This is a genomic window from Streptomyces sp. bgisy159, from assembly GCF_965341775.1.
Taxonomy (GTDB): Bacteria; Actinomycetota; Actinomycetes; order Streptomycetales; family Streptomycetaceae; genus Streptomyces.
In genome coordinates, this window is record NZ_CBDQZH010000053.1 from 1 (window position 1) to 44,603 (window position 44,603).

Here is a 44,603-nt window from a genome sequence, read left to right on the forward strand (position 1 = left end):
TCCTCACACCTGCGGTGCGGCGGTTCCCCCCAGCAGCGCCGACGCGGTCCTGAGCGGAGCGGGCACGTCCGCCGGTACGGGCTGGAGGCTCTCGTGGCAGGTGAAGCCGAGGAGGGTCATGGCCCGGACGACTTCCCTGCCGGTGAAGTCGCGGCGGTCCTGCCGGGTGATGACCTGGCCCACCTGCTTGACCGGATACCGGCGGCGGCCGATGGTCACGGACTCACCCGTGACGAGTTCCGGGGTGACGCCCTTCATCGAGGCGAGCACCCCGCTCCTGGACAGCTCGAACGGGTACCGGGCGATGACGCAGCGCATGATGCCTCACAGGGGGAAGGAGGGGTACGGGCCGAGCGGACGGGCGGGGTCGGTCACCGGGCGAGGTTGGACACCCCCGGTGTCCGGTCCGGCCGGCCGACGGCGAGGGGCGCGGGGCGGACGCCCCAGGAGGCGCGCGGCCCGGTGAGGACGTCCCGCAGTCGGGTCCGGTCCGTGTAGGCGGGGCTGTCACGGAGCACGGCGAGCCGGGCCAGGGTGATCAGGCCGGTGCTCTGGTCGTCCCCGTCGCACAGGACGAGGTGGTCGACATGGGCACCGGCCATGAGGGACAGAGCCACCTCGACCGTCATGTCGTCACGGACCCGGGGCCCGGACGAGTCCCCGCCGTCCACCACGTCCCTGGCGTCGGCCACGGGCCTGGTGGTGCGGTCCACTGCCTGGTGCTGCGTCCGAGCCGACGTCATCGAGCCTCCTGCGTGAAGGGGTGGACTGGTGATCGCGTGGTTCTAGGCCGCCGAGCCGTGACCGGTCCGCCGCTGGGGCCTGCGGCGCGCCGCTTCACCGGCGGGACGGCCCTGTCCGGTGTCGCCCCCGCGACCCGCGCGGCCCTCACGGCCCCCGCGGCTTCCGCCGTTCCCGCGGGCCTCGCGTGCTCCGCCGGCCCCGCCGCCCCGGCGACCGCGGCGACTGCGCGACGCGGACGCCCCGCCGCGGGGACGCTCCGCGCTCGGCGTGGTGATGACGACCGGGATGCCGGACGGCGCCTGGGCGCCCGTGATGCGGCTGAGCTCCGCCTCGCCCGAGCGCACCTCGGTGATCCGGGGGGCGATACCGGCCGAGGCCATCAGCCGGCTCATGTCGCGGCGCTGGTCGGGGGTGACCAGGGTGACGACGCTGCCGGACTCGCCGGCGCGGGCCGTGCGCCCGCCACGGTGCAGATAGTCCTTGTGGTCGGTGGGCGGATCGACGTTCACCACCAGGTCGAGGTTGTCGACGTGGATACCGCGCGCGGCGACGTTGGTCGCCACCAGGACCGTCACGTGCCCGTTCTTGAACTGGGTCAGTGTCCGCGTGCGCTGCGGCTGGGACTTGCCGCCGTGCAGGGCCGCGGCGCGGACGCCGCTGCTCAGCAGGTGCTTGGTCAGCCGGTCCACCGCGTGCTTGGTGTCGAGGAACATGATCACGCGCCCGTCCCGCGCCGCGATCTCGGTGGTCGTCCGGTGCTTGTCCGCGTCGTGGACGTGCAGGAGGTGGTGCTCCATCGTGGTGACCGCGCCCGCCGAGGGGTCGACGGAGTGAACCACCGGGTCCGACAGGTAGCGGCGGACCAGCCGGTCGACGTTGCGGTCCAGGGTGGCCGAGAACAGCATCCGCTGCCCGTCCGGGCGCACCTGGTCGAGCAGGGCCGTGACCTGCGGCATGAAGCCCATGTCGGTCATCTGGTCGGCCTCGTCGAGGACCGTGATCGCCACCTGGTCCAGCCGGCAGTCGCCCCGGTCGATGAGGTCCTTGAGCCGCCCGGGCGTCGCGACGACCACCTCGGCCCCGTCGCGCAGCGCACCCGCCTGACGGCCGATGGACAGCCCGCCGACGACGGTGGCGAGCCGCAGGCTCACGGAGCGGGCGTACGGGGTGAGCGCGTCGGTGACCTGCTGGGCCAGCTCGCGGGTGGGGACGAGGACGAGGGCGAGCGGTTGCCGCGGCTCGGCACGCCGCCCGGCCGTTCGGGCCAGGACGGCGAGGCCGAAGGCGAGGGTCTTGCCCGAGCCGGTCCGGCCACGGCCGAGTACGTCACGGCCGGCCAGGGAGTTCGGCAGGGTCGCCGCCTGGATCGGGAACGGCGCGGTCACGCCCTCATGGCCGAGCGTGGCCAGCAGCCGCGGCGGCAGGGCCAGATCGGCGAACGACTCGACGGCGGGCAGCGCGGGCGTGATCGTCTTCGGCGGCGCGAACTCGCCCTGCGCGGCACGCCGCGGCTGTCCGGGCTGCTTGGTCCGTCCGGCCGGCCGACGGCCCTGGCCGCCCTGCCCCTGGCCTTGGCCCTGGGAACGGCGCGGACCGCCGGAGCGGTTGGTGCCGGCGCCCCCTCCTGCGGGGGCATACGAACGAGAGGTGCGGGCACGCTTCATGCGGAGCCTTCCTTGATGGGGCACGCATCAAGGAATTCCCGCAGCAGACGAGTGGCGCAGAGAATCTCGAAACGAGCCTGAGAAAAATGTGAGGGCGGGGTTTTCCTGTCTCCCGCCCGGAAACGAAGCGAGCCGGGGCCCGCACCCCAGAGGTGCGGGCCCCAGCTGCGAAATACGTGTCTGCGCCGGTGTCAGGCAGGAACGATGTTCTCGGCCGTCGGGCCCTTCTGGCCCTGCGCGATGTCGAACGACACCTTCTGGCCTTCCAGCAGCTCACGGAAGCCGGAGGTGGCGATGTTGGAGTAGTGGGCGAAGACGTCGGGGCCGCCGCCGTCCTGCTCGATGAAGCCGAAGCCCTTTTCCGCGTTGAACCACTTCACGGTGCCAGTAGCCATGTCAATCTCCTTAGGAGCCGGTGTCAGGGAACTCGCCGTTTGCGAACTCCGAGTCGCCGCGATGATTGCCCCGTCGGAAATGAACCTGCTGGGAACCACACCTGCAACTGATAACGACAGTAGCACGGCACGACCGGCCCCGCCCGGCCGATAATCCCCACCCGACCGGCGGCCGGGGAATACTCGCCGGACCCCGGATCTATTTCTCATTTCGCGGGAACAGATATTGCGCGTCGCGGGACCGGTGTTTCCTGCCGTGGGCCCCGCCCGCAGGCCTGTGACCTCCGTGGACGGCCGATGCGGGGGTGGCGACCGCCGCGCGCGCGGGCACGGCGGCGGACGCGCGGCGGCGCCGCTTCCGCGAGGAAGCTCACATCCGCCGCCGACCCTGCGTCATCCGCCGCCGCCCCCGAACCCGGCCTCCGCGGCGAACCTCACTGGTCGGAAAAGCCGATGTCCCCGATGGTCCACGCGCTCACGTCCTCCAGCGCGACGCGGTACATGCCTCCCGTGCCCGGGATGCCGAAGCTGCCCTGGAGAATCCGGGCGACATGGAAGTGCAGGTGCGTGGGTGTGCCGGTGGGCTCCGGGCCGGGGCCGGGGCCGTGGCCGTCGTCGAGGTCGCGGCCGTCCGGGGGGCCGGTGAACGCGGCGGCGAACCGCCTCAGTTGCTCGGAGTCGCTCAGGACTTCGGCGACGCGTTCCTTCCACAGGGCTTCAGGGGCCAGCCGTCCGGTGATGACGGCTCCCGGCGTCACCACGGTCAGGGACATCCGGCTGCTGTGCTGCGACTCGACCATCCGGGCGATCGCGACGAGCAGCTCGTCGGGGTGCTTCATGCTTCGGGAGCCTAGCCGGACGGCGGGTGCCGACGCGCGACGGGCACCGAATTCCCGTCGTGCCGGGCCGGATCACCGGCTCAGCCGGTCCCGCCCGGGCGGGTGGTCCGGGCCTGTCGCGCGGGTGCAGTGGGAGGGGCGGCCGGGGCGATGTCGCAGGTCTCGGTCGCGGAGTTGCCGTCCTCGCCCGTCAGATGGACGACGGCCTGGCCGCCGGGATCCTCGTTGTAGGCGATCGTGCAGGTCAGCTGGTGCAGGGCGGTGGTGTCGAGGCCGGCCAGGGGGAGGGGGACGTGGGCGGTGACCTCCCCGGCCGGCGCGGCTTCGACCGTGAGCGGGCCGCGGGGGGTGGCGGTGGGCAGGGCGGTGGTCAGGCCGGCGGCGCTGTCCTCCGGACGGGGGCCGTTGAGCAGGGCGAGTACGGCCTTCTCCGTCGGCACCGGCGGGGTCCCGGCCGCGTTCGGGTCGGTGTAATCGGGGCCGAACCCGGACGACGGCTGGGCCTTCCAGATCACCGGGGACAGCCCGCCGTCGGGGGCGCGGAAGAAGAGCAGCACGTCGTAGCCGTGGTCGAAGAACGCCTGGACGGTGGCGGGGCCGCCCGCCTCGATGACGTCGGTCTCCTGGATGCCGCAGGCGCCGAGGAGCGGCAGCAGCGCCGCCGTCGCGGCGACGGCGGCCGGCCTGGGCCAGCGCGTCCGCACGCGCGGCGTCCGCACCCCTCTCATGCCCCGGCCTCCTCCGCGTGCAGCGGTATCTCCACGGTGAAGACGGCGCCGCCCCCGGGCAGGTTCCCGGCGCGGATCGTCCCGCCGTGCAGCTTCACGTTCTCCAGGGTGATCGCCAGCCCCAGGCCGCTGCCCGCCGACCGGGTGCGGGCCGCGTCGGCCTTGTAGAAGCGGTCGAAGATGTGCGGGAGCGACTCCGGGCGGATACCGGGACCGCTGTCCATGACCTCGGTGACCAGCACCGGCGGGCCCGGGGAGCGGGCCTCGGCACGCAGCCGCACCGTCACGGGCGCGCCCCCGTGCCGCAGGGCGTTGCCCACCAGGTTGGCGAGCACGACGTCGAAGCGGCGCGGGTCGAGCCGGGCGCGCACGCCGTCGGCGAGTTCGGCACGGACCCGGCCGTCGGTCCAGTGCCGGTTGTGGAGGGTCTTGCGGACGGCCTCGGCGACGTCGACCTCGTCGGCGTTGAGTTCGGCGGCGCGGGCGTCGAAGCGGGAGATCTCCATCAGGTCCTCGACGAGCACGGCGAGCTTCCCCGTCTCGGCGCTGACCAGCCGTACCGCCCGCGCGGTGTCGGCGTCCAGGCGGTCCGCGTCCTCGTCGAGGACCTCGGTGACGGCGAGCATCCCGGCGAGCGGGGTGCGCAGTTCGTGTGAGACGTCGGAGGCGAAACGGCGGGCGCGTTCCTCGGCGTCGCGCAGTTCCCGCACGGAGTGTTCGAGTTGGCCCGCCGCCTCGTTGAAGGTGCGGGCCAGGTCGGCCAGTTCGTCGCTGCCGCGCACCGGGATGCGGGTGTCGAGCCGACCGCTGCCCATGCTGCGGGCGGCGCGGCGCAGTTCCCGCACCGGGCGCAGGACGCTGCGCGCGGCGAGCAGGCCGGGAATCAGCGCGATCGCGAGGCCGGGCACGGCGCCGTCCCGGGCCGCGGTCAGGAGCGCCTCGACGTTGACCTGTTCGTCGCTCATCGGCATGACGGCGTAGATGACGAGCCGGCTGGGCACCACGCTGTACGGGCCCGTCTTGAAGACGGTGGGCATGGCGATGGTCAGATAGGGCCTGCCGTCCTTGACGACCCGCTGGAAGCTGCCGTTGGGGTTGGCCAGTGCGGCGCGCCGCAGCTCGGGCGTGATGACGGTGGAGACGGGGTTCTCGCCCGAGGAGGCGCGCACCGAGCCGTACTCGGCGAACACCCACCAGGGGCGCGGCTTGCCCTTGCGGGCGATGTCGCGCAGGACCCCCTGGATGTCGCTCCCCCCGCCCACGGGGAACCTGAAGCCCGTCTGCTGGACCTGGTCGCGGAACGACGAGACGGCGGTGTCCTGGGCGGTCTTCAGCAGCGCGTTGCGCGCCTCGCGGTAGGTCAGCGCGGACGTCGTGCCGGCGCTGACGGCGGCGACCAGCAGGAACGCGAACAGCAGCCGGGTGCGCAGTCCGAACGCCCTGGCCCGCGCCCGGTCGCCGACGGCCGCTCGACCCGGCCGCGCCGCCCCGGCGCCGGGTGCCCGGCGGACCCGGAGCACGGACGGCGCCCGCAGCCGACGGGGGAGGCGGGAGCCGGAGGAGCCGGAGGAGCCGGAGGAGCCGGAGGAGCCGGAGCGGATGGTCACAGCGGTCCGAAGCGGTAGCCGAAGCCGCGCACCGTCTGCACGTAGCGGGGGCGGCCGACCTCGTCCTCGATCTTGCCGCGCAGGCGGGCGACGCAGGCGTCGACCAGCCGGGCGTCGGCGTGGTAACTGTGCTCCCAGACGTGCTCCAGCAGCTGCTGCCGGCTGAACACCTGCTCGGGGGCGGCGCACAGGTGCAGGAGCAGCCTGAGTTCGGAGGGGGCGAGCGGGAGGGGCCGGCCGGCCTTGATGACGGTCAGGCCGGCCCGGTCGACGGCGAGCTCCCCGTGCACCTCGACGGCCGTCCGGCCGGGGCGGCCGTCGTCGATGCGGCGCAGCACGGCCCGGATCCGGGCCTCGATCACCTCGGGGCGGGCGGGCTTGACGATGTAGTCGTCGGCCCCGGCCTCCAGGCCGACGACCACGTCGAAGTCGTCGCCGCGCGCGGTCAGCATGATGATCGGCAGCTGGCTGTGCTCGCGGACCTGCCGGCAGACCTGCACACCGTTCATGCCGGGCAGCATCAGGTCCAGCAGCAGCAGGTCGGGGCGGAACGCGGCCAGCGCGGCGAGGCCGGCCTCGCCGGTCGCGGCCGTCCGTACCTCGTGGCCTCGGCGGCGCAGACCGAGCTCGACCCCCTCGCGTACGGAGGGGTCGTCCTCGATGAGGAGCACGCGGGGCATCGGCGGTTCTCCCTCGGTGGTGGTCAGGACCGGGCCAGTCGGCGGCGGGCGCCGGACAGCAGCGCGTCGAGTTCGGCGAGCCGCAGCGGACGGGCGAGCAGGGCGAAGACGAGCACGACGACGGCCGCGCCGGAGGCCGCCGCGGCCAGGGCGCCCGCCCGGCCGGCCCCGACGGCCGCGAGGTGGCCGAGCACGGTGGCGGGTGCGGCGGCGACCGCCAGCCGGGCGTGCGCGCCGGCCGCCGACGAACGCCAGGGGCGGGCGACGCCGAGCCGACGGCTCAGCACCCGGCCGGTCACCGCCCAGCCCACGCACAGCGCCACCGAGTACGCCGCCGCCATGCCGGTCACCGTCCAGCGGGCCGGGAGCAGCTGCGCGGCGGCCACGGACAGTCCCGCGTTGAGGCTGACGATCACGAGGTTCAGCAGGAACGGCGTGCGGGTGTCGGAGAGCGCGTAGAAGGTGCGGGAGAGCACGTACTGGCCGGACAGGGCGACCAGGCCGGGCGCGAAGGCCATCAGGATGCCCGCCATCGCGGCCGTGTCGGCGGCGCTGGTCCTGCCGTGGCCGAAGACGACGGCCATGACCGGCTGGGCGAGGGCGAGCAGCGCGCAGGCGGCGGGGACGACGGCCGAGGCGGAGACGCGCAGGGCGTGCGAGACGTCGCGCCGCAGGGCGGGGGTGTCGCCGTCGGCGGCGGCCGCGCTCATCCGGGGCAGCAGCGCGGTCACCACCGACACCGTGACGATGCCGTGCGGTACCACCCACAGGACGTAGGCGTTGTTGTAGGCGCCGAAGCCGGGGCCGCCGTCGAGGCCGGCGGTGGTGGCCAGGCGGGTGGTGACCCAGTAGGCGGCCTGGTTGGCGAGGACCAGCAGCACCAGCCAGCCGGCGGAGCGCAGCGGGCGGGTCAGTCCGCTGCCGCGCCAGTCGAAGCGGGGCCGCCAGCGGAAGCCGGCCGCGCGCAGCGCCGGGAGGAGGGCGAGGGCCTGGACGGCGATGCCGGCGGTGGTGCCCCAGCCGAGCACGGCGGTCTCGGTCGCGTCGAGGGTGCCCCTGCCGCCCGTGGTCAGGGCGAGGTACAGGCCGAAGACGGTGATGACGACGACGTTGTTCAGGACCGGCGCCCACATCATCGCGCCGAACCGGCCCCGGGCGTTGAGCACCTGCCCGAGCAGGGTGAACAGTCCCAGGAAGAAGATCTGGGGCAGGCAGTAGCGGGCGAACGCGGTCGTCATGGCCGCCTGCTCGCCGCCGTAGTCGGTGTACGCGTCGATGATCGCGGGGGCCGCCCACACCGCGGCCGTGGTGATCACCAGCAGGGCGGCGACGCACACGGTGACGAGCCGGTCGGTGTACGCGACGCCGCCGTCGTCGTGTTCCTTGGCGGCCTTGACCAGTTCCGGCACGAAGACGGCGTTCAGCGCGCCGCCGAGGAGCAGCATGTAGACGATCGTGGGCAGGGCGTTGCCCACCGCGTAGCCGTCGGCGACCGGGCCGATGGTGCCCAGTGCCGCCGCGACGACGGCCGAGCGGGCGAATCCGGTGGCGCGGGCGACGACGGACCCGGCGGCCATGACGGCGCTGCCGCGCGCGGCGGAGACCGGCACGGCCGCTTCGGCGGGCCGGGGGCCGGCCCCGGAGCCGCCGGCTCCGGCGTCGGGTCCGGCGTCGGAGCCGGCGTGAGCGTCGGGGGCGGGTCCGGCGTGAGTTCCGGCGGCGGGTCCGGTGCCGTGCGGGAGCCGGGGCTCCGGCATGCTCCCGGTGCCGGCCGGCGCCGGGGTCGTCGGCGGCTTCACCGGCGGTTCAGATACGCCTGGAAGGCGCGGTAGAGCGTGTGGTTGGCGCTGCCGCCCAACGGTTTCTCCCATTCCCCCAAGGTCTCGACGACCTGTCCCCCGGTGCCGAGCTTCCACCTCAGCAGCCCGTACGCACGTTCCCCCGGGTCGAGAGTGGAGGGTACCCCGCGCATGTCGTAGACGTCGGCGCCGAGCGCGTGGGCGTCCCGCAGCATCCGCCACTGCAGGGCGTTGGACGGCCGCACCTCCCGGCGGTGGTCGGCCGAGGCGCCGGTCTGGTACCAGACCCGCCGGCCCACCGTGATCATGGTGTGGGCGGCGAGGATCTCACCCCGGTGCCGGGCGAGGTAGAGCCGCATCCGGCCCGGCTCCTCGGCGTTGAGGACCGCGTACTGGCGCTCGTAGTAGGCGAGCGAGCGGCCGAGCCGGAAGCCGTCGCGGCGCTCGGTGAGACCGAGCAGCCGGTAGAACTCGGGGAGTTCCGCGGCACTGCCGACCACCACCTCCACGCCCTCCTTCCCCGCGCGGCGGACGTTGCGCCGCCACTCCTGGTTGAGCCCGGACCACAGGTCGTCGGTGGTGCGCCCGGCGAGCGGCACCCGGAAGACGTGGCGCGGCTGGGCGTCCCCGTCCGCCTCGGTGCCGTCCCCGCCGCAGCGGCGCCAGTCCCGGGCCCGCAGCCGCTCGGCGACGGCGGTGCCGAGCGGGTCGACCTCACTGGCGAGGACGTCGCCGAGGCGGCGGCCGGGGCCGGCGAGCGGCTTCAGCCGGGCGGCGTCCCAGCGCCGGTAGGCGGGCGAGGGGCCGATGCGCACGGCGAAGGCGCCCGCGCGGCGCAGGTGCTCCAGCAGCGGATCGAGCCAGCCGTCGACGTCCGGGTCGGTCCAGTCGGCGACGGGCCCCTCGGGGAGGTAGGCGAAGTACTTGCGGGTGCCGGGGAACTGCCGCAGCAGCACCAGCGCCACCCCGGTCAGTTCCCCCGCCTCGGGATCCGGCCCCCAGCCCAGCAGCTGGGCGCGCCAGCCCTGCTTGACGTCGGCCCACGAGGGGCACTGCAGGAACCCGGCGCCGAGCGCCGCGCCGGCGGGGGACGACAGGAAGGCCCGGTACGTCCGGGCGGTGACGGGACGCAGGGCCATGTCCCCGTCCCCCGCCGGGCGCGTACGGCCGGGCGGCACGAGCAGCGCTGACACAGTGAGCCTCTCCTTCTCCCCGGGCCGGTCGCGGGGACGCACTGGATGCTCACAGCGGCCCATGACCGCTCCGCGCGGTGAATGTGACCGGACCATGACCGTTCCTCACCAGTCGCCGTCACATCGCTCCATGGCGGCTGACCTCGGGTTTTCCGGGCCTACAGTCACGGCATCGCCGTCCCGATCCGCTTCTCGCCCTCACCCGGAGGCCCCGTTGCCCCGCAACCGCGTACCCGCCCCCTCCCCCGCCCGCGACCGCGTCCCCGCCCGGGTCCGCACCCGGGTCCGCACCCGGGTCCGCGTCCGGGCCGCCGTCGTCGCGGCGGCCCTGCTGGCCCCGCTGGCCGCCTGCTCGTCGGGCGTGTCCGACGGCGGCTCCTCCGGCGGCTCCGGCCGCGGGGCGGGCCCGGACGCCGGCGGCCGCCCCGTCACGGTCACCGTCACGCCCTCGGGGCAACGGGCCCCGGCGGGCCGGCCGGTGACGGTCAGGGCCGCGGGCGGCACGCTCACGTCGGTGACCGTCACCGACGCCGAGGGCCACGGGCTCGCCGGCAAGGTCGCCGCCGACGGCCGGTCGTGGACCTCCGACCGCAAGGCCGCGCCCGGCACGGCCTACACCGTGGCGGCGGCGACCCGCGGCGAGGGCGGCACCGCCGGGAGCACCACGTCCTCCTTCACCACCGCCCCGGCCGACAAGGTCAACAAGGTCGACTGGCGGCCCGGCGCCCACTCCACGGTCGGCGTCGCCCAGCCGCTCTCCCTGGTCTTCGACAACCCGGTCACCGACCGGGCCGCGGTCGAGAGGCAGCTGAAGGTCACCACGTCGGACGGCACCGGGGGCTCCTGGGGCTGGATCCGTGACTGGTCGGGCCGGGACCGGGTGGACTGGCGGCCCGAGCAGTACTGGAAGCCCGGCACGAAGGTCACGCTGAACGCAGAGCTGAACGGCACCGACTCGGGCCGCGGCGGCTGGTTCGTCCGCGACTACACCACCAGCTTCACCGTCGGCGCCCGGCAGGTCGTCAAGGTCGACCTCGACAGCCACCGGCTCACACTCGAACGCGACGGCCGGACCGTGCGCCGCATCCCGGTGTCCGGCGGCACGCCCGGCGGCGACAGGCGCTCCTGGCGCGGGACCGCGGTCCTCATGGCCAAGGAGGGCACGATCAACATGAACTCCGAGACGGTCGGCCTCGGCGACGCCTACGACAAGATGGTCGACTACTCGATGCGCCTGACCTGGTCGGGGATGTACGCGCACGCCGCCCCGTGGAACGCCGCCCACTTCGGCCGGGCCAACCACAGCTCCGGGTGCATAGGGATGAGCGACGCGGACGCGGCCTGGCTCTACGGCCAGGTACGGCCGGGCGACCCCTTCGAGATCACGGGCGAGGACACCAAGGGCGTGGTCGCACCCGGCAACGGCTTCGGCGCCTGGAACCTCTCCTGGACCGAGTGGCAGGGCAGGAGCGCGCTGCACGGCTGACGCCGGGCGGGCTTCCCGGCGGGGCCGGCCACGGGGCGCGCCGCACCGCGCGTCGATCGCCACCGCCCCCGCGGTCCGCCCCGCCACCGCGCCCGGGCAGGGAATCTGCGCAGGAGTCGCACAGGGACTGCACACAGCCGTTCGAAAGGCTCGTTAGCGTTGCTGGCCGCGCCTCTCCGTACGGGTCCGTACGGGCGTGACCAGGCAGTCGACCCAGGAAGACCGCAGATGGACTACTGCTCCACATGTCGTCGGCACCTCAACGGCGCCCTGGTGTGCCCGGGGTGCGGGGCGTACGCCCCGGACATCGCGCCGCCGGTCGTCGTCGAACGCCCCGGCCCGGACCGGTCCGCCGGTGCGGCGCCGACGGACGCGTTCCCCGCCGCGCCGCCCGCCTCGCCGCCCGCCGCGTGGGACGGCGACGGGTTCGCCGCGGACGCCGGGGACCTGACGGAGCGGGAGCGGTCGTCCCCCGGCGGCCACGCCGGCACCGCGGACGCGCCGTCCGCGCGGCCGGGCAGGGCGGCGCGCCGCCGCCAACTGGCCCGTCTGAAGAAGCACCAGCGCCGGGCCATGGTCGCCACCGCCTTCGCGCTCGTCGGCGGCGGCCTGTCGGTCGCCACCCTGGACCGGGACACCACCGACCGGGCCCAGGCGGCCACCGCACCGGACGACCGGACCATGGGCGGTACCCGGGGGCCGCTGGAGGAGGAGCCCGACCAGCAGGCGCCGTCCGCCGCCCCGCGCACCGCCCCCGAGGACGGCACGCCGGCCGCCGGCCCGGCCCCGCGGGGGCCCGCACCAGCCACCCCCGCCGCCGGTGCCCCGGCGGCCCGGCCGGACACCGCCGCCGCGCCCCGCACGCTCGCCGCGCCGGAGCGGCGGTCGGGCACCGACGCGTCCTCAGGCACGTCGGCGAACACGTCCGGGGCGTCCGGTACGTCGGCCACGTCGTACGCGTCCGGCGGGGCGAGCGCGGGCGACGGCGCGGGTGCGGGCGGCACGGACGGCACCGCGGGCACTACGGGCACCACGGGCACCACGGCGTCCAGCGGCTCGGGTACCGCGGCCGAGCCGGCCCCCGACCCGGCGGCCGGAGGCACCGAGTCGGGCACCACCGGCACCTCGCCCGCCACCGCGACGACATCCCCCAACCAGCTGTGCCTGCTCGGGCTGTGCCTCGGCTGACCGGACCGCGCCGCCTCCCGCCACGGTGAAGGACCGAACCTCCGTTCCCCCACGCACCCGCCGACCGGGCCGCCCGGCCTCCCCGGGAGGTGTGCGGAGCCCTCGACCGCTTGGGCGGTCCGTCCAATGTGCCTTACTCTGCCGGGCGTTGGCGGATCGACGGGGGACGGACGCACATGAGACGTGGACGACTTGCCGGCCAGGTCCCGGCCGACGACGTGGAATTAACCTCGGCGGTGATCCGGGCGCAGAACGGCGACGAGGCAGCGTTCGCCACCCTGTACCGGCGGCTCCAGCCGGCCCTGCTCGGCTACCTGCGCTGCACGGTGGGCGAGGACGCGGAGGAGATCGCCGCGGCGGTCTGGCGGGAGATCGGCCGTGACCTGACCCGGTTCCGCGGCGACGGGCCCGGGTTCCGCGGCTGGACGGCCTGCGTCGCCCGCCGCCACGCGCGCGAGCGCTCCGGGCGTGCCACCGCCGCCTCCCGCCACCCGGCGGGCCCCGGCGGAACCCCGCACCACGCCCACTGCGACGACCGCTCCGACGGGCGAGCACCGTCCGCCGCGGCGGCCCGGGACCTGATCACCGCGCTGCCGCCGGCCCAGGCCGAAGCCGTCCTGCTGCGGCACGCCGTCCAGCTCGACGAAGCGGCCACCGCCCGCGTCATGCGCCGGCCCCGTGCCGTCGTACGGCTCCTGGAACGCCGCGGCCTGCGCAGACTGGCCCGCGCGTCCGGCCCGCGCGCGGCGGTGCCGGAGGCCGCGGAGAGGCTGGGGGAACCGAGTTGAGCATCCACAGGAACGGAGGCGAACCGTTGAGTGGCGAGACCCACCGGTCCACGGCCGCCCGGCGGTCCGGAGCCTCGGACGACGCCGGCCGCGCGGACAGCTCCGAGGAGTCGCCCCTGCTGGAGCGCACGGCCGAACGGATCGCGGCGGCCCTGCGGCGACAGCCCGTGGACGACGCCGGGGAGCAGGCGGCGGTGGCCGCGTTCCGCAGCGCGCGCCTCGCGGCGACGAAGCCCTCGTCCGGCCGCCGTCAGGACGACTGGCGCCCGCGAACCCGCAGACAGCGCTGGATGCGGGGCGGGACCGCCGCCCTCGCGGCGACGACCCTGCTGGGCGGAGTGGCCGTCGCCTCCATCGGCGTGGGGGACGCCGGGCGCGAGGCGCCGCGCGCGGCCGGCGGCCCCGCTCCGAGCCGGACACCCGCGCCCCCGGCGGGCGACCGGGGAGGCGCCCCCGCCCCCGCGCCCGGCACGACCGCCTCCTCTCCTCCCCGCGCGCCCAGCCCCGGCGCGGGCGCCGGCGTCGGCCCCGGCGCGGACATCGAGGCCCACTGCCGCGCCTACGAGCGGGTCGAGGGACGCGGCCACGCCCTGGACGCCCCGGCGTGGCAGCGGCTCGTCCGGGCCGCGGGCGGCGCCGAGCAGGTCGCGGCCTACTGCGCCGGGGTGACCGACGCGGCCGGGGACCCCGGCCCGACCGGGCGCGGCGAACCGACGAAGAGAGCCAGGCCTACGCAGGCGGCCGAGCCGGGGCAGGCGGACCCGCCGGGGAAGCCGGACGAGCCCGGGAAGGGCGACCAGCAGGCGAAGGAGAAGAAGGCGAAGGAGGCGAAGGAGAAGTCGGCCGCGGCGGACGAGGAAGCCGTGCCGCAGCCGCACCACTGACCGTAACTCCCTTGCCACACAAGGGGTATGAGAATCGCCTCGCCGGGATACCCGAAAGGGATGACTCGGCTGCCGCACCCCGGAGACAAGCACCGTCGCAGGCGTCACGAATCCGCCGACGAATCCGCCGACGGATCCGGCGGCACGGGCGAGGAGCGGTTCGGTCCGGCTCCGGAGGTGGAGCGGCGGGCCCCCGACACACCCGCCGACCTGCCCGCGCGGTCCTGGGGCGCCGTACTCGTGGGCACCCTGCGGGAGTTCGCGCACGACGAACTGGCCGACCGGGCGGCGGCGCTGACGTACTACGGAATCCTGTCCCTGTTTCCCGCCCTGCTGGTGCTGGTGTCGCTGCTCGGGGTCATCGGCCGGTCCGCCACGCGGCACGTCATGGAGAACGTCGAGCGGATCGCGCCCGGTTCGGCCCGCGACATCATCACGCGGGCGGTCGAGGAACTGCAGGGCAACGCCGGCGTCGGCTCGCTGATGGCCGTCGCCGGTCTGGCGCTCGCGGTGTGGTCGGCGTCGGGCTACGTGGCCGCGTTCATCCGCACGGCCAACGCCGTCTACGACATGCCGGAGGGCCGCCCCCTGTGGAAGGTGCTGCCGATCCGGCTGGGCGTGACGGTCGTCCTGCTGGTGCTCGCCGTGGTCAGCGCGCTGATCGTCGTCTTCACCGGTGATCTGGCCCGTCAGGCGGGCACCGCGCTGGGTGTCGGGGACTCGGCGCTGACGGTGTGGGAGATCGCCAAGTGGCCGGTGCTCGTGGTCCTGGTCGCCGTCATGATCGGGATCCTGTACTGGGCGGCCCCGAACGCCAAGGTGCGGGGCCTGACCTGGATCACCCCGGGCAGTTTCCTCGCCCTGCTGCTCTGGCTGGCCGCCTCCGCCGGCCTCGCCTTCTACGTCGCCGGCTTCGCCTCCTACAACAAGGCCTACGGCACCATGGCGGGCGTGGTCGTCTTCCTGGTCTGGCTGTGGATCGGCAACCTGGCGATCCTGCTCGGCCTGGAGTTCGACGCCGAGGCCGCGCGGCAGCGGGCGGTGGCGGGCGGCCACCCGGCTGACCGGGAACCGTACGCCGCTCCGCGGGACACCCGGGCGTGGGACGAGCAGGACCGCCGCCGGCTGGCCGGCCCCTGACCCGGCGCGCGGCGGGGACCGCTTCGCCACCGGTTCCCGCGGACGGCCGCCGTGGCCCCGCCGCGGGTGCGCGCCGCGGCGGTACCCTGCGCGTTCGGCATCCCGACGGCCGGTACCGGCGACCAATCCGCCGCCGAGGCTGGACCGGATTACGTCCGGAGATGTCCTGACCTCGGAGGCCGCCCTGTGAAAGAAGCCGTGCACATCGGCACGAACCCCTCGTCGGAACCGGATCTTCAGGAGCTGGTGGGCCGGGTGGCCCTGGGCGACGAGGAGGCGTTCGCCGCCGTATACGACGTGGTCGCCGGGCCCGTCCTGGGTGTCGTGCGCGCCGTCCTGCGGGACCAGGCGCAGACGGAGGAGGTCGCCCAGGAGGTGCTGGTGGAGGTGTGGCGCACCGCGCCGCGCTACCGCGCGGACCGGGGGACGGCCATCAACTGGATCCTGACGCTGGCCCACCGCCGCGCTGTGGACCGGGTGCGGTCGGTGGAGGCCGCGGCGGCCCGGGACCACAAGGCCGCCCTGCTGGACCGGACACCCGAGTTCGACGAGGTGACCGAGCAGGTCGAGGCCCGGCTGGAGCGGGAGCAGGTGCGGCGCTGTCTGCGCACGCTGACCGAGATCCAGCGCCAGGCCGTCACCCTCGCCTACTACCGCGGGCTCACCTACCGCCAGGTGGCGGAGGCGCTGACGCTGCCGCTGGGCACCGTGAAGACCCGACTGCGGGACGGGCTCATCCGTCTGCGCGACTGCCTGGGGGTGACCGCATGACGACGGCCGATCCGCACCACCTGACGGGTGCCTACGCCCTGCACGCGCTGTCCGACGAGGAGGCCGTCGTGTTCGAGCGGCACCTCGCGGGCTGCGAGGCGTGCGCGCGCGAGACCGCCGAGCTGTCCGCCACCGCGGCCCGGCTGGGGCTCGCCGCCACCGTGTCACCGCCCGCCGCCCTGCGCGAGCGGGTGCTGCGCCGGATCGGCAGCGTCCGGCAGCAGTCGCCGGGCGGGGCGGCGGCGGGCCGCCCGGGCCGGGCCCGGCTGCGCGGCCGTCCGCTGTACCGGTGGGCGCTGGCCGCCTGCCTCGCGGCGGCCGCCGCGCTGGGCGGGACGGCGGTCTGGCAGCACGAGCGCGCCGAGGACGCGCTCAGCCAGGCGCGCGAGGCGGAGCGGACCAGGCAGGAGATCGCCGCCGTGCTGGCCTCGCCGGACGCCCGGACGCGGGCCGCCGTGCTCGGCGACGGTTCCACCGGTGCCGTGGTCGTCTCCCGCAGCAGGGACGAGGCGGTGTTCGTCGTGTCGAACATGCCGCATCCGCCGAGCGGCAAGGTGTACCAGCTGTGGTTCAACGACGACGGCCGCATGCGGTCGGCCGGCCTGATGGACCCCGGCCGGAGCGATCAGGCCGTCCTGCTGCGGGGCTCCCTCCGGGACGCCTCGGGCATGGGCGTCACGGTCGAGCCGTCCGGCGGTTCCGAGGAGCCGACCTCCGAACCGGTCGCGCTGCTGCCCTTCCCCACGTGACCGGCGGCCTATTCAGGTGATCCGTAGCGGAATCCGGCGCGGATTGGTCCGAGAATAAATTCCATCCGATCGGGTGTCGGACCAATCCGCGGTCCGTCCGGGGCCGGATTCCCCACGTGACGGACGACAGGAAGAAAGCGCCAGTATTCCCCGGCGGGCTACGGCCGGCGGCCGGCGCGGTCGGCGGTCTGGTCGCGGGATTCGCGGCGCTCGCCGTGGCCGAGCTGGTGTCGGCGGCCGTCCGTCCGCAGGCGGGCCCCGTGATCGCGGTGGGCGGTGCGGTCATCGACCGCACACCCGCCGCGCTGAAGAACTGGGCGATCCGGAATTTCGGCACCTCCGACAAACTGGTTCTCCAGGCCGGAATTCTGCTGCTGCTGGCTCTTTTCGCACTGACCCTCGGAATTGTCGCCGTGCGTTTCCGGTTCGCGGGCGCCGCGGGTGTCCTGCTTTTCGGGGCGGTCGGCGCGGCGGCGGCTCTGAGCCGGCCCGACGCGAGCGGCCCGGCCGACGCCCTGCCCTCCGTGGTGGGCGCGTCGGCCGGGGCGGTGCTGCTGTACGTCCTCGCGGGCCGTCTGCTCCCCCGGTCGGCGGGCGCCGGCTCCCCGGCCGCCCCCGAGGACACCGGCGCCCCGCGCGGGCCGGACTGGGACCGGCGCGGCTTCGTGGTCGCCGCGTCCGCCGCCGCGGCGGCGTCGGTGGGGGCCGGGGCCCTGGGCCGCGCCCTGAACGGCGCGCGCGGACGCGACGCGGTCGCCTCCCGCGACCGGCTCGTGCTGCCGGCGCCGGCCTCGCCCGCACCCGCGGTGCCCCGGGGCGCCCGGGTGCCGGTGCCCGGGGCCAGCCCCTTCATCACCCCGAACGCCTCCTTCTACCGGGTCGACACCGCCCTGGTGGTGCCCAGGGTGGACGCCACCGCCTGGCGGCTGCGCGTCCACGGCGAGGGCGTACGGCGTCCGCTCACCCTCTCCTTCGACGATCTGCTGCGGCGGGACCTGGTCGAGCGGGACATCACGCTGACCTGTGTGTCGAACGAGGTCGGCGGCCCCTACGCCGGCAACGCCCGCTGGATCGGCGTACGGCTGGCCGAGGTGCTGGCCGAGTGCGGGGTCGTACCGCCGTCGCGGGGCGGCCCGGCCGACCAGCTGGTGGCCCGCTCGGTCGACGGCATGACCCTCGGCAGCCCCGTCGAGGACGTCATGGACGGCCGGGACGCGCTCCTCGCGGTCGGCATGAACGGCGAACCGCTGCCCTTCGCGCACGGCTTCCCGGTCCGCATGGTGGTGCCCGGCCTCTACGGGTTCGTGTCCGCCTGCAAGTGGATCGAGGACATCGAGCTGACCACGTTCGAGTCCTACGACCCCTACTGGGTCGAGCGCGGCTGGGCCCGGCGGGCACCGGTGAAGACCCAGTCGCGCATCGACACGCCCAAGCCGTTCGCCCGCCCCGCGGCCGGCACGGTCATGGTCGCCGGGGTGGCCTGGGCGCAGCACCGGGGCGTCGACAAGGTCGAGGTCCGCGTGGACGACGGGCCCTGGCGGACCGCCGACCTCGCCGCCGAGGACAGCCGGGACACCTGGCGCCAGTGGTCCCTCCCCTGGCGGGCCACCGCGGGCAGCCACACCCTCACCGTCCGGGCCACCGACCGCACCGGCCGGACGCAGCCCGAGGAACGCACCCGGACCATCCCCGACGGCGCCGCGGGATGGCACTCCGTGGTCGTGACCGTCGAGTGACCCGCCACCTCAAGCCACCTGCCCCTCGATCCACCTGCCCCCTATGAACGCGGCAACCGCCGCCCTCACCACAGGAGAAACACACATGAACACGCGTATCCGCCGTACCGCCGTCACGCTGGCCGCCGCGGCCGTTCTGCCGCTCGCCCTGACGGCCTGCTCCGACGGCGGCGACGACTCCGCCGCGTCCGACAGCTCGACGAAGGCGGCCGCGTCGGCCCCGGCCGCCGACGGGAGCATGGCCGGCTCCGACGGTTCCGCCGCCGTGGACGCGCCCTTCGGGCCGGCCTGCTCGGCGGTGCCGCAGGACGGCGCCGGGTCCTTCGACGGCATGGCGAAGGACCCGGTGGCCACCGCCGCCTCCAACAACCCCGCGCTGTCCACGCTGGTGACGGCGGTGAAGAAGGCCGGGCTCGTCGACACCCTCAACAACGCGCAGAACATCACCGTGTTCGCGCCGACGAACGACGCCTTCGCGAAGATCCCGAAGGCCGACCTGGACGCCGTCCTCAACGACAAGGAGCAGCTGACCAAGATCCTCACGTACCACGTGGTGGGCCGGAAGCTGGCGCCCGCCGACCTGGAGAACGGCTCCTTCGAGACCCTGGAGAAGTCGAAGCTGACGACCTCCGGCTCCGGCGAGTCGTACACCGTGAACGATTCCGCGAAGGTGGTCTGCGGCAACGTCCGGACGGCCAACGCCACCGTGTACATCATCGACACGGTGCTGATGCCGGCCGCCTGACCCGCGGGCGGAGCGGACCGCGAGAAGGGGCCGGGGCGTGCGCCCCGGCCCCTTCGTCCCGCCGCCGTCGGTCACAGGACCGGAAGCCGGCCCGGCCGGTAGGCCTCCGCGGGCAGCGGGTCGGGGCAGTCGGCCGGGTCGAGCAGGTGGGCGACGACGGAGGCTGCGGTGTCGTGCCAGAAGCGGTGCCGGCGCAGCATCGCGTGGTCGCCGTCGCGGACCACGGCCATCGCCGCCCGGTCCGCGGTGTCCCGCGCGCGCCGCACGCACTCGGCCGAGGCGGCGGGCGAGGTGACCCGGTCGCGTTCTCCGTGCAGGACGACGACGTCCCGGCCCGCCAGCTGCCGCACCGGCTCACCCGGCGGCCACCAGGGCGCCAGGGCGAGCACCGCGCGCACCTGCGGATGGCCGGCGGCGTGCAGGGCGGCTCTGGCCCCCATGGAGTGGCCGACCAGCACCGTGGGCACCGGCCCGGCCAGCTCGGCCAGCCGGCGCAGCGCGTCGAGGGTGTCCGGCAGGGGGTCGGCGCGGGCGTCGTTCCAGCCGCGCAGCCGGTAGCGCACCTGGGCGAGCAGGACGTCGTCGTGGGGCAGGGCGGCCGCGATCGCCCGGTGGAAGGGGCGCATGCGCAGCCCCGCCAGGTGCCAGGGCCGGGAGGGGCTGAGGCCGGTGGCGCGCCCGCCGTGCAGCAGCAGCACGGCGGCCCGGGGCCGGGCCGGCAGCACACGCGGCACCAGGGGGTCGGCGGCGGGGGCCAGGTACTCGTGGTCGTTGCGCCGCACGGCGCGCTCCTTCCGGACGACGGTCACGGACGGCCGCCCACCGCTTTCGCCTTCGGCGGGCGCGGGAAGAAACCGCTGGTGCGGGCCGCGTACGCGGACCAGCCCGGCCGGTCGCGCATGTGCTCCTCCAGCAGGCGCTTGCCGCTGCCCTGGGTCAGCAGCGCGCTCATGACCAGCGGGGACACCACCGACACGGCGGCCGCGGACAGCGAGTCGCAGGTCAGCAGGAACAGGCCCCACCAGACGCAGAAGTCGCCGAAGTAGTTGGGGTGCCGGGTCCACGACCACAGGCCCCGGTCCATGATCCGGCCGCGGTTCGCGGGGTCGGCCTTGAAGCGGGCCAGCTGGGCGTCGCCGACCGCCTCGAAGGCGAGCCCGACCGCCCACAGCGCCGTACCGGCCCAGACGACGGGCGTCAGCCCGCCGGGCACGTACTGGGCCGCCTGGACGGGCAGCGACACCAGCCACACCAGGGCGCCCTGCAGGAGGTAGATCTTCCGCAGGGCGTAGAGGTTCCGGCTGCCGGGGGACCTGGCGAGCATCTTCTCGTAGCGCGGGTCCTCGCCGTGGCCCCGGCCGCGCCGCGCGATGTGCACGGCCAGCCGCAGCCCCCACACGGCGGTCAGGGCGGTGACCAGGACCCGGCGCGCGAGGTCGCCGTGGCCCGCGGAGGCCGCGAGGGTCACCACGGCGACGGCGGTGAAGCCGGCACCCCAGGCGACGTCCACGATCCGGTGCAGTCCCCGGCGCACGGCGAGCGCGAACGTGGTCAGCATGACGGCGAGCGCCGCGGCGGCGGCCCAGCCGAGGTTGAGGGCGAACGCGCCCCACGGGAAGGAGTTCACGACCGGTCCAGCCCTTCGTACCAGGTGTGCGTGACGGCCGGCATGCCGCTGTCGCCGCCGGGGCCGGGGCGCACGCTCAGGATCTGGTCGACGCCCATGCGGCCCTCCTCGAACGCCAGCGCCGCGCCGACCAGGTAGAGCCGCCACACCCGTGCGGTCTCCTCCCCGACCAGCCGGACGAACGCCGGCCGGCGCTCCTCCAGGGTGCGGTGCCAGGCGGTGATCGTGCGGACGTAGTGCTCGCGCAGCGACTCGGCGTGCCGGACCTCCAGTCCGGCCTCCTCCAGCAGCCCGGTCGTCTCCCCGAGCGGACGCATGTGCATGTCGGGGGCGATGTACGCCTCGATGAACGGCCCGCCGCCGGGCGCGTTGCGCCCGCGCGACATCTGCTGCACCAGCACCCGTCCGCGCGGCCGGACGAGCCGGTGCAGGGCGGCGGCGAAGGCCGGGTACTCGGCGTCGCCGACGTGCTCGCCCATCTCGACGGTGGCGACGGCGTCGTACGCCCCGCCCGCGATGTCCCGGTAGTCCTGGCACACCACCTCCACCCGGTGCCCCAGTCCGCGCTCGCGCACCCGCTCACGGACGTACGCCGCCTGTTCCCGGGCCAGCGTCACGGCGGTGACCAGCGCCCCGTGCCGCTCGGCCGCGTGCAGCGTGAGCGAGCCCCAGCCGCAGCCGATGTCCAGCAGCCGGGCGCCCGGCTCCAGCGCGAGCTTGCGGCAGATCAGCTCCAGCTTGGCCCGCTGGGCGCCGGCGGGGGTGGCCGCCCCGCCCGTCCAGTAGCCGCACGAGTAGGCCATGGTGTCGTCGAGGAGCAGTTCGTAGAAGGCGTTGGACAGGTCGTAGTGGTGGCTGACGGCGGCCCGGTCGCGCGCCCTGCTGTGCAGCCCGCCGCGCAGCCTGGCCTGGGAGGCGGGCGTGGCGGGCGGCGGGCCCAGCACGCCCAGCCGTACGGCGGTGGCGAGCGCGCGGACCCGGTCGGCGGGCGTCGGGCGGGGCAGGTGCGGTCCCCGCTCGCGGGCGGCGGACCACATCACCCGCAGCGCCTCGGCGAGGTCGCCCTCGACATCGAGCTCACCGGTGACGTACGCCTGTGCCAGGCCCAGCTCGCCGGGTTGCCACAGCAGCCGGCGCAGCGCGCGCCGGGACCGTACGACGACCACGGGGCCGTCGGCCGGTCCCGTCTCGCTGCCGTCCCAGGCGCGCAGCCGGACCGGGAGGGGCCCGCCGAGCGCGTCCCCGGCGAGGGCGGCGAGCCGGTGGGCGGCGCCGGGTCGGGCGGCGCCGGGTCGGGTGGCGGCCTGCGGAGCGGTCATCGTGCGCGGTCCTCCTTGGTGAGCAGGAACTGCTGGACGTCGAGGTAGCCGGAGCGGAAACCGGCCTCGGAGTAGGCGAGGTAGAAGGTCCACATGCGGCGGAAGGTCTCGTCGAAGCCGAGCGCGGCGACCTCGCCGGCGCGCTCGGTGAACCGCTCCCGCCACAGCCGCAGCGTCTCGGCGTAGTGCGCGCCGTACGCGTCGCGCCCGGCGACGGTCAGCCGCGTGTGGTCGCGCACGCTCTCCTCGACGGCCCGCACGGACGGGATCCGCCCGCCCGGGAAGACGTACTTGTGGATCCAGGTGAAGGAGCCGCGGGTGGCGAGCATCCGCTCGTGCGGCATGGTGATGGCCTGGAGCGCCACCCGGCCGCCCGGTGCCAGGCGCTCGTCGAGGGTGCGGAAGTACACCGGCCAGAACTCGTCGCCGACGGCCTCGACCATCTCCACGCTGACGACGGCGTCGTACTCGCCGCGCGCCTCGCGGTAGTCGCACAGTTCGACCGAGACCCGGTCGGTGAGACCGGCCGCGCGCACGCGTTCGCGGGCCAGCAGCCGCTGTTCCCGGGAGAGGGTGAGGGAGGTGACGCGGGCGCCGCGCGCGGCGGCGCGCAGGGCCAGCTCGCCCCAGCCGGTGCCGATCTCCAGCAGCCGGGTGCCCGCGCCGACGCCGGCCAGGTCGAGCAGCCGGTCGATCTTGCGGTGCTGGGCCGCGGCCAGCAGGTCCCAGCTCGCGGGGAAGCCCCGGAACAGGGCGGACGAGTAGCTGAGGGTGTCGTCGAGGAACAGGGCGAACAGGTCGTTGGACAGGTCGTAGTGGCGGCTGATGTTGGTGCGGGAGCCGTCGGGGGTGTTGCGCTCGCCCTCCGGCCGGCGCGCCGCCCACAGGGGGCGCAGCCGCTGCAGCGGGGCCGGGACGAGGTCGGCGGTGTGCGCGGCGAGCACCGTGAGCGCGGCCACCAGGTCGGGGGCGTCCCACTCGCCGGCCATGTACGACTCGCCGAAGCCGACCAGGCCGTGCGCGCCGATCCGGGCGTGGAACGCCGCGGGGTCGCGGACCTCAAGCAGCGGCCCGCCCAGGCCGACGGTGCGGGCGCCGGCCGGGTCCGGGCCGGCGAACCGGGCCCGCAGCGGCAGCCGCCGCAGGGCGCGCCGGACGACGGCCCCGGTCACGGCGGTGCGGGGCCACGAGGCCCGGGGGACACCGGCCACGTCCGGCCAGCGGGCGGGGTCGACGGCGACGGCGGACCCGTGCGGGGCGATGCCGGGCTCTGCTGTCCTCATGTCACGTTCTCCGGGGTGCGGTGGTCGTCGGGTCGGGGCTGGACGGGCAGACCGCGCAGGTAGAGGCGGATGCCGTGGAAGCGGATCGCGGCCGCGGCGACGAGCGGGGCCCACGGGTGGCGCAGCGCCAGTCGCAGCAGCGCCGCCGGGGTCGCCGGGCGCCGGGTGCCGCTCACGGTCGCGGTCAGGGCCCGGCCCTCGCCGCGGTCGAGGTGCACGGCGAGGTCGAGGTGCCGCCCCGGCGGGGGCAGCCGCATGCGGTAGCGGCCGTCGACCGGGAAGAACGGCGAGACGTAGAACCGCTTGTCGGTGTCGGCGCGCCCCGCCTCGTCCGGGCGGAGCAGGTAGGCGTGGCGGCCGCCGTACGTGTTGTGCACCTCGGCGACCACGCAGCGCAGGTCGCCGTCGGGGCCGTGGCACCAGTAGAGGGTGAGCGGGTTGAAGACGTACCCGAGCACCCGGCCGTGGGTGAGCATCAGCACCCGCCCGCCGTCCAGGCGGACGCCCCGCTCGGCGAGGAAGGCGTCCAGTGCGGCGCGGATCGAGGGCCGGTCACCGGTGAAGTGGTCCCGGGGGTCGAACCGGGCCAGCGGCCGCAGCGGGCGCGGCAGCCGGGGCGGCCGGTCGGGGTCGACCAGCCACAGGTAGGTGCGGTGCCGCAGGACGTACCGCCGGGGCGCGGTGCGCACGTGGGTGATCGTGCACGGGTAGAGGGCGGGCACGGCGTCCGCGGGGACGGCCCGCGCGGGCACGGCGCTCACCACACCACTCCCAGCGCGGCGGCGGCCTCGGCGCCGGACCGGCAGCCGTCCTCGTGGAACCCCCAGCCGTGGTAGGCGCCCGCGAACGCGCAGACGGCGCTGTTCAGCTCGGGCAGGCGGCGCTGGGCGGCCACCGACTCCGGGGTGTAGACGGGGTGTTCGTACACCATCCGCGCGAGGACCCGGCCGGGGTCGACCCGGTCGTCGCCGCCGAGGGTGACGACGTACGTCTCGGCCGCGTCGAGGCGCTGAAGCCGGTTCATGTCGTAGCTGACCCGCACCCGGTCGGCGCCCGCCGAGCACGACGGCATCAGGTAGTTCCAGGAGGCCCGCGCCCTCGCGGCGCGCGGCAGCAGGCCGGTGTCGGTGTGCAGGAGCGTGGAGTTGCGCGAGTAGCGGAACGCGCCGAGGAGGTCCTTCTCCAGCGGGGTGGCGTCGGGCAGCAGCCGCAGCGCCTGGTCGGGGTGGACCGCGATCACCACCGAGTCGTACGAGCGGGTCGTCCCGTCCCCGGCGGTGACGTCGGCGCCGTCCGCGTGGCGCCGCACGGACCGCACCGGGGTGGCGGTGCGGACCTCGCCGATCCGCTCGGCGACCCGGTCGACGTACGTGCGCGAGCCGCCGCTCACGGTGCGCCACACCGGCGAGCCGCCGACCGACAGCAGCCCGTGGTGCGCCAGGAAGCGGAACAGGTAGGCGGCAGGGTAGCGCTGGGCGGTCGCGGCGTCGCAGGACCAGACGGCGGACACCAGCGGCGTCATGAAGTGGGCGCGGAAGTAGCCGGAGAAGCCTTCCCGGTCCAGGAAACCGCCCAGCGTGAGGTCGTCCTCGGCGCCCCCGTCCAGCAGCCGCCGGGCCGCCCGGTGGAACGCGGGAACCTCCGACAGCAGCCGCAGGTACCGGCCGTGCAGCAGGTTGCGCGGCCGGGCGAACAGGCCGGCCGGGCCGCGGGCGCCGGCGTACTCCAGGCCGCACCCCTCGCACCGCACCGACATGCTCATCTCGGACTCCCGCGTCGCCACGCCGAGCTCGTCGAAGAGCCGCAGCAGACGCGGGTAGGTGCGGCGGTTGTGCACGATGAACCCGGAGTCGACGCGGTGCGTCCGTCCGTCGCGCTCCGAGGTCAGCTCATGGGTGTGGGCGTGTCCGCCGAGCCGGTCGTCCGCCTCGTAGAGGGTGACGTGGCGGGTGCGGGCCAGGATGTGGGCGGCGGTCAGCCCGGCCACCCCGGCCCCCACCACGGCCGTACGCCGCGCCTCCCGTCCGGTTGTCTGCGACGCCCCCGGAGACGTGCGCGTCATGGTCTCTCCTCCGCGGCCGGAATCAGGGCTGTCACCTGTGATCCGGAGCCGCTCGGGCACCGGATTGGCCATGGCTCGATCCTTCCGCCCGCGGCCAGGTGCGCGGCGCGCCCTGGCCGGCCGTTCGACACGTCTGCCTTATTTGTCCATTTTCCGGTATTACGATGCGAAACGACCAAGCGGCGGGCGCCGGCACGGCCACCTTCGGCATCCCCACCGTGCTGACCACGGTGACGGTGTTCGACGCCTTTCCTCCGGCGGAACCACGCCGCCGTCGGGGACGGTGAGTCCGAACTGCCCGGCGCCGACGGCGAGACGGATGCCGACAGTGCTCGCCGTGCCGACGGCGGGCCCCGCACCGGTCGCGCTCCGGGCGAGCCGGACCGTCGAGGGGCCCACCGGACGCGTCCCGGGGACCAAAGGCCCCTGCCCCCCGGGTGGCCGCGGGCCTTCCATGGAACCGACACAGGAGGCGAGCACGACATGAGCGCAGCCACGTCCACGAGCAAGGCTCCCCGGTCCGCACCCGCGGTCACGGCCGAGACGACGGGCCTGAGCATGCGGGCCCGAGTCGGCGACGAGATCGTCGTACGAGGCACCGGCTCCGGCGTCGTCACCCGGGACGGCGAGATCGTCGGCGTCCACCACCCCGACGGCAGCCCGCCGTACGACGTGCGCTGGTCGGACACCGGACGGGTCACCCTGTACTTCCCCGGGCCCGATGCGCACCTGAAGCATCTGGCGCCGGGCGACTGAGCCACGACCGCCGGGGAGATGCCGGTCATGCGGCACCGCGGCGACTTCTCCGCGGGCGGGGACGCCCGCGCGCGCCCGGGGTGCGGCGCCGTTCTCCCGCCGCGGCGCCGGGCGTCGCACACCGCGGCGGCGGGACGGCAGAACGACGGGGACACCGGGGCCGGGCGGGGGTGGCTGCGGCTGCCCGGGGGAGGCCGGCGGCGGGTCGACACGATCAGGGTGCGCCGGCTGTTCGGCTGACGGCCACGAGGCGGACCGGCCCTCGGACCACCCGGACCGGCCCTCGGACCACCCGGGCCGGCCACGGGCCGGGTCCCGCGACCCGGGATGCCTTGCGGGCCCGGCCGGCCACCGTCTCGTGCCGGGACCGCCTCACGCCGGGACCGTGATGACGGGGCAGCGGGCGTGGTGGAGGACGCCCTGGCTCACGGAGCCCAGCAGCATGCCGGTGAACCCGCCGTGCCCGCGCGTGCCCACGACCAGGCCCAGGGCGTTGTCCGCGGCCTCCGTCAGCACCTGCACCGGGTGGCCGCGGACGACCTCGTGGTGCAGCCGCACCTCCGGGCGCGTCGCGGCGCGGCCCGCGACCGTCTCGGACAGCACGCGCCGGCACTCCCCTACCGCGGCGTCCTCGTCCAGGACCCCCAGCAGCGGGGGGTGCCACGCGTACAGGGCCCGCAGGGACGCTCCGCGCAGGGCCGCCTCCTCGAACGCCACGTCGACCGCCGCCGCCGAGTGCGGGCTGCCGTCGACGCCGACCACGAAGTACCCGGGCTCCTGCGGGGCGTGCTCCGGCTCCGGCACGACCACCACGGGGCAGCTCGCGTGCGCGCTGAGCGGCAGTGCCACGGCGGCGGAGGTGAACAGTTCCCGCCGCCGGCTCAGGTGCCAGGAGCCCACGACGACCAGGGCGGCGTTCTCCGCCTCCTCGCGCAGGACCCAGGCAGGTTCGCCCTCCGCCAGCCGCGCCGACACCTCGACCGCGGGCCAGCCGGACTCGACGAACGCGACCGCTTCCCCGAGGACGTCGTCCCCGACGCGGTGCAGCGCCCGGTTCCACTGCTCCCAGGACGGCCGTGTCTCCCCCGACCGGTAGCCGGGCGTCGGCACTCCCTGGGCGTGGACGAGCCGCAGGGGCAGGCCGCGCCGGGCCGCTTCGCCGGCGGCCCAGGCGAGCGCCAGCCGCTTCCCGGGATCGGGGTCGACCCCCAGAACGACCGGCCGACGGCCTCCCGCACCAGTCATGAACGCCTCCCGGACTCCCTCGCAGGCAGGTGGGCTCGTGGGCGTCTCACGGGGTCGCGTGGACGCTCCGACACGGTGGCCGGGCCGGAGCACGGCCTCCGGCCGCTCCCACCCGGCCGTCTCTCCCTACGGCCAGTGTGGGCTTCCCGCACCCGCGCTGCACGCCGAGGTCCGCTCGGCGCCGTACCGGGCGGCGGCCGCCGTCCAGTGGGCGTGTTCGCGGGCGGCGGTCAGCCAGGTGGCCAGGGCGCGGGTGCGGGCCGCCCGGGCGGCGGGGTGCCGCCGGCAGCGAACGGCCAGATCCTGGCCCACGGTGTGCAGCAAGGCCAGCAGCCGGGCCTGCTCGCGGTCGGCCTCCCCGTGGCGGGGGGACCACTGGGGGCCCGTGTGCCGGGCCGGGCCGCCGCCGAGGAGGAGCCACGGGGCCTCCAGGGCGAGGGGCAGCGCGCCGACCGGGACACCGGGGAGGTGCGCCGGCCCGCGCGGGCCGGGCGGTGGCGCGAGGACGCGCTCCCGTACCCGCCGCTGCACCGGGGAGTCCGGGGGGCGGGCCGCGCCGCCGGCGAGCCCCGGCCGGGCGGCCGCCAGGAGCACGCGGATGGTTGCGCAGACGGCGTCCGCCTCCTCCAGCACCGGGACCAGCCGGTCGGCGGGGCAGCCGGATGCGGCCAGGGCTGCCGCGGTGCCGGGCAGACCGGCGGACGCGGCGAGCAGGGCGGTCCGGGTGGTCAGCACCCGGGCCAGGTCGGGGGCCGCGTCCGGCGAGGGCCAGCAGTAGAGCGGCAGCAGCGCACCGGGGACCAGCAGGTCCGACGGCCGGCAGGGACGGCCGGTGCGGCCGCCGGGCTGGACCGGCCGCCAGTTCCAGGTGGTCAGCACCGGGCCCACCGGTACGGTCGGCCGCCGGTACAGCCGTAGGCAGAGCGCCTGCCACAGGCGCGTCACCCGCTCCGGGGGGACGTCGGGCGGCCGGTGCGCCGGGCCGGCGGCGAGGTCGGGCCAGTCGCAGCACAGGCCGACGACGGCGAGCCGCAGCAGCGCCCCGCCGGCCACCTCGCGCGGAGCCCGCTCGCAGTCGGCCGGGCCGGCCGGCAGGGCGGCCGACTGCGCCCACCGCCACAGCCACCGCCGGGCGTCGGCCGTGCGCTCCTCCTTGAGCAGGTGCCGCGCCGGCTTGTCGAGCACCGACCACGGAGCCGGCAGCCGCAGGCTGGGGCTGACCGGGGGAAGCAGAGAGAGCACTGAGCCACCTCCTGTGCGGGGGGCGGCCGTTCCTTGAGGTCTCCCCCGACTCTCGGATCAACCGTCCCGCGGACGAGCCCGTCTGCCGCCGCCTCCCAGGTCCCTGCCGTGTGGGCTTCCCGGACCGGAATCCCGGGGACCTTCGGACCGTCCGGGCGTGTCAGGGCCTGCCACCGCCATCGAGGCCGGTCGTATACGTATTCACCTTCCCCTCCGGGGACGCCGTCCGTCCGGCGCCCCACTCCGTGCATGGGTATGCCGGTGTCCGCACGAGGCGCCCGGACACCGGGGCGCGTCCGGCGCCACCACCGCATAGCCATCCGCCTGCCCGGCGACCGAGCCGACGGCGACGCCGGCACCGCCCCGGGCCGGCGACACCGTACCTATGCGGCCGACCGGATGGGCACCGGGCGGCGATCCGGTCGGCCGCACGTCCCCGGTCCCGCGCCGGGCGCCGACGCCGCCGTCCCCGGGCACGGACGCCACGGCCCGCACCGCCGCAGACTGGCGGCGCCCCACAGAGCCGGCACGGACGAGAGCCGGGACGGAAGAGAGCCGGGACGGACGGCGCGACGGACAAGCGCCGCAGACCCGTTCGGGCCGGAACGGAGAAGACATGACGACGACGTCATCACCCGCGGAGAGACCGGCGAGCCCACCGGCCGGATCCGCGAAGCCCGCTGACAGCCCGTCGGCCGGCCTGGGACTGCCCGCGGCGACGGCCCTCGTGGTCGGCTCCATCATCGGCACCGGCATCTTCCTGCTGCCCGCGACCATGGCGCGGTACGGAACCGTCAGCCTGGTCGCCCTGCTCCTGGTGACGGTCGGCGCACTCGCCGTCGCCTCCGTCTTCGGCAAGCTGTCCACGCGCATCCCCGGCTCCGGCGGCCCGTACGTCTACGCCCGGCACGGCCTCGGCGAGTTCCCCGCCTTCCTCAGCGCCTGGTCGTACTACATCACGGTGCTGGCGGGCGACGCCGCGATCTCCGTGGCCTGGGTCGGCTACGTCAACTACTTCCTGCACTGGGACAGCAAGCCCGGTCAGGCCGCCCTGGCCGTCGTCGGCGTCTGCGTCCCGACACTCGTCAACCTCGCCGGGCTGCAGCGGGTCGGCTTCGTCCAGACCATCGTCACCGGCGCGAAGTTCCTCATGCTGCTGTTCGTCGCGGTGGTCGGCCTGTTCTTCCTGAAGGCCGCGAACTTCGGCCCGTTCATCGCCGACGGCGGCTCCTGGATCGGCGCGATCTCCTCGGCCGGTGCCGTGGTGCTGTTCGCCTACTCCGGTGTGGAGACCGCCGCCATCGTGGCCAGCCGGGTGCGCGACCCGGAGCGCAACGTCTCCCGCGCCGGGATCTACGGCACCCTGGCCTGTGCGCTGGTCTACTTCCTCAGCACGGTCGTCATCTTCGGCACCGTGCCGCACGACCAACTGGTCGACTCCTCGGCGCCGTTCGCCGACGCCATGGTCAACATGTTCGGCGGCGCCTGGGGCGGTGTGGTCTCCGCGCTGGCGGTGCTGTCCGGCCTCGGCGCGCTGATCGGCTGGGCCACGGTCTGCGCCGAGGTGCCCTACGCGGTCGCCAAGGACAGCCTGTTCCCGCGGGTGTTCGTCAAGCAGAGCCGCAACGGGGCGCTCTGGGCCGCGCTGCTGATCTCGCTCGCCCTCAAGGTGACGCTGATCCTGGTCAACTACGCCGGTGCGGCCGACGTGTTCGAGACGGTGGTGCTGCTCACCACGCTGACCACGGCCATCCCGTTCCTGCTCGGCACGAGCGTCCAGCTGTTCTGGCTGATCGCCAAGGGGCGGAAGACGTCGCGGACCTTCGTCCGTGACCTGGTCGTCGCCGTGTTCGCGGTCGCCTTCTCCTTCTGGCTCATCTACGGCTCGGGCCGGGACGCCGTGTTCAGCGGCACGTTGATGGTCTTCGCCGGAGTCGTCGTCTACGTCTGGGTCAAGGGCCGCCGCGGTGAGTACGGCGCCCGGCCCGAAGCGGTGCCGGAAGCCGCCTCCGTCCCGGTGGAGCCCGCCGCTCCCGACCCTGTGCGGCCCGCCGCACCCGACGCGGACGCCGGGTGACCCGCCCGGCCCCGCCGTTCCCCGAACCCGCCCCGAGAACTCAGAAAGCGAGACCCCATGTCCTTCCACGTCGATTCCGAGGCCGGCGTCCTGCGCCAGGTGATCCTCCACGAACCCGGCCTGGAGATGCAGCGGCTCACCCCCGCCAACAAGGACGGTCTGCTCTTCGACGATGTGCTGTGGGTGCCGCAGGCCCGCGAGGAACACCGCACCTTCCAGCGGACGCTGCGGGAGGCCGGCGTCCGGGTGCACCTGCTCAAGGACCTGCTGACCGACACCCTCAAGCAGGACGGCGCCCTCGACTTCGTCCTCGGCCGGGTGCTGGACGAGCGGCAGGAACGGATCGGCGGCAGCCTGTCCGGGCCGGCCCACGACGTCCTGTACGACCTGCCCGCCGACACCCTCGCCGACCATCTGATCGGCGGCATCAACAAGCGGGAGTTCAAGGCCCTCGCCGGGACGGCCGTCCCCCGCACGCTGGGCCTGGAGGCGCTGGCGGACGACGACTTCCTCCTCATGCCGCTGCCCAACCACCTGTTCACCCGGGACACCTCGTGCTGGCTGTACGGCGGCGTGTCCGTCAACCCGATGACGATGCGGGCCCGCCGACGGGAGACCGTGCACTACGAGGCCGTCTACCGCTTCCACCCGATGTTCGCCGGGCAGGACATCCCGCTGTGGAGTCCGGGCGAGGCGCAGGCCCCCGCCTGCATCGAGGGCGGCGACGTCGAGGTGATCGGCAACGGGGCGATCGTGATCGGCCTGAGCGAGCGCACCACGCCGGCCGGTGTGGACCTCGTGGCCCGCTCGCTGTTCACCGCCGGCGCCGCGGTCCGCGTCATCGCAGTCGAACTGCCCAAGGCCCGCTCGTGCATGCACCTGGACACCGTGATGACCATGGTCGACCGGGACGTGTTCACCCTCTACAGCGAACTCGACCCGGCCACCCTGCGGTCCTGGACGCTCACCCCGGGCGGCGGCCCCACCGGCCTCACCGTCCGGGAGAACCGGTCCTTCTTCGACGAGGTCGCCGACGCCCTGGGCCACCGGTCGGTCCGGGTGCTGCGCACCGAGCAGGACTCCTACGCCGCCCAGCGCGAGCAGTGGAACGACGGCTGCAACGTGCTGACCGTCAGCCCCGGCAAGGTCATCGCGTACTCCCGCAACGAGGTCGCCAACCAGATGCTGCGCGACCACGGCGTCGAGGTGCTCACCGTCCCCGGCTCCGAACTCGGCCGCGGCCGGGGCGGCCCGCGCTGCATGAGCTGCCCCATCGAGCGCGACGCGGTGGACGCCACGCCCACCGGCCCCTGACCGCGGCCTCGGCCCCGTACCTCGGCCGCCCCTTCCCTTCGGGCCCTCCCCTTCGGACCCTCCCCTTCGGGCCCTTCCCTCAGCCCCTTTCCCGCCTCGGACAGCCCGCACGACCCACCCAGGAGACACCGCCATGGCCGCCAACCTGCGCCACCGCAACTTCCTCAAGGAACTCGACTTCACCCCGCGCGAGTTCACCTCCCTCATCGACCTCGCCGCCGACCTCAAGGCCGCCAAGCGGGCCGGCACCGAACGCCCCCGGCTGGTGGGCCGGAACATCGCGCTGATCTTCGAGAAGACCTCCACCCGCACCCGCTGCGCCTTCGAGGTCGCCGCCCACGACCAGGGCGCCCATGTCACGTACCTCGACCCGTCCGGCTCGCAGATCGGTCACAAGGAGTCCATGAGGGACACCGCGCGGGTGCTGGGCCGGATGTACGACGGCATCGAGTACCGGGGCAGCTCCCAGGCCCTCGTCGAGGAGCTCGGCGCGTACGCCGGAGTGCCGGTCTGGAACGGGCTCACCGACACATGGCACCCCACCCAGATGCTCGCGGACATGCTGACCATGCGGGAGCACTCCGGCAAGCCGCTGAACCGGATCTCGTTCGCCTACCTCGGCGACGCCCGCAACAACCTCGGCAACTCCCTGCTGGTCACCGGCGCCATGCTCGGCATGGACGTCCGGATGGTCGCCCCGGGGCAGCTGTGGAGCGCCCCGGAGGTCTTCGAGGAGGCGGCCGGGATCGCCGAGCGCACCGGAGCGCGGCTGACCCGCACCGAGTCCGTGCCCGAGGGCGTGGCCGGGGTGGACTTCCTCTACACCGACGTGTGGGTGTCCATGGGTGAGCCCAAGGAGGTCTGGGACGAGCGCATCGCCCTGCTGAAGCCGTACCAGGTCGACTCCGACGTGGTGAAGGCCACCGGCAACCCCGACGTCAGGTTCCTGCACTGCCTGCCCGCCTTCCACAACCGGGAGACCAGGGTCGGCGAGGACATCTTCCGCAAGACCGGCATGACCGCCCTGGAGGTCACCGAGGACGTCTTCGAGTCCGAGCGGTCGGTCGTCTTCGACCAGGCCGAGAACCGGCTGCACACCATAAAGGCGGTCATGGTCGCCACCCTCGGCGACTGACCCGCGCGGCCCGCCCCGCCTCCACCCCAGCCCCTCACTCCACTCCACTTCACTCCCTAGGGAGAACCATGCGCGTTGTCGTAGCCCTCGGTGGAAACGCCCTGCTGCGGCGCGGGGAACGCCCCGACGCCGACGTCCAGCTGGCCGGCGTGCGCCGGGCCATGCGGGCCCTCGCCCCGATCGCGGCGGAACACCAGCTCGTCGTCACCCACGGCAACGGCCCCCAGGTCGGCGTCCTGGCCCTGGAGAGCGCCGCGGACGCCTCGCTGAGCAAGCCGTACCCCTTCGACGTCCTCGGCGCCGAGACCCAGGGCATGATCGGCTACTGGCTGCTGCAGTCCCTGCAGAACGTCCTGCCCGGCCGTCAGGTCGCCGCCCTGCTCAACCAGACGCTGGTGTCCGCCGCCGACCCCGCGTTCGCGAACCCGACCAAGTTCGTCGGCCCCGTCTACGGCGAGGAGGAGGCCAGGGCGCTGGCCGCGCGGCACGGCTGGACCGTGCGCCGGGACGGCGAGTACTGGCGGCGCACCGTGCCCTCGCCGAAGCCCCGGCGGGTCGTGGAGACCCGGCTGATCCGGCAGTTGCTGGAGTCCGGGGCGACCGTGGTCTGCGCGGGCGGCGGCGGCGTACCGGTGATCCGGGACGAGCACGGCCGGCTCACCGGCGTCGAGGCGGTCGTCGACAAGGACCTCACCGCCTCACTGCTCGCCGAGACCCTGGAGGCGGACGCCCTGCTCCTGCTCACCGACGTCCCCACGGTGATGCGCGGCTACGGCACCGCGCACGCCGAGCCGGTCAACAACGCCACCCCGGCGCAGCTGCGCGCCGAGGACTTCCCGGCGGGCTCGATGGGCCCGAAGGTGGAGGCGGTGTGCCGCTTCGTGGAGACCACGGGCGACATGGCCGCGATCGGCGCCCTGGAGGACGCGGCGGACATCCTGGCCGGCAAGACCGGCACCGTCGTCACCCCGAGTGGCTTCTATCCCGAACAGGGCCACTTCTGAGGTGATCGTCACCGGCGCCGTTCGCCCGGCCCGCCCACCGAGCGCGCCCCGCCCGGTTCAGCACGGACCCGCCGGACCCGGCCGGCCCCGCTCAGCCGGCCGTGGGGACCGCCTCGTCGGACGCGTTCTCGTCGGGGTGCGGCTGCCGCTGGCGGATCACTTCGACGCCGGGCTGTGCGGGCTGCGCCGCCGGTACGGGTTCCGGCTTCCATCGGGCGGTGGTGCGGACGTAGCCGACGATCACCGAGACCATGGCGAGGATCAGCAGCGGCCCGGCCAGCCAGGCGTACTCCGCCATCTCCAGCGGAAGGTAGCGGTACGACAGCAGCATCGCGGCGAAGACCGCCGTGCCGTGGGCCACGAGCAGGGTGGCCGACCGGTCCCAGCCCCGGTCGAGCGCGCGCAGACCCGCCTCGATCGTGATCGCGAAGACGACGCCGGCGACGAGGTCCGCGCCGTAGTGGTAGCCGAATCCCAGGGTCGCGGTGAGGGTGGCGATCAGCCAGAACGTGCCGGCGGCGCGCAGGACGCGCGGACCCCGGCGGGTGTGGATGAAGATCGCGGTCGCCCACGCCGTGTGCAGGCTGGGCATGCAGTTGCGGGGGGTGATCGTGTCGAAGGGCATCGGGTGCGGGGTGGTGACCGGCGTCGGTGTGTCCGGCCACAGGTCGGCGACCGCCCACGGCTCGGTGGACGGCGTCGGCGGCCACAGGTGGGCGAACGCCCAGTGCTCGTTTCCGGTGCCGAAGGCGTAGATCGGGCCGACCACCGGGAAGATCATGTAGATGGCGGGCCCGAGGAGCCCGATCACCAGGAACGTCCGCACGATGTAGTGGCCCGGGAAGCGGCGCTCGGTCGCGACGTCGCGGAGCTGGTAGAGGGCGACGACGACCGCGGCGACCGCGAGCTGGGCGTAGACGTAGTTGAGCGCGTGGGCGCCGACCGTGCCGCTGGCGGTGAGCGCCCGTCCCACCAGCCACGACGGGTTGCCCAGCGCGTGGTCGGCCGTCGCCACGTACTGGTCGAGCACCGTCGGCCGGGTCGCGGACGTGATCAGCAGCCAGGTGTCACCCGTCTTGCGCCCTGCCACCAGCAGCAGCCCCAGACCGGCGCCCTTCAGCAGCAGGGTGCGGTCCGGGCCCGTGCGGCGCGTGAGGGCGACGACGGCGCAGCCCAGCATCGCCCACAGCGCGCCGTTGCCGAAGGGGTGACCGGCGGTCAGGTCGGCGCCGACCGCCCACCGGACCGTGAGGAAACCCACGTCGACGGCTACCGCCGCGCCCACCGCGATCAGCCGTTCCCGCCGCGTGAGCACCACCAGCATCAGGGCCATCGCCGCGTACAGGGCGAAGCCCGACTTCGGCGGGAGCACCAGCTCCCGGCCCAGGCTGGTGAGCGGACCCCGGAGGTCGTAGTGCCGGGCGGTCGTCTCCAGCGCGACCAGGAACCCGAGGACCACCGCGCTCGCCGTGGTCCACAGGACCACCCGTGTCCGGCGCACCGCGGGGTGCGGGTTCGTGCGGCGTATTCGGGAGAGCAACCGCGATGCTATGGGTATCAATTTTTCGGCCGATGGTGAGAGGTGGGGGTCGGGGCGGGTCGCCTGTCGCGCTGGACGCCCCGTCGTTCCGGCGGAGGACTGTGGAGGACGGGGCGATGTTCGGGCGTACGTCGTGAGTTCGGACATGTTATCGGAGGGGCGCGGACGGGCTCCGGACTCGTCCGTCACCCCTCGGGGCAGCGCGGTTCGCCGGCCGACCGCCGGGCTCGTCCAGCGCCTCCCGGGCATCGCGGTTCGCCGGCCGCCGGGCTCAGCCGTCACCCGCGGGACGGCGCAGGTCGTCGGCCGCCGGGCTCAGCCGTCACCCGCGGGACGGCGCAGTTCGTCGGCCGCCGACCGGTAGGCCTCCGTCGCGCGGGCGAAGTAGTCGAAGAGGACGTCGCGCTGTTCCGGCGTGTAGCCCGCGAGGATCTCGGCGGCCTTCCGCCGCGCGGGCTCCAGGACCCGGTCCAGCTCGGCCGGCTCGCCCAGCGGCTCCACGACGACCTTGCGCCGGTCACCGGGATCGGGGGCGCGGCGGGCGTACCCGGCCTGCTCCAGCCGGTCGATCAGCCGGGTCGTCGGACCGGTCGTCAGCCCCGTGCGCGAGGCGAGTTCGCCGGGGGACATCGGCCCGGACAGCCGAAGGATGTTCAGCGCGTACAGGTCGGTGGCGCCGAGGCCACAGGCCCGGGCCCCGGCCTGGCCGTGCAGCGTCACGGCGCTCAGATACCGGCGGTGGACCTCGCTCGCCTCGTCTCCCGTGAGCGGCATCGACAGGGCCCTCCCCCTCCATAATCCCCGCTCCGAAGAAGAGACATCTCTGATGCAGTCACTTCTTGCGCGCACTTACATCGCCCGCGAAGCTACCACAGGGGGTCGCGACGACCACCGCACAGGTCAACGGCACGGTCCGGGCGCTCCTCGCCAAGAGCTTGCTCAGCGGAAGGCCGCCCGCGTACGGGCCGTACGCGGGCGGCATCCCAACGTGGCGAGGTGCCGTGCCAGGCATCGCGGCGCGGCGGGAACGCGCGACAGGCCCGGGTGGGCGCCGGGCCCTCAGCCCCTTCCGCGGTCCGCCGCGTCGGCCGGCCGCCTCGGGGACGGCCGGTCCAGCCGGGCGACCACGGTCGCGTAGAAGCGGTGCACGGCGTCGTCGACGCTGCGGATGAAACCGGACTCGGCGTTGCCGCGGGTGCTGCCCATGCCCTTGAAGAGGGAGAGCCGGAAACCGGTGATCCGCACGCCGTCCTTGGGGAGGAGGTCCGCGGGCTCGGGCCGCAGCCGCTCCAGGGTGCCGCGCGGCCCGCCCTCCTCCCCCTCCACCACGGTCTCGACATGCAGGTCGGCAGGCGCCTCGGCCAGCCGGCGCACCAGCCGTTTCGCCCAGCTCAGCGGGTATCCCTGGTCCGGCGCGGGCACCTCGATACAGGTGCGCAGCTTGCCTGTGCGCAGGTCGGCGATCACCGACACGACTCCGGGCGTGCCCTCGATCCGCAGTTCCGCGTCGAGCCGTCCCTCCAGGCAGAGCCGGTCGGCCAGTTGTGCCCGGCGCTCACGCGGGTCGCTGCCGCGCTTGGAGCGCAGAACCGGCAGCACCTTCTGCCCGAGTTCACCGCCGAGCCGGAGACAGACCTGGCGGATGAGCCGTTCCCAGCTCTCCACCACCTCCAGGGCGCGGGGGTCGCCCTTGCAGAGGGTCTCGTCGTCGATCCCGTTGCGTACGGGGACCCAGGCCGCTCCCATGTTCTGGAAGCCGTGGCAGCCGGAGTTCTCGTGCTGAAGGTAGTGGAGCAGTTCCTGGAGCAGCCAGGCGTGCGCCAGGTTGCCGACGCCCTCGTGCCGGATCAGCATCTGCGCCTGGTGGGCGACCTCGGCCCAGGACAGGTGCCAGAGCGCCACCTTGTGCTTGCGCCGCCGGTCGATCCTGACGTCGACCAGCGGGCTCCCTTCGAGCGCGACGTCGTTCGACAGGGTGATGACGGCCTCGTAACCCCGGCGGGCGGCGATGTCCATGTACGCCTGCACCTGCTCGGGCTTCAGGGCGTTGCCGTTGGTCTTCGTCTCGACCAGCGCCGTCCACAGCTTGCCCGCCCGCTCGACGCGGATGACCCCGTCAGGCCGCCGCGGGGTGTCGCCGTGCGGCAGCGAGACCTCGGTGAACGTCTCCACACGGCCCGCCGGTGCGCCGAACCCGGCAATGAGCCTCCGGCCGAACTCCGGGATCTGAGCCATCACCGACAACAGGACGGACGTGGCCCGTGTCTCGCGGTCCCGGTCGCTCTTGAGCGCGGACACCGGGAAGAGCCTGGCCTGCCTCCAGGAGTCGTTCTCCGCCAGGGACTTCTTGACCACCTTCGGCAAGGTGACCTTCTTCTTGGCGGTACGGGGCCGCGCGGACGCCGCTTTGCCCGCTGCCGTGTCCTCCTCGGGCCGCCGGGGGGCCGGGACGGCGCCCAGCGCCGGCTTCCCGGGGGAGCCGGACGGCCGATGGGGCCGGGGTCCGGTGTCCGGTCCGGGGGTCGAGGCCGACGGATCTGCCGGGACCGTCGGGGCGCAGAGGGCGGAGGCGGGGGCGGGAGGGTTCGGTGGGGCGTCGTCCGCCGCGCTCTCCAGCGCCTCTTCGGCTTCCTCTGCCTCCTCGGCCTCCGCGTCGTCGTCGATGTCGACGCCGAAGTCCGTCGCCAGGCCCGCCAGACCCGCCTCGTAGCCCTGGCCCACGGCACGCAGCTTCCACTCGCCGCCCCGGCGGTAGAGCTCGCCGAAGATGAAGGCGCTCACCGAGTCCGCGTCGTCGATGGCGAACCTGATCAGTCCCTCGCCGGAGCCGTCGGTCAACGTCAGCCGCAGGTCGGTCAGTTCGTCGAAGCGGGCCCCCTCGTACCGGCTCGCGGCGACCACGATCCGGGAGATGTCCTGCGGAACCGCCGTCAGGTCGAAGCTGATCCGGTCCCTGTTACCGCTCCCCGTGGGCGCCTTGCCCAGCAGCTGTACGCTCCCGTCGGCGGCCACCGGGTTGTTGTAGAAGTAGAAGTCCGTGTCGCTGCGCACCTTGCCGTGCGCGTCGAGCAGCAGCACGGAGACATCCGCGTCACCCTCCCCGGTGGGACTGCTCCAGTCCAGACTCACGATCACGGAGTCGATGTCCCCGCTCAGGGTCGCCAGCCCCACATTGGCGCCCTTGGTCAACTCGTACACGGCCCCACCCCCACTCGCGCACGCCGGACACGGGTCGCTGTGCCTCACCTTTCGCGAGCGGACCCGGTGTGACGTGCCACACACTCAGTACTCAGCGGCACCTTAGTACCCAGCCTGTGCCGTCCGTGGCCGTCCGGCGGAAACGGGCCGGACGGCTGCCGGAGAGTGGCACGTGGTCGGTCGGCCGCCGGGGTGCGGCGCTCAGCGGCGGCTGGCCGTGGCGGCGATGGACGGGAGGACGGAGAGGGCGAGGACGCCGCCGGTGAGGGCGAGGGCGGGGTAGCTCGCGGCGGCCACGACGGCGCCGGAGGTCAGGCCGCCGGTGGTGCCGGCCACGGCGATGGAGACGTCGACCAGGCCCTGGGTCCGGGCCCGGGTGGCCAGGGGCACGGCGTCGGTGATGATCGCGGTGCCGGACACCAGGCCGAGGTTCCAGCCGAGCCCGAGCAGAGCCAGCGCGAGGGCCAGCGGGGCGACGGAGTCGCCGGGCGCGGCGGCGGCGAGGAGACCGGCGGCCAGCAGCGTGACGCCGGACGCGGCGGCGACGGCGACGGGGCCGTACCGGTCCACGAACCAGCCGGTGAGCGGCGACGGCAGGTACATCGCCCCGACGTGCACGGCGATGACGAAACCGGAGGCGGCGGTGGTGTGGCCGTGGTCGTGCATGTGGACCGGCGTCATCGTCATGATCGCGACCATCACCAGCTGAGTGACGATCATGATGAGGGCGCCCAGGACGACGGTGGGGCGACGGCGCTCGGCTCCTGCGGGTGGCGCGGGCGCGGCGGCCGGCGTGGGCGCCGCAGTTGGCGAGGGCGTCGCGGGCGGCAGGGGCGGCGGGTCCTGCCCGGCCTCCGCCGCCTGCGCGGCTCCCGCCGACCCCACCGCCTCCGCCGCCTCCACCTGCCTCGCCGCCACCGTCGCCTGCTGTTGCCCCCGGTCGTCGAGGGTGCGGGCGAGCAGGAGCGGGTCGGGGCGGAGCCACACGGCGAGGACGGTGGCCGCCAGCGCGTAGGCGACACCGGCCAGCAGGAAGGGCCCGGCCAGGCGCGGCATGCCGAGGGCGTGGGCGAGGTCGCTGGTGGGTGACGCCAGGTTGGGGCCGACGACGCCGCCGAGCGTGGTGGCGACCAGGACGGTCGAGACGGCGCGGGCCCGGTGCGCCGGGGCGGCGAGGTCGGCCCCGGCGTACCGCGCCTGCAGGTTGGTGGCGGTGCCGGCGCCGTAGACGAACAGGGCGAGGAACAGCAGGACGGGACTGTCGGCGACGGCCGCCACGATGACGGCGGCGGCGCCCACCGCGCCGGTCAGATACCCGGCGGCCAGCCCCGGTCTTCGCCCGCGCGCCTGCGAGACCCGCCCGACACCGACCGCGGCGAGCGCCGACCCGGCGGTGAACAGGGCGCTGGGCAGCCCCGCGAGCCCCGTCGAGCCGAGCATGTCCTGGGCGAGCAGGGCCCCCACGGTGATCCCGGCGGCCAGTCCGGCGCCGCTGAGGACCTGGGAGACGACCAGGACGGTGAGGATGCGGCGCTGTGCCTCGGGGTGCCGGGCCGTTATGTCGCTCTCGGCGGGAGCGGTGCTCGTCACGGGGCGGGCTCCTTCACGGGGCGGGCTCCTTCACGGGGATGAGCGGGAGGGGTTGGGGGCCGGCAGGAAGGCGGGGGAGGAACGGGGAGGGGAACGAGCGAGGGTGGAAGGAGGGACACGGGCGAGGGGCGGGGGGCTTCAGGTCGGGTCCGCCGCCGTCTCCACCGGCAGTTCGGCCAGGCGCCACTCCAGCATGCCGTCGTGGAGGCGGATCGCCCGTCGGCCGCGGTCGGCGAGCAGCCGCACCGCGTCGTGGGCGAGCACGCAGTACTCGCCCCGGCAGTAGACGACGATCTCCGCGCCCTCGGGCAACTCCCCGATGCGGTCGGCCAGTTCGCCGACGGGGATGGACAGCGCGCCGGGGATGTGGCCGGCCCGGTACTCCTCGGCCGGCCGTACGTCCAGCAGCACCACGTCTCCGGCCGCCACCCGGACCCGCAGGTCCTCCCGGCGCAGCTCCGCCGCGCCGTCCGCACCGAGGTACGCCGCACGGGCCGGGGTCACGGCCGCCCGGTGGGTCTCGGTGACCTTGCGCAGCAGCGCGAACAGCCGGGCGACGTCGTCCCCGGCGAGCCGGTAGTGGATGCGTACGCCCTCCCGCCGCGTCGTCACGAACCCGGCCCGCTTGAGGGTCTGCAGGTGCGCCGAGGCCGTCGTCAGGTTCAGCCCGGCGGCCCTGGCCAGCGAGTCGACCGTGCGCTCGCCCTGCGCCAGCAGGTCCAGCAGCTCCAGTCGCTTCCCGCTGGCGAGCGCCTTGCCGCCGACCGCGAAGGCGTCGTAGAGCCGCGCCTTCGCGTCCGCCCTGCCCTCGGCTCCCGCTCGGGCCGCTCCGGCTGGTCCGGCCGCTCCCACTGGTCCCCTTGCTCCCATCTCATCCTCCATAAATCCATGGAATATCGTAGAGGCGATCGTGGCGCAAGAGAAGCGCGCCGAAGGAGCGAGAAGGAGGCGAGCACGGCATGGGCGTCGCCGAAGGAGCGGCCGGCATCCGGCTGGGCCTGCGTGCCAACCTGCCCCAGTTCGTCCTGCTCGTCGCGGTCAACGCCCTGGTCGGCGGCGTACTCGGGCAGGAACGCGTCGTGCTGCCGCTGCTCGCCGACGAGGTCTTCCGGCTCTCCGCCTACACCGCCGCCCTCACCTACATCGCCGCCTTCGGCGCCACCAAGGCGGTGACCAACTTCTTCGCCGGTGCGCTCTGCGACCGCTACGGCCGCAAGCCGGTCCTGGTGGCGGGGTGGCTCGTCGCCCTGCCCGTGCCGCTGCTGCTCATCTGGGCCCCGGCGTGGGGCTGGGTCGTCGGCGCGAACGTACTGCTCGGCGTGAACCAGGGGCTGACCTGGTCCACCACCGTCATCATGAAGATCGACCTGGTCGGCCCGGAGCGGCGCGGCCTCGCCATGGGCCTCAACGAGGCCGCCGGATACGGGGCGCTGGCCGTCACCGCTCTGGCCACCGGTGCCATCGCCGCCCACGCCGGACTGCGCCCCGAGCCGTTCCTGCTGGGCATCGCCTACGCCGCCCTCGGCCTCGGCCTGTCGGCCCTGGCCGTCCGCGAGACCCGCGACCACGCCCGCCTGGAGGCCGTACGCCACCGCCCCGACCGCCCCGGCCACCACGGGGACCTGACCACCGGCCGGATCGCCTGGCTCACCAGCGTCCGGGACCGGGCGCTGTCCGCCGCCAGCCAGGCGGGGCTGGTCAACAACCTCAACGACGCGCTCGCCTGGGGCGTGTTCCCCCTGCTGTTCGCCGCGCACGGCCTGTCGGTCGCCCGCATCGGCGTCCTCGGCGCCCTCTACCCGGCCGTGTGGGGGCTGGGGCAGCCGGTCACCGGATGGTGGTCCGACCGCGTCGGACGCAAGCACCTCATCACCGCCGGCATGCTGCTGCAGGCCGGGGCGATCGCGCTGGTCGCCCTCGGCACCACGTTCCCCGTCTGGGCGACCGCGCAGGTCCTCCTCGGGGCCGGCACCGCGCTCGTCTACCCCACGCTGCTCGCCGTCATCGGCGATGTCGCCCACCCGGCCTGGCGGGCCCGCGCGGTCGGCGTCTACCGGCTCTGGCGCGACGGCGGCTTCGCGGTCGGCGCCCTCCTGGCCGGGGCCCTCGCCGACGCCTACGGCCTGACCAGCGCGATCTGGGCCGTCGCCGCCCTCACCGCCGCCTCCGGCCTGCTCGTCGCGACCCGCATGTACGAAACCCACCCGCGCCCCGCGCCGCCCCCGCGCGCCTGACCCGCCCGACGGACCGTGCGGGCGCGGCCGGCCCGGGCGCGGCCTCAGTCGCCGCCGCCGTCACCACTGCCGCCTCCGCCGCCGTCACCGCCGTCCGTACCCCAGCCGTCGCCGCCGGCCCGGCCGCGGCCTCAGTCGCCGCCGCCGTCACCACCACCGCCGCCGCCGTCACCGCCGTCACCGCCGAATCCGCCCCCGCCGCCGTCACCGCCGTCGCCGCCGTCCGCGCCCCACCCGTCGCCGCCGCCGGACTCGTTGTCCTGGCCGTCGCTGCCGAGGTTGCTGAACCAGGGCCGGTCCCAGGCCCAGTCGGCGGCGAGCGGCTCGCCGGTGGCCGCAGGGCGGCGCTGCGACGGGAAGCGCGCGTGACCGGTGGTGTCGCCGAGCCCGAAGGCGACGGAGAAGACCTGCGCCATCACCGCGTCCAGCGGATCGGCGCTCTCGTACCGCACGGGGGCCAGCGGCAGCAGGACCTCGCCCGGATCGAGCGCGGGCCGGCGCGCCGGACGGGTCAGCAGGGCGACGCGTCGCCCGTCGCGCAGCAGCCAGGAACTCAGGGCGTCCTCCCGCCGCAGCACCCAGTGCGCCTGCCCGGGCAGCCGGACCTCCACCGTGCTCTTCGACTTGCGCAGCTTCTTGCGGAGACTGAGCTGCGCCGTCGCGTCGCCGACGGTCAGCCGCAGGCCCTTGGCGGGCTGCGGCGAGTCCCGGTCGAAGCGGTGCGGCGCGCGGAGCCGTACGACGGGGGCGTGCGGCCCCCAGACATCGACGCGGACGAGGCGGCGGTCCACGGCGACGGTGACCGGCCCGGCGGGGCCGGAGGCGTACCGCCGCGCGATCCACAGGGGCACCCCCTCGGCCCGGGCGCGGTCCGCGAGGGCCCCGACCTGGTCGGGGCCACCGCACCGCCGTACCGCCAACTCGCCCAGCGCGCGGGCGAACTCGGCGGCCTGTCGCACCTTCACCGGGGTGGCGCTGCCGGTGACCCGGGTGACCGGCACCACCCCGGTCCCCTCCGCCAGCCGCTCCAACGGGCGCTCCGCGCCGCCGCCCCCGAGCCAGTGGCCCCGCAGGTACGCCTCCGCCATCGCCGCGAGGTTCAGCTCGTCGAGCGGCGTGACCCTGCCGCCCCTGCGCAGCCCTTCCTCGGCCAGCTCCACGACCCGCGCCAGCGGATTCCACGACCGCTCCTGGTAGAGCACCTCGCTCACAGCCACCCCCGTACGCGCCTACGACCGGGCCACACCCTCGCACAGCCTGCCCGTCCCGGCGAAGCCTCCGGCGGCTGCTCCGCGTGAGCGCCTGCCCCGCATGAGCGCCCACCCCGCCGAGGGGCTCCCGGCGCGGGCGGGCGCCGTCGGCGGCGTGGCGCCCCGGCGGCCGGGTACTCGCGGGGGCATGAAGTGGCAGAAGGTGCAGGGAGCACCCGGTGCGGTGTTCGTCGTGGTGCTCGACGAGGGGGAGGAGGCCGTCGGCGCGCTCACGCGGTTCGCCCGGGAGCAGTCACTGGGGGCGTCGCAGGTGACCGCCGTGGGGGCCTTCTCCCGGGCCGCGGTGGGCTGGTTCGACCGCGGGGAGAAGGACTACCGGAGAATCCCGGTCGACGAGCAGTGCGAGGTGCTGTCGCTGCTCGGCGACATCGCCGTGGGCGAGGACGGCCCGACCCCGCACCTGCACGCCGTACTGGGTCTCTCGGACGGTACGACCAGGGGCGGGCACCTGCTGGAGGGGCGAGTGTGGCCGACGCTGGAGGTCATCGTGCGGGACAGCCCGGCGGCCCTGGCCAAGACCCACCGCCCGGACCTGGGCCTGGCGCTGATCGACCTGCCGGACCAGCACAC

42 protein-coding genes are annotated in these 44,603 nt (G+C 74.9%); 18 read left to right on the forward strand and 24 right to left on the reverse strand.

Annotation, left to right across the window (positions count from 1 at the left end):
• Positions 1–3 precede the first annotated feature (3 nt).
• The 10 genes from ACSLTV_RS31965 to ACSLTV_RS32010 all read right to left on the reverse strand — a co-directional run bounded on the left by ACSLTV_RS31965 (position 4) and on the right by ACSLTV_RS32010 (position 9,649).
• The gene (locus ACSLTV_RS31965) at positions 4–318 is read right to left on the reverse strand and encodes an SCO5918 family protein (RefSeq protein WP_432133721.1); all 315 of its coding nucleotides are present in this window, start codon (positions 316–318) and stop codon (positions 4–6) included.
• A 53-nt stretch (positions 319–371) separates the two neighbouring features.
• Positions 372–743 carry a CBS domain-containing protein gene (locus ACSLTV_RS31970; RefSeq protein WP_432133720.1) on the reverse strand — a complete coding sequence of 124 codons (372 nt, stop codon included), beginning with the start codon at positions 741–743 and terminating at the stop codon, positions 372–374.
• Between the two features lie 42 nt (positions 744–785).
• Entirely contained in the window at positions 786–2,408 is a 1,623-nt protein-coding gene (locus ACSLTV_RS31975; protein WP_432133719.1) for a DEAD/DEAH box helicase, read from the reverse strand.
• Between the two features lie 191 nt (positions 2,409–2,599).
• The gene (locus ACSLTV_RS31980) at positions 2,600–2,803 is read right to left on the reverse strand and encodes a cold-shock protein (RefSeq protein WP_358779709.1); all 204 of its coding nucleotides are present in this window, start codon (positions 2,801–2,803) and stop codon (positions 2,600–2,602) included.
• A gap of 434 nt (positions 2,804–3,237) precedes the next feature.
• On the reverse strand, positions 3,238–3,642 hold the full coding sequence (locus ACSLTV_RS31985; RefSeq protein ID WP_432133718.1) for a hypothetical protein: 405 nt from the start codon (positions 3,640–3,642) through the stop codon (positions 3,238–3,240).
• 80 nt (positions 3,643–3,722) lie between these two features.
• Positions 3,723–4,370, reverse strand: a complete 648-nt coding sequence (locus ACSLTV_RS31990) for a hypothetical protein (protein WP_435613385.1) — start codon at positions 4,368–4,370, stop codon at positions 3,723–3,725.
• Entirely contained in the window at positions 4,367–5,905 is a 1,539-nt protein-coding gene (locus ACSLTV_RS31995) for an ATP-binding protein (RefSeq protein ID WP_432133736.1), read from the reverse strand. The genes ACSLTV_RS31990 and ACSLTV_RS31995 overlap by 4 nt, the downstream gene beginning before the upstream one ends.
• A gap of 68 nt (positions 5,906–5,973) precedes the next feature.
• Positions 5,974–6,657 (reverse strand): response regulator, encoded by a 684-nt coding sequence (locus ACSLTV_RS32000; protein WP_435613386.1) that lies wholly within the window; start codon positions 6,655–6,657, stop codon positions 5,974–5,976.
• Between the two features lie 23 nt (positions 6,658–6,680).
• Complete coding sequence (murJ, locus tag ACSLTV_RS32005) at positions 6,681–8,414, reverse strand: murein biosynthesis integral membrane protein MurJ (protein ID WP_432157518.1); 1,734 nt, start codon at positions 8,412–8,414, stop codon at positions 6,681–6,683.
• Between the two features lie 38 nt (positions 8,415–8,452).
• Positions 8,453–9,649 carry a lipid II:glycine glycyltransferase FemX gene (locus ACSLTV_RS32010; protein ID WP_432133715.1) on the reverse strand — a complete coding sequence of 399 codons (1,197 nt, stop codon included), beginning with the start codon at positions 9,647–9,649 and terminating at the stop codon, positions 8,453–8,455.
• A gap of 214 nt (positions 9,650–9,863) precedes the next feature.
• Here ACSLTV_RS32010 and ACSLTV_RS32015 point away from each other — a divergent pair, with 214 nt between their 5' ends.
• The 9 genes from ACSLTV_RS32015 (at position 9,864) to ACSLTV_RS32055 (ending at position 19,136) form a co-directional block, all read left to right on the forward strand.
• On the forward strand, positions 9,864–11,135 hold the full coding sequence (locus ACSLTV_RS32015; RefSeq protein WP_432133714.1) for a L,D-transpeptidase: 1,272 nt from the start codon (positions 9,864–9,866) through the stop codon (positions 11,133–11,135).
• A gap of 228 nt (positions 11,136–11,363) precedes the next feature.
• A complete protein-coding gene (locus tag ACSLTV_RS32020; protein ID WP_435613387.1) occupies positions 11,364–12,323 on the forward strand; it encodes an SCO2400 family protein in 960 nt (319 codons plus the stop codon).
• Between the two features lie 176 nt (positions 12,324–12,499).
• On the forward strand, positions 12,500–13,111 hold the full coding sequence (locus ACSLTV_RS32025; protein ID WP_432157515.1) for an RNA polymerase sigma factor: 612 nt from the start codon (positions 12,500–12,502) through the stop codon (positions 13,109–13,111).
• Positions 13,112–13,137: 26 nt separating this feature from the next.
• The gene (locus tag ACSLTV_RS32030) at positions 13,138–13,995 is read left to right on the forward strand and encodes a hypothetical protein (RefSeq protein WP_432133711.1); all 858 of its coding nucleotides are present in this window, start codon (positions 13,138–13,140) and stop codon (positions 13,993–13,995) included.
• A gap of 60 nt (positions 13,996–14,055) precedes the next feature.
• Entirely contained in the window at positions 14,056–15,135 is a 1,080-nt protein-coding gene (locus ACSLTV_RS32035; protein ID WP_432133710.1) for a YihY/virulence factor BrkB family protein, read from the forward strand.
• 186 nt (positions 15,136–15,321) lie between these two features.
• Positions 15,322–15,906, forward strand: coding sequence for a sigma-70 family RNA polymerase sigma factor (locus ACSLTV_RS32040; protein WP_432133709.1), 585 nt, complete (start codon positions 15,322–15,324; stop codon positions 15,904–15,906).
• Positions 15,903–16,655 carry an anti-sigma factor gene (locus ACSLTV_RS32045; RefSeq protein WP_432133708.1) on the forward strand — a complete coding sequence of 251 codons (753 nt, stop codon included), beginning with the start codon at positions 15,903–15,905 and terminating at the stop codon, positions 16,653–16,655. Before ACSLTV_RS32040 ends, ACSLTV_RS32045 begins: the two co-directional genes overlap by 4 nt.
• Positions 16,656–16,771: 116 nt before the next feature.
• Positions 16,772–18,391, forward strand: a complete 1,620-nt coding sequence (locus ACSLTV_RS32050) for a molybdopterin-dependent oxidoreductase (protein WP_435613388.1) — start codon at positions 16,772–16,774, stop codon at positions 18,389–18,391.
• An 85-nt stretch (positions 18,392–18,476) separates the two neighbouring features.
• Positions 18,477–19,136: a fasciclin domain-containing protein gene (locus tag ACSLTV_RS32055; RefSeq protein WP_432133706.1), complete on the forward strand. Its 660-nt coding sequence runs from the start codon at positions 18,477–18,479 to the stop codon at positions 19,134–19,136.
• 71 nt (positions 19,137–19,207) lie between these two features.
• Here the strand turns inward: ACSLTV_RS32055 and ACSLTV_RS32060 are convergent, their stop codons facing one another.
• From ACSLTV_RS32060 to ACSLTV_RS32085, 6 genes are read right to left on the reverse strand one after another with little or no spacing between them, the layout of a single operon-like run.
• On the reverse strand, positions 19,208–19,945 hold the full coding sequence (locus tag ACSLTV_RS32060; protein WP_435613389.1) for an alpha/beta family hydrolase: 738 nt from the start codon (positions 19,943–19,945) through the stop codon (positions 19,208–19,210).
• A complete protein-coding gene (locus ACSLTV_RS32065) occupies positions 19,942–20,763 on the reverse strand; it encodes a DUF1295 domain-containing protein (RefSeq protein ID WP_435613390.1) in 822 nt (273 codons plus the stop codon). The genes ACSLTV_RS32060 and ACSLTV_RS32065 overlap by 4 nt, the downstream gene beginning before the upstream one ends.
• Positions 20,760–22,082 carry a class I SAM-dependent methyltransferase gene (locus tag ACSLTV_RS32070; protein WP_432157512.1) on the reverse strand — a complete coding sequence of 441 codons (1,323 nt, stop codon included), beginning with the start codon at positions 22,080–22,082 and terminating at the stop codon, positions 20,760–20,762. Before ACSLTV_RS32070 ends, ACSLTV_RS32065 begins: the two co-directional genes overlap by 4 nt.
• Positions 22,079–23,365, reverse strand: a complete 1,287-nt coding sequence (locus ACSLTV_RS32075; RefSeq protein ID WP_435613391.1) for a class I SAM-dependent methyltransferase — start codon at positions 23,363–23,365, stop codon at positions 22,079–22,081. The genes ACSLTV_RS32070 and ACSLTV_RS32075 overlap by 4 nt, the downstream gene beginning before the upstream one ends.
• The gene (locus tag ACSLTV_RS32080; RefSeq protein ID WP_435613392.1) at positions 23,362–24,126 is read right to left on the reverse strand and encodes a DUF1365 domain-containing protein; all 765 of its coding nucleotides are present in this window, start codon (positions 24,124–24,126) and stop codon (positions 23,362–23,364) included. The genes ACSLTV_RS32075 and ACSLTV_RS32080 overlap by 4 nt, the downstream gene beginning before the upstream one ends.
• Positions 24,123–25,427: an NAD(P)/FAD-dependent oxidoreductase gene (locus tag ACSLTV_RS32085; protein WP_432133700.1), complete on the reverse strand. Its 1,305-nt coding sequence runs from the start codon at positions 25,425–25,427 to the stop codon at positions 24,123–24,125. The genes ACSLTV_RS32080 and ACSLTV_RS32085 overlap by 4 nt, the downstream gene beginning before the upstream one ends.
• Positions 25,428–25,591: 164 nt before the next feature.
• Here ACSLTV_RS32085 and ACSLTV_RS32090 point away from each other — a divergent pair, with 164 nt between their 5' ends.
• The 3 genes from ACSLTV_RS32090 (at position 25,592) to ACSLTV_RS32100 (ending at position 26,423) form a co-directional block, all read left to right on the forward strand.
• Positions 25,592–25,714: a hypothetical protein gene (locus ACSLTV_RS32090; RefSeq protein ID WP_432133699.1), complete on the forward strand. Its 123-nt coding sequence runs from the start codon at positions 25,592–25,594 to the stop codon at positions 25,712–25,714.
• A 196-nt stretch (positions 25,715–25,910) separates the two neighbouring features.
• The gene (locus ACSLTV_RS32095; protein ID WP_432133698.1) at positions 25,911–26,183 is read left to right on the forward strand and encodes a DUF1918 domain-containing protein; all 273 of its coding nucleotides are present in this window, start codon (positions 25,911–25,913) and stop codon (positions 26,181–26,183) included.
• Between the two features lie 27 nt (positions 26,184–26,210).
• Positions 26,211–26,423 carry a hypothetical protein gene (locus ACSLTV_RS32100; protein ID WP_432133697.1) on the forward strand — a complete coding sequence of 71 codons (213 nt, stop codon included), beginning with the start codon at positions 26,211–26,213 and terminating at the stop codon, positions 26,421–26,423.
• A gap of 132 nt (positions 26,424–26,555) precedes the next feature.
• Here ACSLTV_RS32100 and ACSLTV_RS32105 read toward each other — a convergent pair whose 3' ends face one another.
• Both ACSLTV_RS32105 and ACSLTV_RS32110 read right to left on the reverse strand, forming a co-directional pair.
• Complete coding sequence (locus ACSLTV_RS32105; protein ID WP_432133696.1) at positions 26,556–27,428, reverse strand: universal stress protein; 873 nt, start codon at positions 27,426–27,428, stop codon at positions 26,556–26,558.
• 126 nt (positions 27,429–27,554) lie between these two features.
• A complete protein-coding gene (locus ACSLTV_RS32110; protein WP_435613393.1) occupies positions 27,555–28,670 on the reverse strand; it encodes a hypothetical protein in 1,116 nt (371 codons plus the stop codon).
• 616 nt (positions 28,671–29,286) lie between these two features.
• Here ACSLTV_RS32110 and ACSLTV_RS32115 point away from each other — a divergent pair.
• The 4 genes from ACSLTV_RS32115 to arcC all read left to right on the forward strand — a co-directional run bounded on the left by ACSLTV_RS32115 (position 29,287) and on the right by arcC (position 34,200).
• Positions 29,287–30,747, forward strand: a complete 1,461-nt coding sequence (locus ACSLTV_RS32115) for an amino acid permease (protein ID WP_432133694.1) — start codon at positions 29,287–29,289, stop codon at positions 30,745–30,747.
• Positions 30,748–30,804: 57 nt separating this feature from the next.
• Entirely contained in the window at positions 30,805–32,061 is a 1,257-nt protein-coding gene (locus ACSLTV_RS32120) for an arginine deiminase (RefSeq protein ID WP_432133693.1), read from the forward strand.
• A 133-nt stretch (positions 32,062–32,194) separates the two neighbouring features.
• Positions 32,195–33,196, forward strand: coding sequence for an ornithine carbamoyltransferase (gene argF, locus ACSLTV_RS32125; RefSeq protein ID WP_432133692.1), 1,002 nt, complete (start codon positions 32,195–32,197; stop codon positions 33,194–33,196).
• Between the two features lie 68 nt (positions 33,197–33,264).
• Positions 33,265–34,200: a carbamate kinase gene (gene arcC / locus ACSLTV_RS32130; RefSeq protein WP_432133691.1), complete on the forward strand. Its 936-nt coding sequence runs from the start codon at positions 33,265–33,267 to the stop codon at positions 34,198–34,200.
• Positions 34,201–34,291: 91 nt separating this feature from the next.
• On the opposite strand, the gene ACSLTV_RS32135 is transcribed toward arcC, so the two are convergent.
• The 5 genes from ACSLTV_RS32135 to ACSLTV_RS32155 form a co-directional block, all read right to left on the reverse strand.
• On the reverse strand, positions 34,292–35,740 hold the full coding sequence (locus tag ACSLTV_RS32135; RefSeq protein ID WP_432133690.1) for a DUF5933 domain-containing protein: 1,449 nt from the start codon (positions 35,738–35,740) through the stop codon (positions 34,292–34,294).
• Positions 35,741–36,055: 315 nt separating this feature from the next.
• On the reverse strand, positions 36,056–36,514 hold the full coding sequence (locus ACSLTV_RS32140) for a MarR family transcriptional regulator (RefSeq protein WP_432133689.1): 459 nt from the start codon (positions 36,512–36,514) through the stop codon (positions 36,056–36,058).
• A 285-nt stretch (positions 36,515–36,799) separates the two neighbouring features.
• A complete protein-coding gene (locus ACSLTV_RS32145) occupies positions 36,800–38,938 on the reverse strand; it encodes a TerD family protein (protein ID WP_432133688.1) in 2,139 nt (712 codons plus the stop codon).
• A 201-nt stretch (positions 38,939–39,139) separates the two neighbouring features.
• Positions 39,140–40,528, reverse strand: a complete 1,389-nt coding sequence (locus ACSLTV_RS32150; protein ID WP_432133687.1) for an MFS transporter — start codon at positions 40,526–40,528, stop codon at positions 39,140–39,142.
• Positions 40,529–40,666: 138 nt separating this feature from the next.
• The gene (locus ACSLTV_RS32155; RefSeq protein ID WP_432133686.1) at positions 40,667–41,410 is read right to left on the reverse strand and encodes an ArsR/SmtB family transcription factor; all 744 of its coding nucleotides are present in this window, start codon (positions 41,408–41,410) and stop codon (positions 40,667–40,669) included.
• Positions 41,411–41,487: 77 nt separating this feature from the next.
• Here ACSLTV_RS32155 and ACSLTV_RS32160 point away from each other — a divergent pair, with 77 nt between their 5' ends.
• Complete coding sequence (locus ACSLTV_RS32160) at positions 41,488–42,762, forward strand: MFS transporter (protein ID WP_432133685.1); 1,275 nt, start codon at positions 41,488–41,490, stop codon at positions 42,760–42,762.
• Between the two features lie 131 nt (positions 42,763–42,893).
• Here the strand turns inward: ACSLTV_RS32160 and ACSLTV_RS32165 are convergent, their stop codons facing one another.
• Positions 42,894–43,973, reverse strand: a complete 1,080-nt coding sequence (locus ACSLTV_RS32165) for a hypothetical protein (RefSeq protein ID WP_432133684.1) — start codon at positions 43,971–43,973, stop codon at positions 42,894–42,896.
• A gap of 187 nt (positions 43,974–44,160) precedes the next feature.
• Here ACSLTV_RS32165 and ACSLTV_RS32170 point away from each other — a divergent pair.
• Positions 44,161–44,603, forward strand: a 443-nt coding sequence (locus ACSLTV_RS32170) for a PPC domain-containing DNA-binding protein (protein WP_432133683.1), incomplete at its 3' end; no start/stop codon positions are given.

Bases quoted from the DNA above. Each gene is read 5' to 3' on its own strand.
- arcC (WP_432133691.1), top strand. From the start codon at position 33,265: ATGCGCGTTGTCGTAGCCCTCGGTGGAAACGCCCTGCTGCGGCGCGGG.
- ACSLTV_RS31975 (WP_432133719.1), bottom strand. From the start codon at position 2,408: ATGAAGCGTGCCCGCACCTCTCGTTCGTATGCCCCCGCAGGAGGGGGC.
- argF (WP_432133692.1), top strand. From the start codon at position 32,195: ATGGCCGCCAACCTGCGCCACCGCAACTTCCTCAAGGAACTCGACTTC.
- ACSLTV_RS32045 (WP_432133708.1), top strand. From the start codon at position 15,903: ATGACGACGGCCGATCCGCACCACCTGACGGGTGCCTACGCCCTGCAC.
- ACSLTV_RS32115 (WP_432133694.1), top strand. From the start codon at position 29,287: ATGACGACGACGTCATCACCCGCGGAGAGACCGGCGAGCCCACCGGCC.
- ACSLTV_RS32085 (WP_432133700.1), bottom strand. From the start codon at position 25,427: ATGACGCGCACGTCTCCGGGGGCGTCGCAGACAACCGGACGGGAGGCG.
- ACSLTV_RS31990 (WP_435613385.1), bottom strand. From the start codon at position 4,370: ATGAGAGGGGTGCGGACGCCGCGCGTGCGGACGCGCTGGCCCAGGCCG.
- murJ (WP_432157518.1), bottom strand. From the start codon at position 8,414: ATGCCGGAGCCCCGGCTCCCGCACGGCACCGGACCCGCCGCCGGAACT.
- ACSLTV_RS32100 (WP_432133697.1), top strand. From the start codon at position 26,211: ATGCGGCACCGCGGCGACTTCTCCGCGGGCGGGGACGCCCGCGCGCGC.
- ACSLTV_RS31985 (WP_432133718.1), bottom strand. From the start codon at position 3,642: ATGAAGCACCCCGACGAGCTGCTCGTCGCGATCGCCCGGATGGTCGAG.
- ACSLTV_RS31965 (WP_432133721.1), bottom strand. From the start codon at position 318: ATGCGCTGCGTCATCGCCCGGTACCCGTTCGAGCTGTCCAGGAGCGGG.
- ACSLTV_RS32095 (WP_432133698.1), top strand. From the start codon at position 25,911: ATGAGCGCAGCCACGTCCACGAGCAAGGCTCCCCGGTCCGCACCCGCG.
- ACSLTV_RS32120 (WP_432133693.1), top strand. From the start codon at position 30,805: ATGTCCTTCCACGTCGATTCCGAGGCCGGCGTCCTGCGCCAGGTGATC.
- ACSLTV_RS32020 (WP_435613387.1), top strand. From the start codon at position 11,364: ATGGACTACTGCTCCACATGTCGTCGGCACCTCAACGGCGCCCTGGTG.
- ACSLTV_RS32105 (WP_432133696.1), bottom strand. From the start codon at position 27,428: ATGACTGGTGCGGGAGGCCGTCGGCCGGTCGTTCTGGGGGTCGACCCC.
- ACSLTV_RS32090 (WP_432133699.1), top strand. From the start codon at position 25,592: ATGCGAAACGACCAAGCGGCGGGCGCCGGCACGGCCACCTTCGGCATC.
- ACSLTV_RS32000 (WP_435613386.1), bottom strand. From the start codon at position 6,657: ATGCCCCGCGTGCTCCTCATCGAGGACGACCCCTCCGTACGCGAGGGG.
- ACSLTV_RS32075 (WP_435613391.1), bottom strand. From the start codon at position 23,365: ATGAGGACAGCAGAGCCCGGCATCGCCCCGCACGGGTCCGCCGTCGCC.
- ACSLTV_RS32025 (WP_432157515.1), top strand. From the start codon at position 12,500: ATGAGACGTGGACGACTTGCCGGCCAGGTCCCGGCCGACGACGTGGAA.
- ACSLTV_RS32160 (WP_432133685.1), top strand. From the start codon at position 41,488: ATGGGCGTCGCCGAAGGAGCGGCCGGCATCCGGCTGGGCCTGCGTGCC.
- ACSLTV_RS31970 (WP_432133720.1), bottom strand. From the start codon at position 743: ATGACGTCGGCTCGGACGCAGCACCAGGCAGTGGACCGCACCACCAGG.
- ACSLTV_RS32070 (WP_432157512.1), bottom strand. From the start codon at position 22,082: ATGACCGCTCCGCAGGCCGCCACCCGACCCGGCGCCGCCCGACCCGGC.
- ACSLTV_RS32140 (WP_432133689.1), bottom strand. From the start codon at position 36,514: ATGCCGCTCACGGGAGACGAGGCGAGCGAGGTCCACCGCCGGTATCTG.
- ACSLTV_RS32035 (WP_432133710.1), top strand. From the start codon at position 14,056: ATGACTCGGCTGCCGCACCCCGGAGACAAGCACCGTCGCAGGCGTCAC.
- ACSLTV_RS32155 (WP_432133686.1), bottom strand. From the start codon at position 41,410: ATGGAGGATGAGATGGGAGCAAGGGGACCAGTGGGAGCGGCCGGACCA.
- ACSLTV_RS31980 (WP_358779709.1), bottom strand. From the start codon at position 2,803: ATGGCTACTGGCACCGTGAAGTGGTTCAACGCGGAAAAGGGCTTCGGC.
- ACSLTV_RS32055 (WP_432133706.1), top strand. From the start codon at position 18,477: ATGAACACGCGTATCCGCCGTACCGCCGTCACGCTGGCCGCCGCGGCC.